The organism is Candidatus Methylomirabilota bacterium, from assembly GCA_035764725.1.
In the GTDB taxonomy this organism is placed as follows: Bacteria; Methylomirabilota; Methylomirabilia; order Rokubacteriales; family CSP1-6; genus DASRWT01.
The window spans coordinates 1-54,323 of record DASTYT010000118.1 but is presented as its reverse complement, the minus strand read 5'-3'; the positions used below and the strand labels follow the sequence as shown (position 1 = coordinate 54,323).

At 71.2% G+C, this 54,323-nt stretch carries 61 protein-coding genes and 1 pseudogene (1 of these 62 running past the window's edge); 37 read left to right on the top strand and 25 right to left on the bottom strand.

Going from position 1 to position 54,323, the window contains the following annotated elements; all coding sequences use genetic code 11:
- The 3 genes in view from VFX14_19450 to VFX14_19440 are tightly spaced (at most 23 nt apart) and all read right to left on the bottom strand, a layout consistent with a single transcriptional unit that may run on beyond the window.
- Positions 1-560, bottom strand: partial view of an ABC transporter substrate-binding protein gene (locus VFX14_19450; protein ID HEU5191870.1) — the 5' end (the start) only. The gene continues 1,003 nt to the left of window position 1, outside the view; only the first 560 of its 1,563 coding nucleotides appear in the window; the start codon lies at positions 558-560; its stop codon lies off the left edge, out of view.
- Positions 561-583: 23 nt separating this feature from the next.
- The gene (locus tag VFX14_19445; protein ID HEU5191869.1) at positions 584-1,498 is read right to left on the bottom strand and encodes a PhzF family phenazine biosynthesis protein; all 915 of its coding nucleotides are present in this window, start codon (positions 1,496-1,498) and stop codon (positions 584-586) included.
- Between the two features lies 1 nt (position 1,499).
- A complete protein-coding gene (locus VFX14_19440; protein ID HEU5191868.1) occupies positions 1,500-3,140 on the bottom strand; it encodes a thiamine pyrophosphate-requiring protein in 1,641 nt (546 codons plus the stop codon).
- Positions 3,141-3,268: 128 nt separating this feature from the next.
- Between VFX14_19440 and VFX14_19435 the strand changes: the two genes are divergently transcribed.
- The 8 genes from VFX14_19435 (at position 3,269) to VFX14_19400 (ending at position 10,677) form a co-directional block, all read left to right on the top strand.
- Complete coding sequence (locus VFX14_19435; protein HEU5191867.1) at positions 3,269-3,928, top strand: cyclic nucleotide-binding domain-containing protein; 660 nt, start codon at positions 3,269-3,271, stop codon at positions 3,926-3,928.
- A 129-nt stretch (positions 3,929-4,057) separates the two neighbouring features.
- Entirely contained in the window at positions 4,058-4,516 is a 459-nt protein-coding gene (locus VFX14_19430; protein HEU5191866.1) for a RidA family protein, read from the top strand.
- A gap of 2 nt (positions 4,517-4,518) precedes the next feature.
- Positions 4,519-5,718: an FAD-binding oxidoreductase gene (locus VFX14_19425; GenBank protein HEU5191865.1), complete on the top strand. Its 1,200-nt coding sequence runs from the start codon at positions 4,519-4,521 to the stop codon at positions 5,716-5,718.
- Positions 5,715-5,969 carry a hypothetical protein gene (locus tag VFX14_19420; protein ID HEU5191864.1) on the top strand — a complete coding sequence of 85 codons (255 nt, stop codon included), beginning with the start codon at positions 5,715-5,717 and terminating at the stop codon, positions 5,967-5,969. Before VFX14_19425 ends, VFX14_19420 begins: the two co-directional genes overlap by 4 nt.
- A gap of 13 nt (positions 5,970-5,982) precedes the next feature.
- Positions 5,983-7,107, top strand: a complete 1,125-nt coding sequence (locus tag VFX14_19415) for an FAD-dependent oxidoreductase (protein HEU5191863.1) — start codon at positions 5,983-5,985, stop codon at positions 7,105-7,107.
- Between the two features lie 2 nt (positions 7,108-7,109).
- Positions 7,110-8,165, top strand: coding sequence for a zinc-binding dehydrogenase (locus tag VFX14_19410; protein ID HEU5191862.1), 1,056 nt, complete (start codon positions 7,110-7,112; stop codon positions 8,163-8,165).
- A 10-nt stretch (positions 8,166-8,175) separates the two neighbouring features.
- The gene (locus VFX14_19405) at positions 8,176-9,717 is read left to right on the top strand and encodes an adenylate/guanylate cyclase domain-containing protein (GenBank protein ID HEU5191861.1); all 1,542 of its coding nucleotides are present in this window, start codon (positions 8,176-8,178) and stop codon (positions 9,715-9,717) included.
- Positions 9,718-9,942: 225 nt separating this feature from the next.
- Entirely contained in the window at positions 9,943-10,677 is a 735-nt protein-coding gene (locus VFX14_19400; protein ID HEU5191860.1) for a hypothetical protein, read from the top strand.
- A 94-nt stretch (positions 10,678-10,771) separates the two neighbouring features.
- On the opposite strand, the gene VFX14_19395 is transcribed toward VFX14_19400, so the two are convergent.
- Genes VFX14_19395 through VFX14_19385 form a run of 3 tightly spaced genes read right to left on the bottom strand, consistent with a single transcriptional unit; the run spans position 10,772 to position 13,507 of the window.
- A complete protein-coding gene (locus VFX14_19395) occupies positions 10,772-11,911 on the bottom strand; it encodes a cobalamin-independent methionine synthase II family protein (protein HEU5191859.1) in 1,140 nt (379 codons plus the stop codon).
- A gap of 10 nt (positions 11,912-11,921) precedes the next feature.
- Complete coding sequence (locus tag VFX14_19390) at positions 11,922-13,067, bottom strand: thiolase (protein HEU5191858.1); 1,146 nt, start codon at positions 13,065-13,067, stop codon at positions 11,922-11,924.
- Positions 13,067-13,507: a Zn-ribbon domain-containing OB-fold protein gene (locus VFX14_19385; GenBank protein HEU5191857.1), complete on the bottom strand. Its 441-nt coding sequence runs from the start codon at positions 13,505-13,507 to the stop codon at positions 13,067-13,069. The genes VFX14_19390 and VFX14_19385 overlap by 1 nt, the downstream gene beginning before the upstream one ends.
- A 103-nt stretch (positions 13,508-13,610) precedes the next feature.
- Between VFX14_19385 and VFX14_19380 the strand changes: the two genes are divergently transcribed.
- Genes VFX14_19380 through VFX14_19370 form a run of 3 tightly spaced genes read left to right on the top strand, consistent with a single transcriptional unit; the run spans position 13,611 to position 17,799 of the window.
- A complete protein-coding gene (locus VFX14_19380) occupies positions 13,611-14,753 on the top strand; it encodes a hypothetical protein (protein HEU5191856.1) in 1,143 nt (380 codons plus the stop codon).
- On the top strand, positions 14,750-16,705 hold the full coding sequence (locus VFX14_19375) for an alpha/beta hydrolase domain-containing protein (protein ID HEU5191855.1): 1,956 nt from the start codon (positions 14,750-14,752) through the stop codon (positions 16,703-16,705). Before VFX14_19380 ends, VFX14_19375 begins: the two co-directional genes overlap by 4 nt.
- Before the next feature lie 2 nt (positions 16,706-16,707).
- Positions 16,708-17,799 carry a Gfo/Idh/MocA family oxidoreductase gene (locus VFX14_19370; protein HEU5191854.1) on the top strand — a complete coding sequence of 364 codons (1,092 nt, stop codon included), beginning with the start codon at positions 16,708-16,710 and terminating at the stop codon, positions 17,797-17,799.
- A 63-nt stretch (positions 17,800-17,862) separates the two neighbouring features.
- On the opposite strand, the pseudogene VFX14_19365 reads toward VFX14_19370, so the two are convergent.
- Positions 17,863-18,039 (bottom strand): annotated as a pseudogene (locus VFX14_19365) (FAD-dependent oxidoreductase).
- A gap of 253 nt (positions 18,040-18,292) precedes the next feature.
- Here VFX14_19365 and VFX14_19360 point away from each other — a divergent pair.
- The 4 genes from VFX14_19360 (at position 18,293) to VFX14_19345 (ending at position 22,139) form a co-directional block, all read left to right on the top strand.
- Positions 18,293-20,002 (top strand): nitrite/sulfite reductase, encoded by a 1,710-nt coding sequence (locus tag VFX14_19360; protein HEU5191853.1) that lies wholly within the window; start codon positions 18,293-18,295, stop codon positions 20,000-20,002.
- Positions 19,999-20,628, top strand: a complete 630-nt coding sequence (locus tag VFX14_19355) for a bifunctional precorrin-2 dehydrogenase/sirohydrochlorin ferrochelatase (protein ID HEU5191852.1) — start codon at positions 19,999-20,001, stop codon at positions 20,626-20,628. The genes VFX14_19360 and VFX14_19355 overlap by 4 nt, the downstream gene beginning before the upstream one ends.
- Positions 20,625-21,434 carry a uroporphyrinogen-III C-methyltransferase gene (gene cobA / locus VFX14_19350; GenBank protein ID HEU5191851.1) on the top strand — a complete coding sequence of 270 codons (810 nt, stop codon included), beginning with the start codon at positions 20,625-20,627 and terminating at the stop codon, positions 21,432-21,434. Before VFX14_19355 ends, cobA begins: the two co-directional genes overlap by 4 nt.
- 102 nt (positions 21,435-21,536) lie before the next feature.
- Complete coding sequence (locus VFX14_19345) at positions 21,537-22,139, top strand: hypothetical protein (GenBank protein HEU5191850.1); 603 nt, start codon at positions 21,537-21,539, stop codon at positions 22,137-22,139.
- A 10-nt stretch (positions 22,140-22,149) separates the two neighbouring features.
- Here VFX14_19345 and VFX14_19340 read toward each other — a convergent pair whose 3' ends face one another.
- From VFX14_19340 to VFX14_19315, 6 genes are all read right to left on the bottom strand, one after another.
- A complete protein-coding gene (locus tag VFX14_19340; protein HEU5191849.1) occupies positions 22,150-23,142 on the bottom strand; it encodes an SDR family oxidoreductase in 993 nt (330 codons plus the stop codon).
- A gap of 5 nt (positions 23,143-23,147) precedes the next feature.
- Positions 23,148-24,002, bottom strand: a complete 855-nt coding sequence (locus VFX14_19335; protein ID HEU5191848.1) for an enoyl-CoA hydratase-related protein — start codon at positions 24,000-24,002, stop codon at positions 23,148-23,150.
- The gene (locus tag VFX14_19330) at positions 23,999-24,778 is read right to left on the bottom strand and encodes an alpha/beta fold hydrolase (GenBank protein ID HEU5191847.1); all 780 of its coding nucleotides are present in this window, start codon (positions 24,776-24,778) and stop codon (positions 23,999-24,001) included. The genes VFX14_19335 and VFX14_19330 overlap by 4 nt, the downstream gene beginning before the upstream one ends.
- Positions 24,779-24,786: 8 nt before the next feature.
- On the bottom strand, positions 24,787-25,575 hold the full coding sequence (locus tag VFX14_19325) for an SDR family oxidoreductase (GenBank protein ID HEU5191846.1): 789 nt from the start codon (positions 25,573-25,575) through the stop codon (positions 24,787-24,789).
- Positions 25,576-25,584: 9 nt separating this feature from the next.
- Positions 25,585-26,376 (bottom strand): aldolase/citrate lyase family protein, encoded by a 792-nt coding sequence (locus VFX14_19320; protein ID HEU5191845.1) that lies wholly within the window; start codon positions 26,374-26,376, stop codon positions 25,585-25,587.
- Between the two features lie 87 nt (positions 26,377-26,463).
- Positions 26,464-27,633, bottom strand: a complete 1,170-nt coding sequence (locus tag VFX14_19315) for a MalY/PatB family protein (protein HEU5191844.1) — start codon at positions 27,631-27,633, stop codon at positions 26,464-26,466.
- Between the two features lie 84 nt (positions 27,634-27,717).
- Between VFX14_19315 and VFX14_19310 the strand changes: the two genes are divergently transcribed.
- Positions 27,718-28,134, top strand: coding sequence for a VOC family protein (locus tag VFX14_19310; GenBank protein HEU5191843.1), 417 nt, complete (start codon positions 27,718-27,720; stop codon positions 28,132-28,134).
- Positions 28,135-28,147: 13 nt separating this feature from the next.
- Here the strand turns inward: VFX14_19310 and VFX14_19305 are convergent, their stop codons facing one another.
- The 4 genes from VFX14_19305 to VFX14_19290 all read right to left on the bottom strand — a co-directional run bounded on the left by VFX14_19305 (position 28,148) and on the right by VFX14_19290 (position 32,258).
- Positions 28,148-28,948 (bottom strand): methyltransferase domain-containing protein, encoded by an 801-nt coding sequence (locus VFX14_19305; protein ID HEU5191842.1) that lies wholly within the window; start codon positions 28,946-28,948, stop codon positions 28,148-28,150.
- Positions 28,945-29,340: a DUF983 domain-containing protein gene (locus tag VFX14_19300; GenBank protein ID HEU5191841.1), complete on the bottom strand. Its 396-nt coding sequence runs from the start codon at positions 29,338-29,340 to the stop codon at positions 28,945-28,947. The genes VFX14_19305 and VFX14_19300 overlap by 4 nt, the downstream gene beginning before the upstream one ends.
- Before the next feature lie 10 nt (positions 29,341-29,350).
- Positions 29,351-30,979: a thiamine pyrophosphate-dependent enzyme gene (locus VFX14_19295; GenBank protein ID HEU5191840.1), complete on the bottom strand. Its 1,629-nt coding sequence runs from the start codon at positions 30,977-30,979 to the stop codon at positions 29,351-29,353.
- A gap of 76 nt (positions 30,980-31,055) precedes the next feature.
- Positions 31,056-32,258 (bottom strand): CaiB/BaiF CoA-transferase family protein, encoded by a 1,203-nt coding sequence (locus tag VFX14_19290; GenBank protein ID HEU5191839.1) that lies wholly within the window; start codon positions 32,256-32,258, stop codon positions 31,056-31,058.
- 99 nt (positions 32,259-32,357) lie between these two features.
- Here VFX14_19290 and VFX14_19285 point away from each other — a divergent pair, with 99 nt between their 5' ends.
- Positions 32,358-33,494 (top strand): serine hydrolase domain-containing protein, encoded by a 1,137-nt coding sequence (locus VFX14_19285; GenBank protein HEU5191838.1) that lies wholly within the window; start codon positions 32,358-32,360, stop codon positions 33,492-33,494.
- On the opposite strand, the gene VFX14_19280 is transcribed toward VFX14_19285, so the two are convergent.
- Positions 33,484-33,987 carry an ABC transporter substrate-binding protein gene (locus tag VFX14_19280; GenBank protein ID HEU5191837.1) on the bottom strand — a complete coding sequence of 168 codons (504 nt, stop codon included), beginning with the start codon at positions 33,985-33,987 and terminating at the stop codon, positions 33,484-33,486. The genes VFX14_19285 and VFX14_19280 overlap by 11 nt on opposite strands.
- 268 nt (positions 33,988-34,255) lie before the next feature.
- Between VFX14_19280 and VFX14_19275 the strand changes: the two genes are divergently transcribed.
- From VFX14_19275 to VFX14_19240, 8 genes are all read left to right on the top strand, one after another.
- Positions 34,256-34,603, top strand: coding sequence for a hypothetical protein (locus VFX14_19275; GenBank protein ID HEU5191836.1), 348 nt, complete (start codon positions 34,256-34,258; stop codon positions 34,601-34,603).
- Positions 34,600-35,739, top strand: coding sequence for an NAD(P)/FAD-dependent oxidoreductase (locus VFX14_19270; protein ID HEU5191835.1), 1,140 nt, complete (start codon positions 34,600-34,602; stop codon positions 35,737-35,739). Before VFX14_19275 ends, VFX14_19270 begins: the two co-directional genes overlap by 4 nt.
- A complete protein-coding gene (locus tag VFX14_19265; protein ID HEU5191834.1) occupies positions 35,736-36,635 on the top strand; it encodes a cyclopropane-fatty-acyl-phospholipid synthase family protein in 900 nt (299 codons plus the stop codon). Before VFX14_19270 ends, VFX14_19265 begins: the two co-directional genes overlap by 4 nt.
- Before the next feature lie 131 nt (positions 36,636-36,766).
- Complete coding sequence (locus VFX14_19260; GenBank protein ID HEU5191833.1) at positions 36,767-37,018, top strand: hypothetical protein; 252 nt, start codon at positions 36,767-36,769, stop codon at positions 37,016-37,018.
- Positions 37,019-37,185: 167 nt separating this feature from the next.
- Entirely contained in the window at positions 37,186-37,326 is a 141-nt protein-coding gene (locus tag VFX14_19255; GenBank protein HEU5191832.1) for a hypothetical protein, read from the top strand.
- A gap of 120 nt (positions 37,327-37,446) precedes the next feature.
- Positions 37,447-38,241 (top strand): enoyl-CoA hydratase-related protein, encoded by a 795-nt coding sequence (locus tag VFX14_19250; GenBank protein ID HEU5191831.1) that lies wholly within the window; start codon positions 37,447-37,449, stop codon positions 38,239-38,241.
- Between the two features lie 48 nt (positions 38,242-38,289).
- The gene (locus tag VFX14_19245; protein HEU5191830.1) at positions 38,290-39,066 is read left to right on the top strand and encodes an SDR family oxidoreductase; all 777 of its coding nucleotides are present in this window, start codon (positions 38,290-38,292) and stop codon (positions 39,064-39,066) included.
- A gap of 10 nt (positions 39,067-39,076) precedes the next feature.
- Positions 39,077-40,093 carry an NADP-dependent oxidoreductase gene (locus tag VFX14_19240; protein HEU5191829.1) on the top strand — a complete coding sequence of 339 codons (1,017 nt, stop codon included), beginning with the start codon at positions 39,077-39,079 and terminating at the stop codon, positions 40,091-40,093.
- Positions 40,094-40,098: 5 nt separating this feature from the next.
- On the opposite strand, the gene VFX14_19235 is transcribed toward VFX14_19240, so the two are convergent.
- The 3 genes from VFX14_19235 to VFX14_19225 form a co-directional block, all read right to left on the bottom strand.
- Complete coding sequence (locus VFX14_19235) at positions 40,099-41,190, bottom strand: sorbosone dehydrogenase family protein (GenBank protein ID HEU5191828.1); 1,092 nt, start codon at positions 41,188-41,190, stop codon at positions 40,099-40,101.
- Positions 41,191-41,222: 32 nt separating this feature from the next.
- Complete coding sequence (locus VFX14_19230; GenBank protein HEU5191827.1) at positions 41,223-41,612, bottom strand: response regulator; 390 nt, start codon at positions 41,610-41,612, stop codon at positions 41,223-41,225.
- Positions 41,613-41,741: 129 nt separating this feature from the next.
- On the bottom strand, positions 41,742-43,013 hold the full coding sequence (locus tag VFX14_19225) for a DEAD/DEAH box helicase (GenBank protein HEU5191826.1): 1,272 nt from the start codon (positions 43,011-43,013) through the stop codon (positions 41,742-41,744).
- A gap of 222 nt (positions 43,014-43,235) precedes the next feature.
- Between VFX14_19225 and VFX14_19220 the strand changes: the two genes are divergently transcribed.
- Genes VFX14_19220 through VFX14_19200 form a run of 5 tightly spaced genes read left to right on the top strand, consistent with a single transcriptional unit; the run spans position 43,236 to position 45,624 of the window.
- A complete protein-coding gene (locus tag VFX14_19220) occupies positions 43,236-44,189 on the top strand; it encodes an ABC transporter substrate-binding protein (protein HEU5191825.1) in 954 nt (317 codons plus the stop codon).
- Positions 44,186-44,539: a nuclear transport factor 2 family protein gene (locus VFX14_19215; protein HEU5191824.1), complete on the top strand. Its 354-nt coding sequence runs from the start codon at positions 44,186-44,188 to the stop codon at positions 44,537-44,539. The genes VFX14_19220 and VFX14_19215 overlap by 4 nt, the downstream gene beginning before the upstream one ends.
- Positions 44,536-45,003: a GNAT family N-acetyltransferase gene (locus VFX14_19210; GenBank protein ID HEU5191823.1), complete on the top strand. Its 468-nt coding sequence runs from the start codon at positions 44,536-44,538 to the stop codon at positions 45,001-45,003. The genes VFX14_19215 and VFX14_19210 overlap by 4 nt, the downstream gene beginning before the upstream one ends.
- Positions 45,004-45,029: 26 nt before the next feature.
- Complete coding sequence (locus tag VFX14_19205) at positions 45,030-45,281, top strand: DUF1272 domain-containing protein (protein HEU5191822.1); 252 nt, start codon at positions 45,030-45,032, stop codon at positions 45,279-45,281.
- Between the two features lie 13 nt (positions 45,282-45,294).
- A complete protein-coding gene (locus VFX14_19200) occupies positions 45,295-45,624 on the top strand; it encodes a hypothetical protein (protein ID HEU5191821.1) in 330 nt (109 codons plus the stop codon).
- On the opposite strand, the gene VFX14_19195 is transcribed toward VFX14_19200, so the two are convergent.
- Positions 45,621-46,394, bottom strand: coding sequence for a crotonase/enoyl-CoA hydratase family protein (locus VFX14_19195; protein ID HEU5191820.1), 774 nt, complete (start codon positions 46,392-46,394; stop codon positions 45,621-45,623). The two genes, VFX14_19200 and VFX14_19195, sit on opposite strands and share 4 nt — an antisense overlap.
- Positions 46,395-46,428: 34 nt before the next feature.
- Between VFX14_19195 and VFX14_19190 the strand changes: the two genes are divergently transcribed.
- On the top strand, positions 46,429-48,378 hold the full coding sequence (locus VFX14_19190; GenBank protein ID HEU5191819.1) for an AMP-binding protein: 1,950 nt from the start codon (positions 46,429-46,431) through the stop codon (positions 48,376-48,378).
- Here the strand turns inward: VFX14_19190 and VFX14_19185 are convergent.
- Entirely contained in the window at positions 48,375-48,929 is a 555-nt protein-coding gene (locus VFX14_19185; protein ID HEU5191818.1) for a carboxypeptidase regulatory-like domain-containing protein, read from the bottom strand. The two genes, VFX14_19190 and VFX14_19185, sit on opposite strands and share 4 nt — an antisense overlap.
- Before the next feature lie 131 nt (positions 48,930-49,060).
- Positions 49,061-50,512, bottom strand: coding sequence for an amidohydrolase family protein (locus VFX14_19180; GenBank protein ID HEU5191817.1), 1,452 nt, complete (start codon positions 50,510-50,512; stop codon positions 49,061-49,063).
- On the opposite strand from VFX14_19180, the gene VFX14_19175 reads away from it, so the two are divergent.
- From VFX14_19175 to VFX14_19150, 6 genes are all read left to right on the top strand, one after another.
- Positions 50,487-51,230, top strand: a complete 744-nt coding sequence (locus VFX14_19175; GenBank protein ID HEU5191816.1) for an MBL fold metallo-hydrolase — start codon at positions 50,487-50,489, stop codon at positions 51,228-51,230. The genes VFX14_19180 and VFX14_19175 overlap by 26 nt on opposite strands.
- A 43-nt stretch (positions 51,231-51,273) precedes the next feature.
- Positions 51,274-51,561, top strand: a complete 288-nt coding sequence (locus VFX14_19170; protein HEU5191815.1) for a hypothetical protein — start codon at positions 51,274-51,276, stop codon at positions 51,559-51,561.
- Positions 51,562-51,634: 73 nt separating this feature from the next.
- Positions 51,635-51,898: a DUF1344 domain-containing protein gene (locus VFX14_19165; GenBank protein ID HEU5191814.1), complete on the top strand. Its 264-nt coding sequence runs from the start codon at positions 51,635-51,637 to the stop codon at positions 51,896-51,898.
- Positions 51,899-52,142: 244 nt separating this feature from the next.
- Positions 52,143-52,649, top strand: coding sequence for a DinB family protein (locus VFX14_19160; GenBank protein HEU5191813.1), 507 nt, complete (start codon positions 52,143-52,145; stop codon positions 52,647-52,649).
- A gap of 52 nt (positions 52,650-52,701) precedes the next feature.
- The gene (locus VFX14_19155; protein HEU5191812.1) at positions 52,702-53,010 is read left to right on the top strand and encodes an ArsC family (seleno)protein; all 309 of its coding nucleotides are present in this window, start codon (positions 52,702-52,704) and stop codon (positions 53,008-53,010) included.
- 47 nt (positions 53,011-53,057) lie between these two features.
- Positions 53,058-53,804 carry a methyltransferase domain-containing protein gene (locus tag VFX14_19150; GenBank protein ID HEU5191811.1) on the top strand — a complete coding sequence of 249 codons (747 nt, stop codon included), beginning with the start codon at positions 53,058-53,060 and terminating at the stop codon, positions 53,802-53,804.
- An 8-nt stretch (positions 53,805-53,812) separates the two neighbouring features.
- Here VFX14_19150 and VFX14_19145 read toward each other — a convergent pair.
- Positions 53,813-54,323: DinB family protein (locus VFX14_19145; GenBank protein HEU5191810.1), on the bottom strand; the 511-nt coding region annotated here is incomplete at its 5' end.

Here is a 54,323-nt window from a genome sequence, read left to right as displayed (position 1 = left end):
TCCACGCCCGCTTTCATGGCCGCGGTGGGGCTCACCATGGAGGCCGCCGGGGCGGCCATGACGACGAGGAAGGACGCGCGCGGCTCCTTCAAGATGAAGCGAGCGGTCGTGTCGTCCAGGACCTCGACGGCCTTGACGTTGCCGAAGAAATAGTTGGCGAAGGGGTACTTCCCGAGCTTGGCGGCCGGATGGTCGGCGAGGATCTGGCGCTCGATGGAGAACTTCACCGCGGCGGCATTGAACGGCGTGCCGTCGTGGAACTTCACGCCCCTGCGGAGCTTGAACGTGTACTGGAGCCCGTCGGGCGAGATGGTCCAGGACTCGGCCAGGTTCGGCTCGAGCTTGGTCGTCTCCTCGGCGAACGTGATGAGCGGCTCCACGATGCGGCGGCCGACGCGGTTGGAGTTGAAGTCGGTGACCTGGGCGGGATCGAGGTTCACGGGCTCGGCGACGAGGCCCACGACGAGCGTGCCCGCGGGCTGCGCGATGGCGGAGCCGCCGCCCAGGGCCAGCGCGAGCGGAAGCAGGAGAGCCAGGGCCAGCAGCCGTCGGATCGTCATCGCGAGGTTCCTCCCCTTGTCAGTCACGGCACGCGCAGCCGGCCGTCGATCACCGGCACCACCCCGCCGCCCACCTCGATCTCCGTGAGCGCGCCGCCACGCTCGACGCCGCGGATGTGGAGCCGGCTGTGACGTCCCATCTTCACACCCTGATCGCTCACGATCGAGACCGGACCGCTGGCCTTGACCAGCTTCTGCTTCACCAGATAGGCGCCGAGGGGGCCCGTGGCCGAGCCAGTGGCGGGATCCTCGGGAATGCCCGAGGTGTGCGGCGCGAACATGCGCGAGTGTACGCGCGCCGCGGTCGGATCGGGATCGGGCGCGAAGACGAAGATGCCGACCAGGGGCTGATCACCCAGCGCCTTGATGATCTTCGGCACGTCGAGCAGCGCGCGATCGACGGTGGCGCGGTCGCGCAGCGGCACGAACATGAACCGCGAGCCGGTGGAGCCGGTCTGGATGGGCGCGCCGGGGATGAGATCGGCCTCGGTGAGCCCGAGCGCCGCGGCGATCTCGGCGCGATTGGCCATCTCCGGGCCGAACTCGGGCGGTCCGTGGCGCATCCAGATGAAGGAGGGCTGCTTGGGTTCGCCCTCGAGGGTGACGGGCACCGGGCCGATACCTTCGTCCAGCTTGAATGCCGAGGGCGATCCGGCAACCAGGCCGTGCACCGCCATGACCCACGCGGTGCCCACGGTGGGATGTCCCGCGAACTGAAGCTCCCGCCGGGGCGTGAAGATGCGCACGCGCGCCGCGCAGTCTGGGCGCGTGGGCGGCAGGATGAAGGTCGTCTCGGAGAGGTTCATCTCCATGGCGATGGCCTGCATCTCGCCGTCGGCCAGGCCTCCGCCGTCGAGCACCACCGCGAGGGGATTGCCCCCGAACACGCGGTCGGTGAAGACGTCGACCTGGATGAAGCGATACTCGCGCGCGCTCACCTCAGGGGTACATCGAGAAGTCGACGGCCTTCTCGGTGATGAACTCGAGCAGCGCGGGCGTCCCTTCCTTGGTCTTGGCGATGGCCCGCTTGACGGCGGGCACGATCTCCGCGGGCTCGGTGACCCGCTCGCCGTGGCCGCCGAAGGCCTTCGCCATGTCCGCGTAGTGGCCGCTGATGTCCGTGGACCGGAACTTGTCGGTGGACACCGGCATCACCTTGAGCTCGATGGCCATGGAGAAGTTGTTGAGCAGCACGGACAGGATCGGGATGCGCTCACGCACCGCCGTCTCGAAGTCCATGCCGGTGAAGCCGATGGCCGCGTCGCCCCAGAGATTGATGCAGAGCTTGTCGGGGGCGGCGAGCTTGGCGCCCATGGCGAGGCCGAGGCCGTAGCCGAGCTGGGTGGTCTTGCCCCAGCCGATGTAGGAGAGCGGCGACTGGGCCTCCCAGAACGGCGAGATCTGATCCCGCGGGCTGCCCGCGTCGTGCGTGATGATGGTGTTGGGCAGATCCACCGTGTGCATGAGGTCCCAGATCACGCGATAGGGGCTGAGGGGCTTGGTGTTCTGGGTGAGGCGCGGCATCCACTGGTTGAGCCACTCCGCCTTCACGGTCTTGATGCCGCGGGTGACCGCGTCGAGGCGGCCGCGCGCGGCGCCCTTGAGCCGGTCCTTCACCTCGGCGATCAGCGCGTCCAGCACGAGCCCGGCGTCGCCGATGATCGGATGGTCGACGGGCACGTCCTTGTTGAGATCGGCGGCGTCGAGGGTGGAGTGGATGTACACCTTGCCCTTGGTCGGGAAGCTGATGCCGTAGTTGGTCGTCGAGAAGCTGCAGCCCACGCCGAAGATGACGTCGGACTCCTGCAGGAACTGGTACACCGCCTTCGGCAGCGACCGGCCGCCCGAGCCCAGCGACAGCGGGTGATTCTCGGGGAGCGCGCTCTTGCCCTCGAGGCTGGTCGTGACCGGGCACTCCAGCAGCTCGGCGAGCTGACGGAGCTGCGGCCAGGCCTTGGCGTAGTGCACGCCCTGGCCCGCGTAGATGACGGGCCGCTCGGCAGCCACCAGCACCCGCGCCGCCTCCGCCACGTCCTTGGCGTCGGGCGCCACCCGCGTCCGCGGCGTGGGCTTGTAGTCGAAGTTGTCGGGCACGTCCTCGGCCATCACGTCCACCGGCACCTCGACGAGGACGGGGCGCGGGCGGCCGTTCTTCACCTGGGTGAAGGCGCGGCGCATCGCGTCCGGCACGTCCGCGGCCCGCATCACGTACTCCGCCCACTTCGTCACGTGGCGGTAGTTCTGCGTGGAGTTGAAGTTCGGCGGGATGCCCGCGATCTTCCGCGGATAGCCGCCCGGGATCACCACGATGGGCACCGAGTCGCCGAAGGCCTGGGCCACGCCGCCGAACGAGTTCTCCGTCCCCGGGCCGTGCTGCATGCAGAAGACGCCGATCTTCCGCCCGGAGGTGATGCGGCTCACCGCGTCCGCCATGTGCAGTCCCGTGCGCTCCTGGCGCACGATGATGGGCCGGATGCCGGCGACGGCGGCGGCTTCGAGGATGTGATTGACGGGATAGCCGATGATGAACTCGACTCCCTCCCGCTTGAGGATCTCGGCGATGGCGGCGGTGGCCTTCATGAAGCCTCCTTGTCAGGAATAGCCGAAAGAGTACACCAATTCGTCGCAGCGGGGGAGCCGAGGGGAGCCGCGTATGCCCCGCCGCATGGCGCGGCGCTATGCTGGAGCCATCACCGAGGAGGTTGAGGATGCAGATTCAGCCCATCGACTATCTCGTGCATCTCTCGAACGTCCTGCTGCTCGTCGCGTATTCGGTGCGAGACATCCTGTGGCTGAGGTGGTTTGCCGTCGCGGCCGCCCTCACCAACATCCCCTATTTCCTGCTTCAAGGGACCGTGCTGTGGCCACCGGTTCTCTGGGCACTGGTATTCACCGCCATCAATCTGTATCAGATCTCGCGTATCTATCTCGAGCGCCGTCCCGTCGTCCTTTCCACGGACGAGCAGCGGCTCTACGAGCTTGGATTCCAGTCGCTGCGTCCTCGCGAGTTCGTCGCGCTGACCCTGGTGGGCGAGTGGAAGAGCGCCGCCGCTGGCGACAAGGTCCTGATCGAGGGTGAGCCGGCCTCGAGTCTCTGCATCGCGATCTCCGGGAGTGCGGAAGTTCGCAAGCAAGGTCGGCCCCTGGGACTACTCGAGCCGGGGCACATCATCGGCACGGCTCTCGCCCTGAGAGGTGTCCCGTCGCCCGTCGACGCAACGTTCATCGAGCCCACACGTTACATGAGTTGGCCGCTCCCGAGCTTGCTCGCGTTCATTGACAAGAGACCGGACCTCCGCGTTGCACTCCAGAGCCTGGCGAGCCACGACCTCACCCGGAAGATCGAGCGGTTGCTCGCCGAGAGGTAGTGGCGATCCGATGCCGGCGCCCGACACGGGGCCACGCTTTCGACCTTGACCTATCGACTGGCCCTCCTTAGGGTGCTGGTGCGAAGGGGCCGGGCCAAGCCGGCCGATCAAGACCCCGGGGAGGACAGGATGGCCAAACGTGCGAAGCGGCGGCAGACGGTGAAGCGAGCGGCGGCGCGTCCGAAACCACCGGCCAAACCCCATCGGCAGGAGATCCGTGTGCCCGGCATGTCCGAGCCCATCAGCCACTTCACCCACGTCGTGCGCGCGGGCAACATCGTGTTCGTGTCGGGCTGTGTGGGGTCCGACGCCCAGGGCCGCACCGTGGGGGGTGACGATGCCACCGCCCAGGCGCGGCAGGCGCTCGAGAACATCAAGCGCTGCCTCACTGCCGCCGGCGCCACCTTCGCCGACGTCTGCAAGGTCACGGTGTTCCTCAAGAACATGGCCGATCGCGAGAAGGTGAACGTCGCGCGCAAGGAGTACTTCGGGCCGCACCGGCCGGCGAGCACCCTGGTGGAGATCTCGAAGTTCGTGCGCGACGACATCCTGGTCGAGATCGAGGCCACCGCGGTCGTGGCGCGATGAGCATGGAGACCGCGGACGTCGTCGTCATCGGCGGCGGCGTCAACGGCGCCAGCATCACCTACGCGCTGGCCGCGCGCGGCGTGAAGCGCGTGGTCCTGCTCGAGCAGGGGCCGCTCGCCCACGGCGCGTCCGGCCGCTCGAGCGCCCTCGTCCGCATGCACTACACGAACGAGTGGGACGCGCGCCTCGCGTGGGCGAGCTTTCCGGTGTTCCGCCACTGGAGCGAGCTGATGGGCGGGCCGCCGGTGTTCACCCATACCGGCTTCGTGAACGTGGTGGCGCCGGAGTTCACCGAGGCGCTCAGAAAGAATATCGAGATGCTCCGCGGCATCGGCATCAACACCACCGCGCTCACCCCGGCCGAGCTGCGCGACCTCCAGCCCTTCGCCCGCGTGGACGACCTCGGCGCCGCCGCCTACGAGCCCGAGTCGGGTTACGCGAGCCCGGTGGACGTGGTGGAGGGCTTCGGGCGGCGCGCGCGCGAGCTCGGGGCGACCGTGCGCCTCTGGACGCCGGCCACCGCGGTGGTGCGCCGCGAGAGTCGCGTCATCGGCGTCGAGACGGCGGCGGGGACGATTCACGCGGGCGCGGTGGTGGTGGCGGCGGGCGCGTGGGCGCCGCGGCTGTGCCGCGCGATGGGGCTGGCGCTGCCCGCCCGGCCCAAGGCCATCGACACGGTGGCGGTGACGCGCCCACCCGAGCTGGCGCGCGGCCATATGGTCTTCATCGATAACGCGCAGGGGAGCTACTTCCGCCAGGAGGCGGGCGGGCTCACGCTCGTCGGCGTGCCGTGCCAGGAATGGGACATCGATCCCGACACGCTCGGCACCGGTCTGCCGCCCCACGCCGCGGGCGTGGGCGCGAGCATCCTGACCCATCGCATCCCCGCCATGGAGGCGGCCACGCTGGCCCGCGGCTACCGCGCCTTCGACTGCTACAGCACCGATCGCCACGCCATCCTGGGGCCGGTGGACGGCGTGGACGGCCTCTATCTCGCGACGGCGTTCAGCGGCTCGGGTTTCAAGATCGCCCCCGCGGTGGGGCAGTGCATGGCCGAGCTGATCACGGAGGGCCGCGCCAAGACCGTGGATCTCACCGCCTTCGGCCTGCGCCGCTTCGCCGAGGGCCGCTCGCCCCAGGGCCCGTATCCCTACGCGCAGCGACTGGACCACGCCGAGCCCGGCGCGGAGTCGCGACGGTGACCGACTCCGAGCGCCTCGAGCGCATCGCGCGGCTGCTCGAGGAGATCCGCGATGGCCCGCGCGAGACCCTGGCCCTCCAGCGCGAGCACGCGCAGAAGACGCAGGCCTTGCAGGCGCGGGCGGAAGCCCTCCAGGACCGCAGCGCGCGGCTGATCGGACGCGCGCAGAAGTTCGTGCCGTTCGCGATGCTCATCGTGGTCATGCTCATCATCTACGTCTCGTGGCTGCTCTTTCGATTCGCCCGCTGGTGAGGAGGCGTCGCTGATGGCCGCGCTGCCCCGCTCCGCCGACATCGTCATCATCGGCGCCGGCGCCATCGGCACCGCCATCGCCTATCACCTCGCGCGCAAGGGAGCCCGCGACGTCCTGATCCTCGAGCGCGACATGGTGGGTGCGGGGTCCACCAGCAAGGCTGCCGGCGGCATTCGCGTCGAGTTCCCCCTGAAGGTCGAGGTGGAGTTCTCGTTGCGCGGGATCGAGTTCTTCAAGCGGTTCCGCGACGAGATGGGCGCGGAGTGCGATTTTCGCCAGGAGGGCTATCTGTTCCTCCTCACCACCGAGGCCGACGTGGAGCGCTTCCGCAAGAACATGGCCGTCCAGCACGCGCTCGGCGCGGACTCGCGCCTGATCGGCCCCCAGGAGGCGCGCGAGCTGGTGCCGTCGATGCGGGTGGACGACGTGCTCGCGGCGGTGTGGGGCCCGCGCGACGGGTACGCCTCGCCCAACGACGTGGTGCAAGCCTACGCCGCCCGGGCCCGCGCGCGCGGCGTGACCATCGCCGAAGAGACCGCGGTCACCGGGATCGAGGTAGAGCACGGGCGCGTGACGGCCGTGCAGACGAGCGCGGGGCGCGTGGCCACGCGCCTGTGCATCAACGCCGCCGGCCCCTGGGCGGCCCCGATCGGCGAGATGGCGGGGCTCCGCATTCCCGTCGACCCCCGGCGTCGCCACATCTTCGTCACCGACGCGTTCACCGAGGTCAAGCATCCCATCCCGCTCCTCACGGACCGCAGCACCGGCTTCTACTGCCGGAGCGAGCAGCAGGCGGTGCTGCTGAGCGCAGGCGACATTGGCCCTCGCACGGAGTTCACGGCCACCGTGGACTGGAGCATGCTCGAGGAAGCCGTGCGCAAGGCGGTGAATCGCATCCCCGTGCTCGAGTCGGCGCAGGTGCGCCACGCCTGGGCCGGGCTGCGCCCGCTCACGCCCGACGAGCACGCCATCATCGACTGGGCGCCCGGAGTCGAGGGGCTGTTCCTCGCGGTGGGTTTCTGCGGCCACGGCTTCCAGCACTCGTACGCGACCGGGCAGGTGACGGCGGAGTGGCTGCTCGATGGCAAGCCGTCGCTCGACCTGAGCGATCTGTCCATGTCACGCTTCGGAGGGTAACCATGCGCGGCATCGTTTTTCTCGGCGATCGTGAGCTGGAGCTTCGCGACTTCCCCGATCCCAAGCCGGGCCCCGGAGAGGTCGTCCTCGAGATGAAGGCCTCCGGCATGTGCGGGAGTGATCTGCATCCCTATCGCGCGCCCCGCAAGGGCACCGGCGCCGCCGCCTCGCTGGGGCTGGGCGGCACCGGCGGACCGGTGATCGGCGGGCACGAGCCCTGCGGCGTGGTGGCGGAGCGCGGCCCGGGCGTGACGGAGGCGGAGGCGCCCATCGGCCAGCGCGTCATGCAGCATCACTACAAGGGCTGCGGGCTCTGCAAGCACTGCCGCACCGGGTGGTCGCAGCTCTGCCCGCACGGCATCGTGGTGTACGGTATGACCGGCCACGGCGGCCACGCGCCGTACATGAAGGTGCCCGCCTTCACGCTCGTCCCGCTGCCGGACGAGATCTCGTTCGAGGAGGGGGCGGCGATCTCCTGCGGCACCGGCACCGCCTACGGGGCGCTGCGGCGGCTCAACACCTCGGGGCGCGACACGCTGGCCGTGTTCGGCCAGGGACCGGTGGGGCTCAGCGCCACCATGCTGGGCGCCGCCATGGGCGCGCGGGTGATCGCGGCCGACGTCGCTCCCGAGCGCCTCAAGCTCGCGCGGGACTTCGGCGCCGAAGCCGTCATCAACTCGAAGGAGACGGATCCCGTGGCGGCGCTCAAGCAGCTCACCCACGGCGAGGGCGTGGATCAGGCGATGGACTGCTCCGGGCATCCCGACGCGCGGGCGGCCGCGGTGCGGAGCACGCGGACCTGGGGCCAGGTCTGCTTCGTGGGCGAGGGTGGGCAGGTGACGCTCGACGTGAGCCCGGACATGCTGCGTCGCCAGATCACCATCATCGCGTCCTGGACGTTCAACACGGTGGGCCAGGCCGAGTGCGCCCGCTTCATCGCCGACCGGAAGGTCCCGCTCAAGCGACTGCTCACGCATCGCTACAAGCTCGACGAGGCCGCCGCGGCGTACAAGCTCTTCGACACGCAGACCACCGGCAAGGGCGTGTTCGTGTTCTGAGAAGGCCGCGGTGAGCAGTCCCCGCGAGGCGGTCCGGCGCACGCTGGTCGGATCGACCGTCCCCCAGAACCTGCTCGGGGCCGTGGTCACCTGGGTGTACTTCCGCTACATCGACCCGGTGACCGCGGTGCGCGGCGTCGATCCCGTCTACATCGCGTTCTCCATCGTAGCCTTCACGGTCCTGATCGCGGTGGGGTATCAGCTCGGCCGTCGCTGGACTCGACGGCTCACCACGGTGGCGATGGGACACGAGGCCCCGTCGCCCGTCATCCAGCGGCAGGCGCTGCTCGTCCCCTACATGCTGGCCGCGATCACGTTCATGGGGTGGACCGCCGCCGGCCTCGTCTGGGGCGTGCTCTGGCCGGCGCTGACCGGGACGCTCAACTGGGCCGTCGCGTTCCGGAACATGTTCGGCGTCACGGTCGTGGCGGGATCCGTGGCCGCAATCACCTCGTTCCTCATCGCCGAGGGCCGGTGGCGGCGCGTCCTGCCGCTCTTCTTCGGTGAGGGCGATCCCTCCCGCGTGCCGGGCGCGCCGCGCCTGCCCGTCCGGGCGCGGCTCCTGCTCGTCTTCGTGATGGTGAGCGTGCTGCCGCTGGCCGTGCTCGGGCTCGTCGCTTACACACGGGCGGTAGCGCTGGTGGGGGCGCCGCCGCTGACCGCCGGCGAGCTCGTGCGCGACCTGCTCGTGCTGATCGTCTTCCTCCTCGCCGTCGGCGTGGCCGCCGCGGTGGTCCTGGCGGTGCTGGTGTCGCGCAGCGTGGCGGAGCCGCTCGGCGCGCTGGCTGCCGCGATGGCCCAGGTGGAGCAGGGACATCTCGACACGCGCTGTCCGGTGGTGGGCCGAGACGAGATCGGCGAAGTGACCGAGGGGTTCAACCGTATGGTCCAGGGCCTGCGCGAGCGCGAGCGCGTGACCGAGATGTTCGGCAAGTACGTCTCGCGCGAGATCCGCGACGAGATCCTCGCCGGGCGTGTCTCCCTGGAGGGCACGCAGGCCGAGGTCACCATCCTCTTCTCCGACCTACGGGACTTCACGCCCTGGGTGGAGGCCACGGACCCCCGCGAGGTCGTGCGCGACCTCAACGCCTACTTCAGCGAGATGGAGGGAGCCATCCGTGACAGCGGCGGGCTCGTGCTCCAGTACATCGGCGACGAGATCGAGGCCGTGTTCGGTGCGCCGGTCGCGGATCGCCACCACGCCGACCAGGCGGTGCGCGCGGCCCGCGAGATGAGCCGGCGCCTGGCCGCCTGGAACGCCGCGCGCGCGCGGGTGGGAAAAGTGCCGCTTCGCCACGGCATCGGCATCCACACCGGTGCCGTGCTGGCGGGGAGCATCGGCAGCCTGGATCGCCTCGCCTACGCGCTGGTGGGTGATGCTGTGAATCTCGCCTCCCGCATCCAGAGCCTCACCAAGGAGCTGGGCAGCAACGTCCTGGTCAGCGGCGCCACCCGCGACCGCCTCGCCGACCCCTCGGCGCTCGAGCGCGTGACGGCCGCCCGCGTGAAGGGCCGCAGCGCCGAGGTCGAGGTGTACCGGCTGGCTACGTGAGAATGCCGGTGAGGCGCAGCTGCCAGATCGCGATTAGCATCGCGAACAGTCCGTCAGCCCCCTGACGCTTCGGTGGCCCCTGCCGGCCCTGCCACCCGCCGGACATCTTCCATGTGCCCGCGGGCCCGAGGGAAATCGGCGTCCCGGCGCGGACCGGGTCCCTGGCACCGGGGTTGCTCCCCTCCCTCCAGCACGCGGGCCACGATTCCCGCGAGGGGAGGATATATGGACATCGCCATCGATCGCCGCCCGGCTCACGTGGGCGGCCTCAAGCGTCTAACCACCGCCGCTGCCATCGCGCTGGCGCTGGTCGCGGCCGCGCCCGCGGGCGCCGCGACCCGCGACGACGCGATCGGCAAGCTGGATCAGTACAACTCCGAGAAGGCGCGCACGCTCGCGAACACCCACTACGCGCAGCTCGTGTCCCTCTACGACGGCATCTATCACTGCCTGCCGTGGGTGGACATCCACAAGCAGGGAATCGGCTTCCGCAAGCCCAAGTGGGCGCAGCAGGACGACCGCTATCTCGCGACGTGGATCATCATCGACCAGAAGGACGACGGTCACTTCGGCACGTTCCCGCGCGAGCGCCGCGCCTCCTTGATGTTCTCGCGCTACGGCGTGGACCTGCTCCGCCGCATGGTCGCGCTCCAGGGCGTGGCTGGTGACCCCGGCGTGCAGGGCTACGGCGTGGTGCTGTCGTGGACCAAGCCGGGGACGGACAAGCCCGGCATGCAGCCCGTGAACGAGTCGCTGGTGTTCTGGGTGGACAAGGCGGTGGCCCAGGGCTATCTGGCCCGCCGCGTGTCCGCGTCCGACCTCACGAGCCGCGCCCGTTACACGATGTTCGACGGGATCGAGGAGCAGGGCCGGCTGCCGCTCGAGGTGTGGGAGGACAACTTCACCAAGACGTTCCAGATCAAGGACTATCAGCTCGCCAAGGGCGTGACCTGCAACTGATCGCCTCGCGCTGACCTCTACCCAACCCCCTCATCCCGACCTCTTCTCTCGGCGGAGAGGATCGGGGTGAGGGGAAGGGTGGCGGCGCTCGCCGCTACCAGAGCTCCTTCGACGCGACCCGCGCCCCCTCGGCGAGGCTCGCGAGCTTGGCCCAGACGATGTCGGGATCGACGGCCGCCTGGCCCACCCAGGTGCCGAAGCCGCAGTCGGTGCCCGCGATGACGTTCTCCCGTCCCACCAGCCTCGCGTAGCGGGTGATCCGCTCCGCTACCAGCAGCGGGTGCTCGATGAAGTTCGTGGTGGAGTCGATGACGCCGGGGATGATGGTCTTGCCCGCGGGCACCTTGACGCTCTCGAACACGCGCCACTCGTGCCCGTGACGGGGATTGGCGCCCTCGAACGACACCGCGGTCGCGCGGGCGGCGAAGACGAGATCGATGATGTCGCCCAGCGGCACGTCGAAGTGGTGCGGGCCCTCGTAGTTGCCCCAGCATACGTGCATGCGGATCTGCTCCGGCGGCACGTTCGCCAGGGCGTGGTCGAGCGCCTCGATGTGCAGGCGCGCCTTCTTCCTGAACTCCGCGACGCTGAGGTCGGCGTACTGGATGTGCCGCCCCATGCCGAGGTCGGGACAGTCGATCTGGAGCACGAAGCCTGCGCGCGCCACCGTCTCGTACTCGTGCTTCATGGCATCCGCGATGGCGGCGAGATAGGCCTCGTGGGTCGGGTAGTGGTCGTTCCTGAAGAAGAGCGAGATGACGCCGGGGGAAGCGGCGGTGAGAAAGCGCTCGCGCCCGCCCGCCGCGCCGGCCGCCTGGAGATTCGCCACGTCGGTGGCCGCCGCGGCGGCGTCGCGCACCGCGATGGGCCCGGTGCACGCGGGTGTCTTCCGCCGCGCGCGGCCGGGGTCGCCGAAGACCCGGCGGGCCATGCCCGGGAAGTCCACCAGGTCCCGGTAGGTGAGGGGATGGCTCTCGCCGCCGAAGCCGGAGAGCCGGTCCTTCACGTACGTCGCATAGCTCGGCTTGCTGTACTCGCCGTCGTCGATCACGTCGAGGCCGGCGGCGACCTGGCGGCCCACCACGTCGGCCACCGCGGCCTTGATCCGCGCGGCGAGGGCGGCCGTGTCCACCGGCACGCCCTCTTCCTTGGCGAACATCACCTTGATGAGCTCGTCCGGCCGGGGCAGGCTCCCGGTATGCGTCGTGAGGATGCGCTCCGTGCTCCGTCGCATGACCGGCCGCCTACCTCTGATTGGCCAGCACGAGGGTGCCTGCCGCGGAGAGCATGCCGCCCATGCCATTCACGAGCGACAGCGCGCAGCCGGGGACCTGGCGCGTCCCGCACTCGCCGCGGAGCTGCCGGGTGGACTCGATGATGGGGAAGATCCCGTACATGCCGGAGTGGGTGTAGGAGAGGCCCCCGCCGTTGGTATTGATGGGGAGCGACCCTCCCGGCGTGGAGCGCCCTTCCTCGAACAGGTGCACGCCCTCGCCCCGCTTGGCGAAGCCGAGAGACTCCAGCATGATGGGCGGCCCGGAGGTGAAGGCGTCGTAGAGCATGATGTGGTTGAAGTCCTTCCGGTCCACCCCCGCCATGGTGAGGGCCTTCTCGCCCGACATCCGCGTGGCCTCGCTGAAGGTGAGGTCGCGCATCTGGGTCACCATCACGTGCTCGGTGGCTTCACCGGCGCCGCGCACGTAGACGGGCTTCTTCGCGCAGTCCTTGGCGCGGTCGGCATGGGTGAGCACCACCGCCCCGCCCGCGTCGGTGACGAGGCAGATGTTGAGCAGGTTGAACGGGTAGCAGACGGGGCGCGAATTCAGCACGTCGGCCACCGTGATGGGCTCGCGGTTGCGCGCCTTGGGGTTCAGGGCCGCCCACTTCCGCGTGGACACCGCCACCTGCGCCCACTGCTCCAGCGTGGTGCCGAACTCGTGCATGTGGCGCGTGGTGATCATGCCGAAGTAGGTGGGGGCTCCCGCGAAGCCGTAGGGGATCTCGAACTGGCCCGAGAGGCTGGTGTCGCGGCTGCGCGTGACGCCCACGCCGGAGCGCCCCGACTCGCCGTGCGAGACCACCGCCACGTCGCAGAGCCGGTGGTGGAGCGCGGCCACCGCGTGGCCCACCATCATGATGAAGGAGCAGCCGCCCACGGTGGTGCCGTCCACGTAGCGGGGCGTGATGCCGAGGGCCTCGCCGAGCAGGGAGGGCGAGTGCTGGCCGGCGGTGAAGATGCCGTCCACGTCCTTGACCTTGAGGCCGGCGTCCCGCAGCGCATTGGTGATGGCTTCGAGGTGCAGCGCCAGCTGGCTCTTGTTGGGCAGGATACCGATCTCGTCGCTCTCGTCGACGCCGACGATGCACGCGGTGTTGGACAGCTCCTTCATCACCGGCCTCCCGCCGCGCCCGCCGGCTTGAACAGCGGCAGCGTGAACTCGTCGTTCAGCTTCTCGTAGACGACTTCCACCGGCATGTCGCAGCGGATCTGCTTCGGATCGGGCGCGATGCCCACGAGATTGGACATGAGGCGCGGCCCCTCGTCGAGCTCCACCATCGCGAGCACGTAGGGCGGCTTTACCTTGAAGGCCTTGTTGAGCGGCTGGTGCGAGATCTCGAAGGAGAAGAGCCGCCCGCGTCCGCTCGACTGGATCCAGCCGATGCGGCGCGACGCGCAGCGCGGGCACAGGATGCGCGGGTAGAAGAAGCAGTGGTCGCAGTCCTGACACTTGGGGAGCATGAGCTTGCCCTCGCGCAGACCGTCCCAGTAGGGCTTGGCCTCCGGCGTGATCGGCTGGGGCAGGGGACGCTCGAGATCGGCGGGACTCATGGAGAGACGGGCTCCTTTCGGATGAGCTGGAGACCCGCCGAGAGTAGACGGAGAGTCCCCGGCCCGTCAAGGCGGCCACTGTGTTACCGTCATCCGGTCTCCGATGACCAGGCGGCTCGCCCTCGCGCTGCTCCTCACGCTCCACGCCGCGCCCGCCGGCGCTCAGGAAGCCGGCGGGACGCTCGTGCTCACGGGCAATCATCCGCAGGACGTCTACGCCGCGGGCGGCCAGATCGATTTTCCCGGCGAGGCGGAAGCCGACGTGTCCGCCGTCGCGCGGGTCATGACAGTGACCGGACTGATCCGCGGCGATCTCCTCGTGCTGGCGCATCGGGTCCTGATCACCGGCCGCGTCCTCGACGACGTGCGGGCGGCGGCGCGCGTGGTGGGGCTCGAGGGCGAGGTGGGCGACGGGCTACTCGCCGTCGGCGAGGTGGTGCGACTGTCCTCGGCCTCGCGCGTGGGCGGCGTCGCCTGGATCGCCGCGCGGCGCGTGGAGCTCGCCGGGCACATGAGGGGCGAGGTGCACGTGGCCGCCGCGCGCGTGCGGATCGCGGGGACGCTGGACGGCGACGTCGTGCTGGGCGCACGCGACATCGAGATGCTGCCCGGCGCGCGCATCGCCGGGAACCTCACCTACTGGAGCAGTCAGGAGGCGCGCATCGCGCCGGGCGCGCAGGTGGGCGGCCGGGTGGTGCGGCGCCAGCCGGACTTCCTCGACCGCGCGGGGCGCCTGCTCACCGTCCTCGGCGTGATCACGCGCGTGGTCTTCGTGGTCAATCTCTTCGTGGCCGGCGCCATCCTCTTCTTCCTGTTCCCGCGCCTGACCATCTCGGCGGCGGCGACGGTCGGGCACCGGCCGTGGGCCAGCCTCGGCATGGGACTCGCCATCCTCGCCGGCACCCCGCTGATCGCGCTCTCGCTCATGCTCACCGTCATCGGCATCCCGCTCGCCCTGACCCTGGTGTGGCTCTACATCGCCGCCTTGCTGCTGGGCTTTCTTATCGCCGCGTTCTACCTGGCCGAGGTGCTGCTCCGCGCGCGCCGGCGCACCACGCGCCCGCCGCGCGGCGCGCGCATCGCGGCGCTCGCCGTCGTCCTCGTCGTGCTCGCCGCCGTGCGCTTCGTTCCCATCGCCGGCCCGCTCGTCCTCGCCCTGCTGCTGATCGTGGGCGTGGGCGCGTGGACGCTACGCCTCAGCCGGGGGTATGCCGGCATCCCCGGGGAAGAGGGAGTGTGGCCATGACCGTCTCCGCCCTCGAGATCATCACACGTTCACCAGTGCTGGATGGCCATCCGTTCGGTGACGCGGGGCCGTACGAAAAGGTCGCGGGCATCCTCCGCTTCGAGACCGACCCCGCGCTGCCCATCAACCGCGCGATCACGGATCTCGAGCTGGCCCCCCGCAATGCGGCAGGCCGCGTCGAATCCTGGGCCGACTTCTACCTGCTCCAGCCCGCGGATCCGGCGCGCGGCCGGCGCCGCCTGCTTCTCGACGTGCCGAACCGCGGGCGCAAGGTCGCGCTGGGCATGTTCAACAGCACGCCGCGCGCGGCGGACCCGACCACGCCCGAGGACTTCGGCAACGGCTTCCTCATGCGCTGGGGCTACACCGTCGCGTGGATCGGCTGGCAGCTCGACGTGCCGCGACGCGACGGGCTGATGGCGCTCGGCGTGCCGGCGGCGCGCGGCGCCACCGGCCCCATCAACGGGCGCGTGCGCGGCCAGTGGCGGCCCAACGCGCGCGTGGACACCCTCCCGCTGGCGGACCGCTACCACATCCCGTATCCCGCCGCCGATCTCGACGACGCCGAGGCCGAGCTGACGGTGCGCGAGCACGCGGGAGCGCCCCGCGTGCCCGTGGCCCGTCGCGACTGGCGCTTCGCGCCCGACCCCTCGCATCTGCACCTGCCGGGCGGATTCGAGCCCGGCCGCATTTACGAGCTGATCTATCGCGCGCAGGACCCGGGCGTGGTGGGGCTCGGGCTCCTCGCCGTCCGCGACACCGCGGCCTGGCTGCGCTGGGGCACGGCGGGCTCGGGCAATCCCGCCGCCGGGCGGGTCGACCGCGCCTACGCGTTCGGCGTCTCGCAGACCGGGCGCTTCCTCCGCCATCTCCTCTATCTCGGGCTCAACGAGGACGAGGCGGGGCGCGAGGTGTTCGACGCGTTCATTCCGCACGTGGCCGGCGCGCGCCGCGGCGAGTTCAACATGCGCTTCGGGCAGCCCTCGCTGAACGCGACGACCAGTGTCGGGAGTCTGTTTCCCTTCAACGACGCCGAGCAGCGGGATCCCGTCTCCGGCCAGCGCGATGGGTTGCTCGCGCGCCTGGACGCCCGCGGCCGCCGGCCCAAGGTCTTCACGATCAATACCTCGGCGGAGTACTGGCGCGGCGACGCGTCGCTGGTGCACGCCGACGTCGAGGGGACCGTGGACGTGGAGCCGCCCGCGCACGTACGCGTGTACCTCTTCGCGGGCACCCAGCACACGCCGGGCGCGCTGCCGCCGCCGGCCGCCGATCCCAACACCGGCGACCGCGGCCGGGCGCCGTTCAACACCGTGGACTACGCGCCGCTGCTGCGCGCCGCCCTCGTCAATCTCGACCGCTGGGTGAGCGACGGCATGGCGCCGCCGCCGTCCGCGGTGCCGCGCCTCGCCGACGGCAGCGCGGTGACCGCCGAGTCGACCGCGCCGGTATTCGCGGCGATTCCGGGCGTGCGCTTCCCGGACCGGATCAGCCGGCCCATCCGCCTCGACTTCGGCTCGGACTGGGCCCGCGGCATCGCGTCGGTGCTCCCGCCCAAGGCCGGCGCCCCCTACGTCACCCATGTCTCCGCGGTGGACGGCGATGGCAACGAGCGCGCGGGCATCCGGCCCCCCGAGCTGCTTGCGCCGCTCGCCACCTTCACGGGCTGGAATCTCCGGCATCCGGCACAGGGTGCCCCGGGCGACCTCATGAGCATGATGGGCTCGACCGTCCCGTTCCCGACGACGGCGGCGGAGCGCGAGCGCACGGGTGACCCGCGCCCGTCGCTGGCCGAGCGCTACGGCTCGCGCGCCGCCTACCTCGACCGCGTCGCGGCGGCGGCGGGTGAAGCCGTCGCCCGGCGGCATCTGCTCGCGGAGGACATCCCCGCCGTGGTGGCGCGCGCGGGCGCCCTCTGGGATCTGATCCACGCCGGGCTGGGAGGGGCCTGACCATGGCCCGGAAGCCGCTCACCGTTGGGGTCATCGGGCTCGGCTACGGCCGCGCGCACATCCCCGCCTTTCAGGCCCACGGCTGCGAGGTCGTGGCGGTGTGCCAGCGAGACGAGACTGCCGCGAAGAAGGTGGCCGAGCGCTACGGCGTGCCCCAGGTCTATGCGCGCTGGGAGGAGCTGCTCGAGCGCGCGCGGCCGGCCATCGTGGTGATCGCTGCACCCCCTGTGCTGCACACGCCGATCGCGCTCCAGGCCTTCGCGGGCGGAGCGCACGTGCTGTGCGAGAAGCCGCTCGCCATGGACGCGACGGAGGCCCAGACCATCGTCCAAGCCGCGGCCCGCGCCGGGCTCGTGGGGATGACCGCGTTCAACTGGCGCTTCCCCGCCGGCATGCAGCACATGAAGACGTTGGTCGACGCGGGCCACGTGGGCCGCCCGCTGCATCTGGCCGGCCGCTGGCTGGGCGCGCGCTGGGCGGACGAGTCGGCGCCGATCACGTGGCGGATGGATCGCGCCCAGGCCGGGCACGGGGCCATGGGCGACATGGGCGTGCACCTCGTGGATCTCGTGCGCTGGTGCTTCGGCGAGTTCGCGCGCGTCTTCGCCCGCGGAGGCGTGGCCTACACGAGCCGCACCCGGCCGGACGGGCGGCCCGCCGACGCCGAGGATCACTGCGCGGTGCTGGCCGAGCTGGTGTCGGGGGCGGTGGTCACGCTGCAGCTGAGCCGCGCCGCGCGGGGCGTCAACGAGAGCTCGCTCGAGGTCTACGGCACCGACGGGGCGCTCGCGTACCGCCTCGATCGAAATCAGCCGCGGTGGTTCCGCGGCGGCGAGCTCCTCGCGGCCGGCGCGAATGGCGCGCTGGCGCCCGTCAAGGTGCCTCCGGTGGTCTCTCGCGCGGCGGGCGAGGGCGACGCGATGGACGTGGTGGGCAAGGCCACCATCGCGCCCCTCGTGAAGCGGATGCTGGCGGCGATCCGCAAGGGCGAGCCGGCCACCCCCTCGCTCGAGGACGGCCTGCGCGCGCAGGTGGTGCTAGACGCGGTGCTCGAGTCCGAGCGCACCGCGGCCTGGGTCGCCGTCAAGCCATGAGGCCGCTCAGAGCTTGTTGAGGCCGTTCAGCGCGGCGACCTTGTAGGCCTCCGCGAGCGTCGGCTCGCGAAGGGCCTTGCTCGGGATCGTGCCGGTGTGGATGCAGACGCCGCCGATCATGTCGCGCCGGTCCACGACCGCAACCCGCTTGCCGAGCTTGGCGGCCGCCACGGCGGCCTTCTGGCCGGCCGGGCCGCTGCCGATCACGGCGAGATCGTAGCCATTGGCGCCCACTGTCATCCCCTCACGCGAGTTGTCCGACGCGCTGAGTATAGCCGACGGCCAGAGGCGAGATGCGAAGGCGATATTTCTTCTTGACTATTCCGATGTATATACGTATTATCAGCCAATCTACAAACCACATGAAGGTTAACTCCGCGCGATGTCAGGCATGTTCGGAGGCCCTCCCCGACTAGGGTAGCCCGAGCCACACGCGCTTCAGGAGGCCGGGGGCCCATCCCCGGCTTTTTCTTTCTTCACAGGAGGAATCGCAGTGAGCCAGGACAGCGTGTCCGTCGCCCCGCCCGAGACCAAGGCCCAGCGCGCCGAGCGCCTCAAGGCCGCGCTCAACCCCTGGGCGGCATACGCCGAGATCGAGCGCTTCGCACGCGAGGGGTTCGACTCGATCCCGCCCGAGTGGCTCAACACCTATTTCCGCTGGTGGGGGCTCTACACCCAGGGCGACGGAGTGGGCGCGGTGGGCGGCAAGGGTGGGGAGGGCAAGGCGGTGCGCCGCTTCATGCAGCGCATCCGCATTCCCAACGGGATCCTCACCGCCCCCCAGCTTCGGGCGATCGCGGGACTCGCCGAGCGCTACGCCCGCGGCGTGGCCGACATCACGGTGCGGCAGAACATTCAGCTCCACTGGGTGGAGATCGAGAACCTGCCCGCCATCATCCGCACGCTGGACGCGGTCGGCATCACCACGCTGGGAACTTGCGGCGACGTCACGCGGAACATCACCGGCTGCCCGCTTGCCGGCGCGGACGCGGACGAGATCGCCGACACCTCCTCGCTGGTCGAGTCGGCCACCGCCATGCTCAACGGCGCCGCCGAGTTCTACAACCTGCCGCGCAAGTACAAGGTCACGATCACGGGCTGCCGCGTCTGGTGCTCGTATCCGGAGATCAACGACGTGGGCCTGACCGCGTTCCGCCATCCCCACACGGGGGAGACGGGCTTCTCGCTCCGTGTGGGAGGCGGCCTCTCGACCGAGCCGCACCTGGGCCCGCGCCTGAACGTGTTCGTGCCGTGGGAGCGGGCGCTCGCCGTGCTGAAGGCGGTGACCGAGATCTTCCGCGACAGCGACGTGCTGCGGCAGCACCGGGAGAAGGCGCGCCTCAAGTTCCTCTTCCTCCAGCACGGCTGGACGGCCGACCGGTTCCGCGCGGAGATCGAGCGGCGCCTGGGCGCCCCGCTGCCGCCCGCGGCGCCGGAGACGCCGCCCGAGGACGTCTACCGCGATCACGTCGGCGTGCATCCGCAGAAGCAGCCCGGCCTGTTCTCCGCCGGCGTGTCGATCGTGCGCGGGCGCATCACGCCGGCCGAGATGCGCGCCGCCGCCGCTCTCGCGGAGCGGCACGGCTCGGGGGCCCTCCGCACCACGCACATGCAGAACCTGGTGGTCCTCGACGTCCCGCGCGCGAGCCTCGCCGGCCTGCGGCGCGAGGCCGAGGCAGCGGGCCTGGCGCTCGAGGCCTCGCCGTTCCGGCGCGGCACCGTGGCCTGCACCGGGAGCGAATTCTGCAAGATCGCGCTCACCGAGACCAAGGGCTTCGCGGCCCGGCTGGTGGAGGAGCTCGAGGCGCGCATGCCCGGCTTCGATCAGCATCTGAAGCTCCACGTCACCGGCTGCCCCAACAGCTGCGGCCAGCACTGGATCGCCGACATCGGTCTCGAGGGTAAGAAGATCCGCGGGCCGGCCGGCTTCGAGGACGCCTACTACTTCTGCGTGGGCGGCGGGCTGGGCGCGCGGGCGACAGTGGCCCGGCCCATCGGGTTCCGGGTCCCCGCGCGCGAGGCGGCCGGCGCCATCGAGCGGCTGCTGCGGGCCTATCTCGCCCTGCGCGAGCCGGGCGCGACCTTCCACGAGTTCACCGCCGCCCATACCGACGACGAGCTGCGCGCCCTCCTGGCGGGCGGCGTCGTCACCGCGGTGGCGCGGGACCTGCCCGCCGCCGCGACCCCCCACAGCATCGAATGAGCGCACGCTACCCCATCGTGCTCGACGTGACGGACCGCCCCTGCCTGGTGGTGGGCGGCGGCCCGATCGCCGAGGGCAAGGTGCGCGGCCTCCTCGCGGCCGGCGCGCGCGTGACCGTGGTGAGCCCCACGCTCACCCCGGCGCTCGCCGCGCTGGCCGCCGAGGGCCGCATCGCGCATCGCGCCCGGGGCTACGCCGAGGGCGATCTCGAAGGGGCGGCGCTGGCCCTCGCCGCCACCGGTGACCGCGCGGTGAGCGCGGCCGTGCTCGCCGAGGGCCGCGCGCGTGGCGTCTGGGTGAACGCCGCCGACGATCCCGAGCGCTGCGATTTCTTCCTCCCCGCGGTGCTGCGGCGCGGCGCGCTCGCCGTCGCCGTCTCGACGGGCGGCGCCAGCCCCGCGCTGACCCGCGCGGTGCGCGACGAGCTGAAGCGGCGGCTCCCCCCGGAGCTCGGCGACCTCGTGGAGGTGGTGGCCGAGGTGCGGCGCGAGCTGCGCGAGCGCGCGGTGCCGGTCACCGCGGAGGCGTGGCGTGGAGCGCTCGACGACGAACTGGCCCGGCTGCACCCGACCGCGCCGCGCGACCTCGTGCGCGCGCGCCTCCGTGCGCGCCTGGAGCCGCGATGAGCGGCCCGGGGCGCGTCGCCCTCGTGGGCGCGGGGCCTGGGGACCCAGGGCTCCTGACCGTGCGCGGGCTGGCGCTGATCCGCGCCGCCGACGTCATCGTGCACGACCGGCTGGTGAATCCGGCGCTGCTCGACGAGGCGCCGGCGGCCGAGCGCATCGACGTGGGCAAGCAGCCGGGCGCCCACACGGTGTCGCAGGCCGAGATCAACGCGATCCTGATCGCGCAGGCGCGGCGCGGGCGGCTGGTCGTGCGCCTGAAGGGCGGCGACCCGTTCGTGTTCGGCCGGGGTGGTGAGGAGGCGCTGGCGCTGCGCGCCGCGGGGGTGCCCGTCGAGGTGGTGCCCGGCGTGAGCTCGGCGCTGGCCGGGCCGGCCGCCGCCGGCATCCCCGTCACGCACCGCCGGCTCGCCGCGTCCTTCGCGGTCGTCACCGGCCAGGAAGACGAGACGAGGACGCGGCCGTCCGTGGACTGGGCCGCGCTGGCCACCGCGGTGGACACGCTGGTCGTTCTGATGGGCAGCCGCGCCCTGCCGGAGATCGCGCGCACGCTGATCGCGCACGGCCGAGGGGCCGAGACCCCGGTCGCGCTGATCCACGATGCCACCACCCCACGTCAGGTGACGCTCGAGACGACGCTCGCCGCGCTCGTGCATCCCGCGACGGCTCCGGCGCTTCCCGCGCCCATGATCGCGGTGATCGGGGAGGTGGTATCTTTGCGCGCGTCGCTCGGGCTTGGCGATCTCGTTTCCACCGCGGCCAAGCTCGTGATGCCGTCCACGGGGACGCAGGTGCGGTTCGGCGCCTGACCGGCGCCTCGGTCGCCGGCGCGCGCGCCGGCCTGCGCGTCTGTACTATGGGAGGCGACCGGACCTGCGCGCGGTGCACCCGAGGGCGGAGAGGCACGATCGGTGAGCCACACCTGGCAGCGGCTGCTGGGCCTGACGAGCCTGCTCCTCCTCGCCGGCTGCGCGACCCAGGCCACCGACATCTTTCCCACCAGCCCCTCCGCGACGAGTCAGCTCCTCGTGTTCCGCGCCCTCGAGCGCGCCGTCGCCCGGCTGGACCTCGCGCCGCTCCGGGACCGGCGGGTCAGGCTCGAGATCGTCTCGCAGCTGTACGACCATAAGTTTGCCGCCACGTATCTGGAGACCTGGCTCCGTACCCACGGGGTGAAGGTGGGAGACGACGAGCCGGACCTGCGACTCCAGGTCTTCCTGCTCACCCTCGGGACCGACCACGGGCAGAGCTTCATCGGCCTCCCGTCCTTCCAGGTCCCCGTGCTCGCGATTCCCGTACCCGAGATCGCGATATTCAAATGGATCCGCAACCGGGGCCGCGCCGATCTGCGCGCCTATGCCTTCGATCCGAAGACCGCGGACCTCGTGGATCTACTTCCCGAGACGACGGGACGGGCGAAGTACGACGACTTCACGATACTGGTCGTGATCGGCTTCTCGGCCACCGACACGAATGATCCGCTGCCGGCAAGTCCGCACGCCGGCGAGCCCTGAGGGGGAGCGGCTACTTCTCCTCCCAGGGCGACTGCCAGGCGCGCACGCCCTTGCCGAGGTCTTTCCACTCGCCGCCCGGGCGCTTGTCGAGGGTGCGGCCGAACTCGAGCGCCGGCGGCATCTTGAGGTCGTGGCCCAGCGTGGTCGGGAACAACGCGGCCAGCTCCGAGGGCTCGAGGCGGCGACTGGCCTCGAGGCGGCGGATGGGCCGCGGCTGATCGAGCAGGGTGTAGCCGTAGCCGAAGGAGTGGAAGGCCTGGCCGTTCACGTGCGCGGCGGCGTCGCTGGCGAGGAAGACCACGAGGGGCGCCACGTTGTCCGGATCGCGCTCGGTGCCCTTGGCCTGCTCGCTCGGCCACTTGCCGGTCTGCTCGAAGATCGCGCGGCCCCGCGGGGTGGAGTCGATCATGCGGGTGGCTCCGCTCGGCAGGATGGCGTTGGACGTCACGCCGTACTTGGCCAGGGCGTGCGCGGTGGACCAGGTGAGGCCGAGGATGCCCGCCTTGCCCGCGGCGTAGTTGGGCTGGCCCGGCGAGCCCAGCGCCGAGACCGACGACATGTTGATGAAGCGGCCGCCCTTGGCCTCGCGCATGTGCACGGAGGCGGCGCGGATGGTGTTGAACGTACCCTTCAAGTGCACGGCGAGGACGATGTCCCACTCCTCCTCCGTCATGTTGAAGATCATGCGGTCACGGAGGATACCCGCCACGTTCACGACGATGTCGATCGTGCCCCACGTCTTCACCGCCTGCTCCACCATCTCGGTGGCCTGGCGGAAGTCCGACACCGAGCCGAAGTTGGCGGCGGCGGTGCCCCCCGCCTTCTTGATCTCGTCCACCACCTGCTGGGCGGGGGCCTTGTCGGTGCCCTCACCGCCGAGCGCGGCGCCCAGATCGTTGACGACGACCTTCGCGCCCTCGTGCGCCATCGCGATCGCGATCCCGCGGCCGATGCCGCGCCCCGCCCCCGTCACCAGCGCCGTCTTGCCGTCGAGGAGTCCCATCGGGCCTACTTCTCCTTTCGCTTTGCGGTTCGATAGTCGCCGAAGCGGCTGTCGCGCTTCGTGAGCGCTTCCTTGAGATTGCGCCGGATCTCCTTCCGGTATTCCACCGACTCGAGCTGATGGAAGGCGAGCGCCTGCAGCTCGGTGCCCGCGCGGATCGCCGCGCGCATGCCCATGATCTCCATCGCGCGGTGGATGGAGCGCTTGTTGATCTGCTGGAGCGACGTCGGGATCTGGGCCACGCGCTCGGCGAGGTCGAGCACGGCGGCGTCGAGCTGCGCCGCGGGGAAGGCGCGGTTGGCGAAGCCGATCTGTGCCGCCTCGGTCCCGGACATGGGATCGCCGGTCAGCATGAGCTCCATGGCCCGACGCATGCCCACGAGCCACGGGTGGACCTGGGTGTCGGGTGGGCTCATGAGACGCACCGGCGGATAGCCGATCTGCGCGTCCTCGGCGACGTAGACCAGGTCGCAGGCGGACGCCAGCTCGCTGCCGCCCGCCAGACAGTAGCCGTGCACCTGGGCGATCACCGGCTTGGCAAGGTCCCAGATCTCGAACCAGCCGTGCACCACCTGGCGTGGCCAGGAGCCGTCGCCCTCCGCGGTCGGATGCGGACGGCCCTGGGTGAGGTCGGCGCCGAGGTCGTACCCCGCCGAGAAGCACGTGCCCGCGCCGCGCACGATGGTGACGCGCACCGCGTCGTCGCGATCTGCGGCGCGCAGGGCGTCGAACAGCTCGCCCCGCAGCTCGTTGCTGAGCGCGTTGCGCTTCTCGGGGCGGTTCAGCGTGAGGCGCCGGACCAGCGGGCGCGGAGTGTCGACGGCGAGGACGCGGTAGGGGGTGGTGGCGGCGGCGCTCACGCAGGCTCCGGAGGAAGCGAGCCGAGGAAGTCGCCGAGCACGCGATCGAACGCCTCGGGCTGGTCGAGATTGGACGAGTGCCCCGCGCCCTTGATGATCTCGAGCCGTGCCCCCGGGATCTTGCCCGCCATGTAGCGGCACGGCGCGAGGAAGGGCTCGTCCTGGTCGCCGACGATGATGAGGGTCGGCACCTTGATGGTCGGCAGGGAGTCGATGACGCGCGAGCCGTCCTGCGCGAGCATGCCGCGCGCGGCGTTGGCCAGCCACGTGGCCGACCGGTGCCGGCGCACGGACTCGCGCATCTCGCGACTCGAGCCGGCGAGCGCCTCGAGGCCGCGCGTCTCCAGCTCGGCGGCGCGGCGGAAGGCGCGCTCGTTCCAGCCCGCGCGCGCCTCCGCGTTGCGATAGCCGGGGCCGGTGTCGCAGAGCACGAGCGCCCGTGTCATCTCCGGATACCGGGCGTGGAATGCCAGCGACACGTAACCGCCGAGCGAGAGCCCGCCGATGACGGCGCGGCGGATCCCGAGGTGCAGGAGCAGCCCCCGCATGTCGCCGACGGTGAGGTCGGCGGAGTACTGCGCGGGATCGTCGGGGCTCTCGGTGTCGCCGTGCCCCCGCATGTCCCACGCGATCACGCGCCAGCGAGCGGCGAGCGCCCGGCGCTCGCCGTCCCACATGCGCCCGGTGGCGCCGAAGCCGTGCGAGAGCAGGAGCGGGGGCCCCACGCCGCTCTCGTCGTAGCGCAGCCGGACGCCGTTGACCGAGGCTGTGGCCATGGGCCGCCCTACCGCGCGCCGGGCGGTGCGCCCGCGTCCCGCGCGATCGAGATCTCCTTCGACTGATCGCGCGAGCGCGTGGGGCTGATCACGATCTCCTCGATCACGGTGCGCTCGGGCAGGGTGACGCAGAGGAGGATGGCCTCGGCGACGTCCTCGGGCTGCATCATGGTGGCGCGCGCGGCGGCATCGGGCGGGGCCGGGCGCTTGTCGAGGATGGGCGTGTCTACCTCGGCGGGCATGACGGTGGTGGCGCGGATGCCCTTGTCGCGCAGCACGGTGTGCACGTGGCCCATCATGTTGCGCTGGGCGGCCTTGGCCGCGCCGTACACCGAGCCTCCGATGAGGCCGGGGCGCAGCGCCGCGTAGGACGACACGGTCACGATGGTGCCGCCGCCGCGCTCGATCATGCTGGGCAGCACCGCCTGGGTGAGGAGGAAGGCGCCGGTGACGTTGACCGCCATCACCTGCTCCCATTCCTCCAGGCCGATCCAGCGGAGATTCCGTACCTTGCTGGAGTGCCCTGCGTTGTTGACGAGGATGTCGACGTGGCCGAACTGGGCGAGGGTCCAGGCCGCGAGCTCCTGGGCGTCGGCGGGCTTGGCCACGTCGCCGGGATGCGCGACGGCCTGGCCGCCCGCGCCCGTGATCTCGGCCACGACGTCTTCCAGCGGCGGCTTGCGGCGCCCGCTGATCACCACCCGCGCGCCCTCGCGGGCGAGCATGAGGGCGGTCGAGCGGCCGATGCCGGTGCCGCCGCCGGTGACGATGGCGACCTTGCCGTCGAGTCGGGCCATGGCGCGCTCCTAGTAGCCGGGCAGCTTGCCGGCCTTCACGCCCGTCTTCTTCACGGCGGCGGCTTCCTCGGCCGCCTTCTGGGCGAGGAAGCGGCTGTCGCTGGCGAGCGTGACGAACTGGTAGCCGGCCGCGATCATCTTGAGGGCATAGGCCGAGGTGCTGTTGTGGATGCCTGCCACCACCCCGTGTTTTTTGCAGGCCTCCACGATCTTCTGCTGCGCCTCCACCACCGGCGCGTCGGTCTGGTCGAGCCGCGGCTTGCAGCCCAGCGCGAGCGAGAGGTCGGACGGGCCCACGTACACCGCGTCGACGCCGGGCACGCTCAGGATGTCGTCGAGGTTCTTCATCGCCTCGGCGGTCTCGATCATCGGCATGACCACGATGTCGTCGTTGGCGTGGTCGCCGTAGTCCGCCCCCGCGTAGATCGAGGCGCGCACCGGCCCCCAGGAGCGGTGGCCGCGCGGCGGGTACTTGCAGTGGCGCACGAGCGTCTCCGCCTCTTCCCGCGTGTTGATCATCGGGCAGATGACGCCGTACACCCCGGCGTCGAGGATCTTCATGAGCCGCGCGGGATCGTTCCACGGCACGCGCGCCATCGGAACGGTGGGCGTGGTCGAGATCGCCTGCAGCATCGTCACCGCGACCTGGTAGTCGACGACGCCGTGTTGCATGTCCACCACCAAGGAGTCGAAGCCCTGATGGGCCATGACCTCGGCGGAAAAGGCACTGGGGATGGCGAGCCAGCCGTTGACGACGGCCTCGCCCTTCGCCCAGATCTTCTTGAGCGTGTTCTCTCTCACGAGGGTCTCCTTGGAGAACGGACCTGGGGATGTCTCGGACCAGCGCACCCTAGCATGCGCGCCGGGGCGGCGGCAACCGCGGCCGCGTCAGCGGCCGAGCGCGCGATAGGCCTCGCGCATGCGCTCCAGACCCTCGGTGAGCATCGCGCGGGGCGAGCCGAAGTTGAGCCGCGCGAAGCCCTGGCCACCCGGGCCGAAGGTCACGCCGTCGTTCAGGGCCACCCGGGCCTTCTCGAGAAAGAAGGTGAAAGGGTCGCCGCCCGGGATGCCGGCCTGCCGGAAGTCGAGCCACGCGAGGTACATGCCCTCGGGCGGATACATGCCGACGCCGGGGAAGTGGCGACGCACGTAGTCCGCCGTGAAGTCGCGGTTGGCCTCGAGATAGCGCATGAGCGCGTCCAGCCAGGGGCCCCCGTCCCGATAGGCGGCGAGCGCGGCGGCGAAGCCGAAGACGTTGGGGTTCGCCACCAGGTCGACCTTGGCGGCCACGAACTTCTCGCGGAGCGCGGCGTCGGGCACCACCGCGATCGCGCACTTGAGCCCGGCGAGGTTGAACGTCTTGGACGGCGACATCAGCGTGATGGTCCGCCGCTCGACCGCGGGGCCGAGGGACGCGATGGGCACGTGACGCTGGCCCGAGAAGAGCAGGTCGCAGTGGATCTCGTCGGCGATGATCCAGAGATCCCGGCGGAGGCAGATGTCCGCCATCCGCGTGAGCTCCTCACGGGAATAGACGCGGCCGGTCGGGTTGTGGGGGTTGCAGAGGAGGAACGCCTTGGTCCGGGGCGTGATCGCGCGCTCGAAGGTGTCCCAGTCCACCTCGTAGCGCCCATCGGCGCGGCGGCCGAGGGGCGCCTCGTCGCGCGTCACCCCCATGTTGCCGGGGCAGCGCAGGATGGGCGGGTACACCGGGACCTGCTCGAGGATTCCGTCGCCCGGGCTCGTGAAGATACGCGCCGCCATGTTGATCCCGGCGATCACCCCGGGGAGCATCACCACGGACTCCGGGCCCACGCGCCAGCCGTAGCGGCGCCCGATGCGCTCGGCCGCCACCTCGAAGAATTCCGGCTCCTCGTACACGTAGCCGAACACGCCGTGGGCGGCGCGCTCGCGCAGCGCGCGCACCACCGGCTCCGGGGAGGCGAAGTCCATGTCGGCGACCCAGAGCGGGAGCACGTCCTTGTCGTACTTCTTCCACTTGTTGCTCGCGGTGGATCGGCGATCGATGATGCGATCGAAGTCGAACGCGGTGGACATGTCGGCCTCCCGGCCGCCTATACTGTGCCCGCAGCCCGGATTTGTCCAGCAAGCCGCTCACCCGCACGCGTGGAGGATGGCGTCATGGCGTACCGCATCAACCACATTCATCTCAAGTCCCCCGATCCGCGCCGCACCGCCGACTGGTACGTGAACGCGTTCGGCTTCACGGTCACCAGCGACGAGACGCGCGTCTTCGGCGATCGCTTCATCCGCTGCGCGTCGCCCGACGGCGGCGTGAACGTGAACATCTCGGGCGCGCGGACGGGCGAGACGCTGGGGCCCGGCGACGCTACGCCGCATCACGGCCTCGAGCACTTCGGCCTGGACTCGACGGATATCGAAGCCGACATCCATCGCCTGGAGAGCCTCGGGGCGCGGAAGCTGGAAGGCCCGATCAACATGCCGAACGGCGGGCGCATCGCGTTCCTGCGCGGGCCGGACGACACGCGGCTCGAGCTGGTGCAGATGCCCGGCCGCGCGGCCGGGCACTGCTGCTGAGGGCGGCCGCGGCCTAGGCGGCGCGGCCTCGCGCCGCCCAGGCGCGGGCGGTGAGCGGGATCCGTCCGTCCGGCTGCACGGGCAGCCGGGCGCGGAGCCGCTCGCGCAGGGTGGTGCGGCGCGCCTCGTCGAGCGACAGGCAGTAGCCGGGCGCAGGCCCCTGACCGCCCAGGAACGGCGTCCAGTAGTCGTCGAAATCGCGGAATACCGTGGGCACGTCGAGGGCGCGGACGTCCACCTCGGCGAGGCCGGCGTCGCGGAACAGGGCGGCGAGCGGCTCCGGCCGGCAGATGGGGAAGCGCCGGCCCTCGTCGAGCGGCAGCGCGGCGGGATCGAGGCTGCCCGCGACGTCCCAGAAGTGGCGCATGAGCTCCATCCCGCCCGCATAGTCCCAGACGTAGAGCGCCACCACGCCGCCGCGCCGGGTCACCCGGCGCATCTCGGCGGCCATCCGCATGGGTGTGGGCACGAAGTTCAGCACTAGGCCCGAGACCGCGGCGTCGAACGTGCCGTCGTCGAAGGGCAGGGCCTGGGCGTCTCCCACGCGGAAGCTGGCGCGCGGGTCGGCCACGCGCGCCGTCGCGTGCTGGACGAAGCCCGCGGATGCGTCGAGGCCGGTCACCGCCTCGGGCGCCGCCCGGTCGAGGATGGTGCGGCTGAGCGCGCCGGTGCCGCAGCCCACGTCCAGCCAGCGCGCGCCCGGCCGCACCGCGAGCCAATCCAGCAACTGGGCGGCCACGAGCCGGCTCCAGCGGCCGACATAGGGCTCGTAGGCGTCGCCGACCGCCCAGACGTCGCCGGCGGGCGCGTTCATGGCGCGGGAGCGAAGTCGCCGGGATGCGGCGGGCGGAAGGTGAGATCGAAGGTGAGCCAGATCAGCTTGGTGATGGGATAGGTGACGATCGGCATGACGATGGTCCCGGCGATGCCGCCCCAGTAGAGCGCGTCCCACGGCGGATTGGGCGCGGTGAGCAGGAGCACGGTGAGCACCCCGAACGCGAACAGGATCTCGGCGGCGATGAGGTTGAAGAGCATGGCGCCGATCCAGTAGTCCGGCTCGCCGCGGTCGAGGCGAAGCCGGCACCGCGGACATTGCGGGACGACGACGACCCAGCGGCGCGTCACGCCGCCCGCTCCGCAGAGGGGGCAGCGCAGCCGCAGCGCGCGCCACGCGCCGAGGAGGGCGAAGCGCGCCTTCGTCGCCATCGCGCCGCGGTCAGCGCTTGTACTTGGTCGGCGCCTTCCGCGGCGGGAAGAAGATGGGCGTGGGCATGCGGCCCACCGGCACCTCGATCAGCACGGGCCGGTCGAGCTGGATGGCGTCGCGCACGAGCGCGCCCACCTGGGCCGGCTCCTTGGCCCGCATGCCGTGGACGCCGAAGGCGTCCGCGAGCTTCATGAAGTCGGGGTTGTGCAGCGCGGCGCCGTACGCGCCGCCCCATGTCTCGTCGAGATCGCGGGCCACGTTGCCGTAGGCGTTGTCGTTGAAGACCACGGCGATCACGTTGATCTTCTGCTGCACGGCGGTGGCGAGCTCCTGCACGTTGTACATGAAGCCGCCGTCGCCGATCACCGCGATGACCGGCCGGGTGGGGCAGGCCACCTTGGCGCCGAGCGCCACCGGGTACTCGTAGCCGAGATTGCCGGAGTAGGAGGAGGTGAGATACGTCCGCGCCTCGTAGGTGGGGAAGAACGGGCGCGAGTAGTAGCCGATCTGCGTCATGCCCGCCACGAGGATCGCATTCTCCGGCATGCCGGCGCGCAGGCTCTTCACGATGCTGCCCTGCGGCTCCTGGGCGAGCGCGGCGGTCTCCGCGCGCAGAGCCTCGTACTCGGCCTTGCGTGACGACCGCGGGGGCGCGGCCGCGCGCACCGCCTCGACCATGGCCTCGAGCGTCCCGCGAGCGTCGCCCACCAGACCGAACGACTTCCGGTGGTTGCGGCCGATCTCGTCGGGATCGATGTCGATGTGGATGACCTGCTGGTCGGCCTTGGGGACCGCGAGGGCGAAGCGTGTACCCACGGCGAGGATCACGTCGGCCTGCAGCAGGTGATTGCGCACCGGCGACTGCGGCCACACGGTGGCGCCGAGCGACAGCTCCGAGTGGTCGCTGATGGCCCCCTTGCCCTCGGCGCTCGTGATCACGCCGGCCTGCAGATACTCGGCGAGAGTGGTGAGCGCCTCGCTCGCCCCGCCGAGCATGACGCCGCCGCCCGCGTAGATCACGGGCCGCTGCGCGCCGACGAGGAGATCCACCGCCCGCCGGATGTCCGCGGCGGGCGCGGCGGGGCGCGCGGGATGCACGGGGTCGAGCATCACCGCCTCGCCCTCCTCCTCCATGGTCTCCGGCGGCATCTCGAGCTCGACGGGCCGCGGCCGGCCGGTAGTGAGCTGATGCATGGCCGCGCGCACCGCCGCCGGGATGTCGGACACCTCGAGCACGCGCCGGCGCCACTTGGTCACGGGGCGGATGCAGTCGAGCTGATCGTTCACCTCGTGGAGCACGCCGATGTCCTTGCCGATCTGGCTCCTCGGCACCTGGCCCGAGAGCATGAACACCGGAGAGGACGCGGAGTACGCGGTGCTGAGCCCGGCGGCCGCGTTCAGGAGGCCGGGGCCGGGGACGACCAGCGCGGTGCCGACGCCGCCGCCCGCGCGCGCGTAGCCGTCCGCCATGTACGAGGTCGCCTGCTCGTGGCGCGTCTGGATGAAGCGGATGGCCGGCTGCTCGCGCAGCGCGGCCATCACGCCGTAGAGTTGCACGCCGGGAAGCCCGAAGACCACGCGTACGCCTTCGCGGTGGAGCTGCTGAACCAGTGCTTCGCCGCCGGTCATCCGTGCCATCGATCGATCTCCCGCAGCCAGAGGTGAAGGTGAGGACAGTCCGGAAGAGCCTAACATGACGCGGGCGCGCTGCGCCTCACGGCGTGGCGATCGCGCCCGCGTCGCGCAGCGCGGCCACGCGCGCCGGCGCGTAGCCGAGCCAGCCCTCGAGGATGGCGCGCGTGTGCTCGCCGATGCGATACGGCGCGGGGCCGGCGGGCCGGGTGGGCTGGCCGTCCACGTGGAAGGGCGTGGCGGTGACGCGCACGCGGCCGCGCGCCGGGTGCGGCACCTCGGGAAAGAAGCCGCGCGCGGCGAGATGCGGGTGGCCCACCACCTCACGCGGGGCAAGCACGGGCGCGCAGGGGATGCGCGCGGCGGTGAGAGCCTCGAGGGCGGCGTCGGCGGAGGCGAAGCGCCCGAGCCACTCCGCGATCACCGTGCGGAGCGCCTCCAGATTCTCGCGCCGGGCCAGCGGCGTCGCGAAGCGCGGATCCTGCGCCAGCTCGGGACGGCCGAGCATCCCGACCAGGCGCGGCCAGAGCATGGGCGCGCCTCCGGTCTGGAAGGCGATGTGGCGCCCGCCGATCTCGAACACCCACATGCCCGGGCGCGGCGCCCCCATCTCCTCGCCTCCGTTCAGCACCGCCCCGTAGGTGATGTCGTCGCACGCCACGAGGGCCTCCAGCATCGAGACGTCGAGCCGCGCGCCCTCGCCGGTGCGCATGCGGCGGAGCAGCGCGGCGAGGATGGCGCCGAAGGCGTGCGTGCCCGCGAGCACGTCGGCGGCCTGGATGTTGGCGGCGTGGGGCGGCCGGTCGCCGCGCTCGAGGTACATCATCCCCGACGCGGCGTTGACGATGTGGGCGAAGGCGGCGCGGTCGCGCCACGGCCCCGTCTGGCCGAAGCCCGAGATCGAGCAGTAGACGAGGTCGGGCTTGACCGCCTGCAGCGCCGCCGCGTCGCAACCGAGCTTGGCGGCCACGCCGGGCACGAAGTTCTCGATGGCCACGTCGGCGCGCCGCGCGAGATCGTGCACGACCTCGCGCGCGGCGGGATGCGCGAGGTCCAGCGCCACGCTCTCCTTCCCCACGTTCACCCGCGTGTAGTAGGTGCTCTGGTCGTCACGCCCCGCTTCGAGCTGCAGATGCGCCCGCCGCATCTCATCGCCCTCGCCCGGCCGCTCGATCTTGATGACGCGCGCGCCCAGATCCGCGAGGAGGCGCGTGCAGTACGGCCCGGCGAGCACGCGCGTGAAGTCGAGGACGACGAGGCCGTCGAGGAGAGGGGAGGCGGGCACGCGCCGCAGTATAGCGGAAGGCTGCGGGCGTTGACAGGTCGGCGAGGGCGCGCCTACACTCGCCGCGTCGCTCCTTCACCCCAATCCGGAGAGGTGACCATGGCCTTCCTCGTCGCGTCCGCCGCGCCCGCGTCGCTCGGTTTCGATCCGCAGGCCCTCGAGCGTCTCACCGAGATCATCAACGGCCATCTCACCGAAGGCCGGTATCCGGGGGCGCAGATCGCGGTGGCCCGCCACGGCAAGCTCGCGCTGGTCAAGTCCTTCGGCGAGGCGCGCCTCGACCCGCGCACGCCGGCGCGCGACGACACGCTGTGGCTCCTCTACTCCAATACCAAGGTCATCACCGCGTGCGCGGTGTGGCTGCTCGCGGAGCGCGGCGCGCTCCGCTTCACCGATCCGGTGGCCATGCACGTGCCGGGCTTCGAGGCCAACGGTAAGGGCGGCATCACGATCCTTCAGCTCCTCACGCATCAGGGCGGATTCCCCGACGCCGACGTGCCCAAGGCGGCGTGGGAAGACCACGACCTGCTGGCCCGGACCGTCTGCGGCTTCACGCTCGACTGGACGCCGGGCTCGCGCGTGCACTATCACGGCCGCGCCGCCCACTGGGTGGCCGCCGTGCTCATCGAGCGGCTCACCAAGACCGACTATCGCGCGTTCATCCGCGATCACGTGGTCGAGCCGCTGGGGCTCGCGGGTGAGCTCTTCGTGGGGCTCCCCGACGCGCAGCACGCACGCTCGGTGGACATGCACGAGCCTGCCGAGGACGGGCGGCGGCAGGTGCGGCGGCCCGACGAGGCCTCCGCGGAGTTCCGCCGCGCGGGCACGCCGGGCGGCGGCGGCTATGCCACCGCGCGGGCCATGGCCGCCTTCTACCAGATGATGGTCCAGGGCGGCATGCTGAACGGGGCCCGTTTTCTCTCCACTCGAATGGTCGAGTACGTGACGCGGAACTTCACGGGCGAGCGCCTGGACCACTACATGGGCATGCCGATGCACCGGGGGCTCGGGCCCCACGTGCGCGGCACCACCGAGACCATTCGCGGGCTGGGCTCGCTCGCCCACCCTCGGACGTTCGGCCACGGCGGCGTGGGCTCGTCCTACTGCTGGGGCGACCCCGCCTCCGGCGTGTCGTTCGCGTATCTCACGAACAGCCGCGTGCCCGATCCCTGGCACAGCCAGCGCCTGGACGTCGTCAGCAACGCCGTCCACGCGGCCATCGCCGTCACGAGCTGAGGCGGGCCTCGCCGGGGCCGGCGAGGGCGCGCTCGATGTCCGCCCGGTGCTGGGCCACGAAGCTCATCCCGTCGACGACGAAGTCGTTCAGGAGCCACCGGCCGCGGACGCGATGCACGCGGAGCTCGAGCGCCGCGGACGCGCCGCCCTCCCGCGCGAGCTCCGCCTTCACGGTCACGAGCGGGCCGCTCGCGCTCTGCGTGGTGTAGCGGATGCGGCTCGCCGGGCCGACGGTGTCCCGGAGCGTGTCGACCAGGAGTGCCGCGAGGGCGTCGGTGAATTCGGCCCGCTCGGGGGGCGACTGGGTGGGCCAGTGGCGGCCGAGACAGCGCCGCGCGATCACCGGCACGTCGAAGACCGTCTCCACCTCCGCGAGAGGCTCGGGAGACTCCAGCAGGTCGCGAATGGTGCGGCGCATGGCCTCCTTGGGCAGCTCGTCCAGGTATGGCCGGCTCGTCTCAAGCGCTGGCCGTGTCGCGAGGGCCAAGGGCATGGCGTCCTCCCGTGGGTGAGAGGTGAGGCGGGCGCGGCCGTCCGGGCTCGCGCGGCGCCTATAGGTAGCAACCCCGGTGCCATCGGGCGGCGGCCGGGGCTAGTCCAGCGGCCTCGTCGATTCAGGCACTTGCGACATGTCCTTAAGCCGGACCTCCAGGCCCGGTGTCGGCGGGGCACCAGCCGTTCCTCGGGGGACGCGCCGCAGGCGGTGAGGCCTGGTTGACAATGCGGGGCCCGGCCGTATACAAAGCCGCAAAGAGCTCCCAATGCCCGCACTGCTCCGGCTGCGCCCGAGTGCACCCGTCGCTGCGTCGATCCTGAAGGAGGTATTCGCCTCCCTCCGGACCCCGCTCGCCTTCCGTCTCTGGGACGGCACCGAGGTGCGGCTCGGCCGGGGAGAGCCGGCCTGCACGGTCGTTGTGCATCGGGCCGAGACCTTCGCGGAGCTGATGCGGGATCCCTCGCCCGGCCACTTCGCCGAGGCGTACGCGACGAGCGCCATCGACATCGAGGGCGATCTCTTCGCCGCGATGCGGGTGGCCGACGAGGTGGAGGCGATCAAGGTCACGCTCGGCCAGCGCCTCCGCATTCTCCGCTCCCTCTGGAGCGCGTGAGCGTGCCCGCCGCCGACGTCATCGTGGTGGGCGGCGGGCCCGGCGGCAGCACCGCGGCGTGGCGGCTGGCGCGCGCGGGCTTCCGCCCGCTGGTCCTCGACGCGGCCGTCTTTCCCCGGGTGAAGATCTGCGCGGGCTGGGTCACGCCCACCGCGCTCGCCGACCTCGAGATCGATCCCGAGAAATACCCACTGACCATCCAGGGCTTCGCCGCGTGCGCGCTCGAATTCGACGGCACCCGCCACGACACGCGCTGGCGGCGCCCCGCCTCGTACGGGATCATCCGCCGCGAGTTCGACCACTTCCTGCTGGAGCGGGCGGCCGCCGTGGGGGCCGACGTGCGCTGGGGCATGCGCGTGACGAAGGTCACCGCCGGCCCCGCGGGCGCGCGCGTGGAGACGGAGCGCGGCGCCTTCGAGGCGCCGCTCGTGATCGGCGCGGGCGGCCACCGCTGCCCGGTGGCGCGCGATCTCGGCGAGGTGTCGGAGCGCGAGGAGGTCGTGGTGGCGCAGGAGTCGGAGACGCGGCTGTCCCCCGAGTGGCGCGCGCGGCTCGAGCGGTTCATGGATGCGCCCGACATCTACGTGGAGGCCGATCTCCGCGGGTATGGCTGGTTCTTTCCCAAGGGCGACTTCATCAACGTGGGCATCGGGATCACCGGCGGCGCCGATGGGAGCCTCCCGCGCCGGCGTGAAGCCCTCGTCGCCGCCCTCCGCGCGGCGGGCCGGCTGCCCGCGGATCTCCCGCTCGAGCCCTTCAAGGGCCACGCCTACGTGGTGCGGCGCCAGGCGCCGCGGCGCCTGGCCGGACCGGGGTTCTGCTTGATCGGGGACGCGGCGGGGCTCGCGCGCGACCTCTCCGGCGAGGGTATCGGGCCCGCCATCCGCAGCGGCATCCTCGCCGCCGGCGTCGCCGAGGGCATGCTGCGGGGCCGCGCGTCGCTGGACGGCTATGCCCGACAGATCGTCGCGCTCTATGGCGCGGGCGAGCCTACCTGGATCGGGCGGCAGCTGAGCCGCCTGCCCGGGGCGCTCGCGCGCACGGCAGTGCGCGTCGTCCTGGGCTCCGCGCGGGCCCGGCGGCGCGTCGTCTTCGACACCATCTTCGGGATGAAAGAACAGGGGGCGGGCGCATGAAGCGGCGGCGGAGCAAGGCGCATGACGCGCAGTCGATCTCGTACCACTACGACATGTCGAACGAGTTCTATGCGCTGTTCCTCGATCCGTTGATGGTCTACACGTGCGCGTACTACCGCGACCCCGACGGCAAGCTCGAGGACGCGCAGGCGGACAAGCTGGACCTCGTGTGCCGCAAGCTGCGCCTGCAGCCTGGGGAGACCATGCTCGACATCGGATGCGGGTGGGGCAGCCTCGCCATCTGGGCCGCCCAGCACTACGGCGTCCGCTCGCACGGGGTGACGCTCTCGCGCGCGCAGGCGGACTTCGCCGCCGAGCGCATCAGGCGCGAGGGCCTCACCGACCGCTGCCTGGTCGAGCATCGCGATTTCCGCGACCTTCCTGCCGGCGCCCGCTACGACAAGATCGCCGCCGTCGGCGTGATCGAGCACGTGGGCATCCCGAACTACCCCGCCTTCTTCGGCCGCGTGCGCGAGATGCTCAACGACAACGGCCTGTACCTCAATCACGGCATCACGCACGAGTTCCACTGGAAGCCGAGCAGCCAGACCGATTTCCTCTACAAGTACGTCTTCCCCAACGGCGATCTCGCCGGGCTCACCGAGACCATGACGGAACAGGAGCGAGCGGGCTGGGAGATCCTCGACGTCGAGGGGCTGCGCCTGCACTACGCGCGCACGTGCCGGCAGTGGGTCGAGCGCCTCGACGCACGCGCGGACGAGGCGCGGGCCATCGTGGGTGAGAAGGTCTACCGGATCTGGCGCCTCTACCTGACCTGCTCATCGGTGGCCTTCCAGGAAGGCCACATTGGCCTCTATCAGGTGCTCATGCGTAAGCAGTGGGACCGGTCCTTCGACCGTCCCACGACGCGCGAGGATCTGTATAGCCACGTCTGATCCGCGCCTCGCCCTCGTCGGAAAAGCTTACGCTTTCCGGGCCGGCGTGCGAGGCTCGGGTGGATCTTGCCGGAAACCCTGGCCTGTGGGCAGGGGCAGGGAACTTGCTTTATCCAACGGGGATGGACGACATGGCCCGCTACCTCTTCATCGTGTCGAAAAGGCGGCCCGAGCTGCGCGAATACCTGATCGGCCACTTCTCGGCGGAGGAGGAAGTCCAGGTGATGATCGACCGGCGCCGCGGCGAGCGGCGCCGCGAGCACATCGACCCGGGCATGGAGCGTCGCCAGGGGCACCGCCGGTGGCGGCCCGAGAACGACGAGGCGCTCGAGTCCATCGGCGCGTTCATGGTCCCGCTGGACGAGCACGAGCCCGTCGCCTGAGCGGGCATCCGGTTTCTCTTACCGGGCATAGTCTCCCCGCATCCCGGGCGTTCGCGCCCGATCCCAGGCCGAGCTGCTAGCCAAGTGGCGGATTTTGCGACTTCCCCCTCGGTGGTACGTCAGTGGTACGTCAAATGCTGTCCACTTCTGCCAGGAGGGTTCGCTCCATGAAGACCCTGGTGGGAATGGCGCTGGTGGCGGTGCCGATGGTGATGGTGGCGTCCGGCGACCTCTCGGCCGCGACGGTTGCGCTGGCGGGTGTCGTGGCCGGCGGCTGCTGGATGGTCAGCGGCTGGTTCGCAGAGTAGAACAACTCTCCTCGTCCCCACCCTTCGCCGTCCCCCCTTGCGCGGGCCGGTCTCCTCTTGCGCGGGCCGCCCCGGGCGGCGATGATCGCGGCACTTACCCCCCGTCCCGGAGGAGCCGCGATGACCCAGGATCTGCTCGAGGCCGTCAAGGACCGCATCGCCCTGCTCACCCTCAACCGCCCCGACCGGCTGAACGCCATGTCCCGCGACATGCTCGATGCGCTGCTCGAGGCGATGCCGCGCCTGGCCGCCGATCCCGACGTGGGCGTGGTGGTGGTGACGGGCGCGGGCCGCGGCTTCTGCGCGGGCGGCGACGTCAAGGCCATGGCCGAGGGCCGCGAGGGTGACGACGCCAGCCTGGAGGACAAGGCCCAGAACCTGCGCGCGCGGATGGAGGTGTCGCGCTGGCTCCACGAGATGCCCAAGCCCACGATCGCCATGGTGCGCGGCGCCGCCGCGGGGGCCGGGCTCTCCCTGGCCCTGGCCTGCGACATGCGCATCGCCTCCGACACCTCGAAGTACGGCACCGCTTTCGCCCGCGTGGGCTACTCGGGCGACTTCGGCGGCAGCTACTTCCTCACCCAGCTCGTCGGCACCGCGAAGGCGCGCGAGCTCTATCTCACCGCCGACCTGGTGGATGCGCAGCAGGCCCTCGCCCTGGGCATGGTCAATCGCGTGGTGCCCGACGCCATGCTCGAGACCGAGACCATGGCGCTCGCCACCCGCCTTGCCAAGGGGCCGTCGGTGGCCTATCGCTACATGAAGCGCAATCTCAACGCCGCGGAGAGCGGCGGGCTCAAGGACGTGCTCGACCTGGAAGCCTGGGGCCACACGCGCAGCGGCATGACCGAGGACTGGCGCGAGGCCACGCGGGCCTTCGTCGAGAAGCGCGAGCCGGTGTTCAAGGGCCGCTGAGGAAGGACCACGATAGCAGCGACGCGTAAACCCACCAAGGGAGGCGACATGGCGCTCGATCTGGGACTCGGCGGCAAGATCGCGATCATCAGCGGGGGCAGCGAGGGGCTGGGGCGCGCGGCGGCGGAGCGCCTGGCGCGCGAAGGCGCGAAGGTGACCATCTGCGCGCGGCGCAAGGACGTGCTGGAGGCGGCGGCGGACGGCATCCGCAAGGCGACGGGGGGCGACCTCCTGGCCATTCCCGCCGACGCCACCAAGGCCGCGGACATCGAGAACGTGGTGCGGGCCACCCAGGACAGGTGGGGCGGGGTCGACATCCTGCTCAACAACGCCGGCACCTCGGCGGCGGCCGCCTTCGAGAAGGTCGAGGACGACATCTGGCACGAGGACTTCGAGCTGAAGGTGATGGGCGCGATCCGCTTCTGCCGGCAGGTCATCCCGATCATGAAGCGGCGGGGCGGCGGGCGCATCGTCAACGTGACCACGGTGGGCGGGAAGACCCCCGCCCCGCGTTCCCTGCCCACCAGCGTGTCGCGGGCGGCGGGCATCAACCTCACCAAGTCCCTCGCCCACGAGTACGCGGCCGACAAGATCCTCGTGAACACGATCTGCATCGGCCTCGTGCGCAGCGCGCAGATCGACCGGCGCGCCAAGGACGGCGATCTCGAGAGCCACTACACGGAGCTGGCCAAGCGCATCCCGGTGGGGCGCGTGGCGCACGCCGCGGAGTTCGGCGACCTCGTCGCCTTCCTCGTCTCGGACCGCGCGTCCTACATCACGGGCACCGCCATCAACTTCGACGGCGGCATGTCCGCGGTGGTGTAGGGAGGGGGCGGTGCCGACCGCAAGCCGCCAGATCCTGCTCGCCGCCCGGCCCTCGGGGGCGCCCCAGCCGAGCGACTTCAAGCTCGTCGAGGTCTCGGTGGCCGATCCGGGTCCGGGCGAAGTGCTGGTGAAGAACCTCTACATGTCGGTCGATCCCTACATGCGAGGCCGCATGAACGACCGCCGCTCGTACGCCAAGCCCTGGGAGGTCGGCCAGCCCGCCGATGGGCGCGCGGTGGGGCAGGTGGTGAAGTCGAATCATCCCAAGCTGAAGCTGGGCGACCTCGTGTCGAGCATGCTGGGCTGGCGCGAGTACTTCGTGTCGGATGGCGAGGGGCTCAGCGTGCTCGACCGCTCGCTGCCGCTGCCGGCCTACCTGGGCGTGCTCGGCGTGCCCGGCTTCACCGGCTGGTACGGCTTGAAGGAGATCGGCAAGCCCAAGGCCGGCGAGACCCTCGTGGTCTCGGGCGCGGCGGGCGCCACCGGCTCGCTCGTGGTGCAGATGGGCAAGATCCTCGGCCTCCGCGTGGTGGGCACGGCGGGCAACGACGAGAAGTGCGCGTGGCTCACCAAGGAGCTCGGGGCCGACGCCGCCATCAACTACCGGAAGGCGCCCGATCTCTTCGAGGCGCTGCGCGCCGCCTGCCCGCAGGGCGTGGACGTCTACTTCGAGAACGTGGGCGGCGCGATGCTCGACGCCGTGCTGCGGCTGGTGAATCCGTTCGCGCGCATCCCCCTCTGCGGGATGATCTCGCAGTACAACCTGGAGACGCCGGAGCCCGGCCCGCGCTCCATGATGAACATGGTGGGCAACCGCGTCCTCATGCAGGGCTTCATCATTTCCGACCACTTCGACAAGTATCCGGCCTTCCTCGCCGAGGTGGGCGGCTGGCTGCGCGCCGGCCGAATCAAGCACGAGGTCACGGTGGTGGAGGGGATCGACAACGCCGTGAAGGCCTTCATGGGCCTCTTCACCGGCGACAACCTCGGCAAGATGGTGGTCCGCCTCGCCCCCGAACCCAAGTAACGGCGCTAGGGCCGGTACGTCACCCGGTACACCGCGCCCGCGTGATCGTCGGAGATGTAGAGGGCGCCGTCCCGGCCCACGAGCACGTCCACCGGCCGCCCGTCGACCTGACGGTTCCCGGCGAGCCAGCCCGTGGCGAAGTCCGTCACCGGCCCCGACGGCTGCCCGTTCGCGAACGGGATGCGCACGACCTTGTAGCCCGTCGGCACCGACCGGTTCCACGAGCCGTGATACGCGACGAAGAGGCTCCCGCGATACTCGGTGGGGAACTGCTGTCCCGTGTAGAAGGCCATGCCGAGGGGCGCGGAATGAGCCTGCACCTCCACGGTGGGCAGCGTGACCTTCTGGCAGCGGTCACCCGCGCGCTCGTCCAGCACGACCTTCTTACCCGACACGTAGCACTCGGGCCAGCCGTAGAAGCCGCCCTCCTTCACCTCGGTGACGTACTCCGGCGGCAGATCGTCGCCCTTCCAATCGCGCTCGTTCACGGTGGCCCAGAGCGTGCTCGTGCCGGGGAGGAGCGCGATCCCCACCGCGTTGCGGAGCCCGGTGGCAAAGAGCCGCTCGCCGGATCCGTCGGCCTCGTAGCGCACGATGGCGGCGCGCCGCGCGTCTGATTCCTTACAGATGTTGCACGACGAGCCGACGGACACGAAGAGCCGGCCGTCCGGGGCGAAGGCGATCGTGCGCGTCCAGTGGCCGCCGCCCGAGGGAATGCTCGGGACGATCGGCCGGGGATCGCTCGCCTTCAGCGTCGCCGGGTCGTAGCGGAGGCGGAGCACGCGGCCCGTCTCGGCGACGTAGAGGGCGCCGTCCTTGAAGGCCAGCCCGTGCGGCCGGTTCAGGCCCTCGACCACCGTCACCACGCGATCGGCGCGGCCGTCACGATTGGCGTCGGGCAGAGCGACCACGCGGCTCTGACGCGGCTGGGACAGGAGCACGGTGCCATTCGGGTCCAGCGTCATGAAGCGCGCGCCGGGGACGTCGCGCGCGAAGGCCTCGAGGTGGAAGCCGGCCGGCAGGGCGATCGGGGTGTCCTGGGCCACGGCGGGCGCGCCGAGGAGCATCAGCACGATGCCGACGCGGGCCCAGCACATGCCCGCATCGTACTACGCGCGCCCAAGCGCCGTTAGCGCTCGAGCAGATCGCTGACGAGCTTCTGCAGATCCTGGATGCGGAACGGCTTGTAGAGGATGGGCGCGCCCGTCTTCTCGAGGAAGTGCTCCATCCCCACAGACTGTGCGCTGCCCGTCACGAAGGCGATGCGACGCGCCAGCTCGGGCCGCCGCCGCTCGAGCTCGCGGTAAAGACCGGGCCCGTCCAGCTCCGGCATGCGCAGATCGCTCAGGATCAAGTCATAGGCGCCGCGCTCGATGTGGGCCAGGGCGGCCAGACCGTTGACGGCGATGTCCACCGTGTACCCATCTGCCGAGAGTATGTCGGTCATCAGCGCGGCGAGGGGCGCCTCGTCATCCACCACCAAAATGCGTTTTCCGGACGGTGCCTCGGAGCCAGACATGGTCGCTACCCTCCTGCATCCAGGAAACTGCAATGCCGGGGCCACGGCTCACATGCCGACTTTTCAAGCAGTTACCTGATTTGTCCCTCCAAGCAAAGGGTCGGACCTACAAGGCCCGGGGGGACCGGCCTACCGCCCGCGGTGACCCGCCAGGGTCGGCTGGCTGGCGTCCCGGCGGAAGGCGTTGCCCCGGGCACGCGCCCGCTCGTCGGCCCGCCGGGCCCGGATGGCGGCCACGCGCGTCGCCAGGGGCACTTCGAGCTTTTCGGCTGGCCGGCCTGCGTAGTCGAAGCCGGCCAGGGTGAGCCGTGGGAGGGACGCCCCGAGGGCTCGCTCGATGGCCCGGAGGCCGCCCATCTCGTCGGGGGCCACGAAGGTCACGGCCTCACCGACGGCGCCCGCCCGCGCGGTCCGGCCGGCGCGGTGGATGTAGTCCTCGGCGACGTGGGGCACGTCGAAGTTCACCACGTGCGACAGCTCGTCGATGTCGATGCCGCGCGCGGCGATGTCGGTGGCGACCAGCACCCGCGCCTTGCCGCGCTTGAACGCGTCCAGCGCCACCGTGCGCTGGCCCTGGCTTCGGTTGCCGTGGATGCGCTCGGTCGCGATGCCGGCCCGTGCGAGCTGCTCGGCGAGGCGGTTGCACCGATGCTTGGTCCGCGTGAACGCGAGGACGCTCCGCATGTCGTCGCGCCGCAGCAGCGCCTGGAGCAAAGCGCTCTTGAGCTCTTGCGCCACCGGGTATACCGCGTGCGTGATGCCGGTCGCCGGCGCGGCCTTGCGCTCCTGGTTGATGGGGAGGGGGTTGCGGAGGAACTCCCGCGCGAGCGCGGCGATCGGCGCGGGCATGGTCGCCGAGAACAGCAGCGTCTGGCGCTGCCGCGGCAGACGCCCGAGGATGCGGCGGATGTCGGGGAGAAAGCCCATGTCGAGCATGCGGTCCGCCTCGTCGAGCACGAGGACCTCGAGCCCCTCCAGGCGCGCGTAGGGGTATTGCATGTGGTCGAGCAGCCGGCCCGGGGTGGCGACGATGACGTCGACCCCGCGACGGAGCGCGGCCTCTTGAGGGCCCATGCCGACGCCGCCGAACACCGCGGCGCCTCGCACCGGCGTGAAGCGAGCGAGGTCGCGCAGATCGGCCTCGATCTGGGCCGCCAGCTCGCGCGTGGGCGCGATGACGAGGGCGCGCGTGACTCCGCGCGGCTTCGCCATGAGCCGCTCGACGATGGGCAAAACGAACGCAGCGGTCTTGCCGCTGCCGGTCATGGCGCAGGCGAGGACGTCGCGGCCTTCGCGCACGGGCGGAATCGCGTCGCGCTGGATGGGCGTGGGCGCGATGAAGCCGAGCGCCTCGACGGCGCGCAGCAGGGTGGGGTGGAGATTCAGGGCAGTAAAGGACATGAGCAATCGACCTCGATCGAGCGGGCTTCTCGCCGGGCAAGGAACCGCGCTGCTTGTCTGTCCGGCGTGAACGGAAGAACGGGGGGATTTGCCGGGGGAAACCGCCGTTCGGACTCACTGAGTCGCTTCGAGAACGCGGTCAGTATCGCACGGTCGTGGCCATCTGCCTAGCGATTCGGTATCTTTGCTGCCATGTCCTGGCGGCGATGGGGAGCAGCGCTGTTGGCGGGAGTCGTGCTCGCGGGGGCGGCGGCACTCGTGGCCGCGCAGACGCCGGCCCGGGTATACCGCGTGGGCTTCCTCACCGCGGGCTCGCTCCCCTCCCGCGAGGAGGCCTTCCGTCAGGAGATGCGCCGACTCGGCTACACCGAAGGGCGCAACCTGACCATAGAGTACCGGAGCGCGGACGGTCAGTTCGATCGCCTTCCCACTTTGGCGGCGGAGCTGGTCGGGCTCCACGTCGATGTGATTGCCTCCTCGGTGACCCAAGCAACGCTGGCCGCGATGAAGGCGACCGAGACCATTCCCATCGTGATGATCGCGGTGAGCGATCCGGTGGCTTCCGGGCTGGTCGCAAGCTTTGCCCGGCCGGGCGCGAACGTCACCGGTACGTCCACTGCCTCCGCCGAGACCATCGGCAAGCAGCTCGATCTCCTGCGCGAGCTTCGGCCCAAGGCCTCCCGGCTGGGGGTGCTGTGGAATCCCGCCAACACCGTGTACCAGAAGCAGGCGATCGCCGAGGTCCGCGCGGCGGCGAAGAAGCTCAAGATCGGGCTCCAGATCGTCGAGGCGCGCAGCCCAGACGCGTTCGATCGAGCCTTCGGGACGGTTGCCGGGCAGCACGTGGACGCGCTCCTCATCCTGGGAGATCCGGTCTTCGGGGCCAACGTGGCCCAGCTTGCAGAGCTGGGCGTCAAGCACCGCCTGCTGACGCTCAGCGGGCCGCGGGAATACGCCGAGCATGGTCTGCTCATGACCTATGGCCCGAGCTTCGGCGAGGCGCATCGCCTGGCTGCCGTCTATGTGGACCGCATCCTCAAGGGCGCCCGGCCCGCGGACCTGCCCGTGGAGCAGGTCAGGAAGTTCGAGCTGGTGCTCAATGCCCGGACCGCGCGCGCCCTCGGGGTGAGTCTCCCGCAGTCCCTCGTCGCGCGCGCCGACGAGGTCGTGCAGTGAAGACCGAGGCGGTGCTCCGCGCCGCCTACGCCGCCTTCAACGCGCGCGACGTCGCGGGCGCGCTCGCGCTCATGACCCCCGACGTGATCTGGCCCAACGGCATGGAGGGCGGCACCCTACGGGGCCACGCGGCGGTGCGCGACTACTGGACCCGCCAGTGGACCCTGATCGATCCCTCGGTGGAGCCCTCCCGCTTCACACCCACCGCCGACGGCCGCGTGGACGTGGAGGTGCGCCAGGTCGTGCGCGATCTCCAGGGCGCCGTCCTCAAGGACACGGTGGTCCACCATGTGTACGCCCTGGACGGAGATCGGATCGCCTCGATGGAGATCCGCGAGGGCGGCCGATGATCCGCGAGTACGATGCGCTGCGCGACCGGAAGCCCCTGCGGACCTGCGTGGTGGAGCTCCAGGACTTCGAGCGCGGGCTCGAGCCGACGCTGCCGAAGGGCGAGGAGATGGCCGACCGATACCTGGCCCACATGCTCCGTCGCTGCGACGAGTCGCTGGGCCGCGTGTTCGTGGCCGAGGAGGACGGCACCGTGGTCGGCTTCGTCGGCGTGCTGGGCCGCGTGGTCCCCGAGCCGGACGAGAGCCAGGCCTACGCCTACGTATCGGATCTGGTGGTGTTGCCCGCGTACCGGCGGCACGGTCTCGGCCGGGCCTTGCTGGAGCGCGCGGCGGCCTTTGCGCGCGGCAAGGGCGCGAAGACGCTCCGGGTGGGTGTCCTCGCCCGCAACGAGGGCGCGGCCCGCCTCTACCGAAGTCTCGGGTTCGGCGACTACACCATCCAGCTCAACAAGCCGCTGCGCTGAGCCCCGGCCCCGCAAGGAGGAGCCTCATGCTCGAGCTTCGACCGAACTGTGAATGCTGCGATCGCGATCTGCCGCCGGGCACGCCCGACGCCGTGATCTGCTCGTTCGAGTGCACGTTCTGCCGGGCCTGCGCCGATGGTGTGCTCGGCGGCCTCTGTCCCAACTGCGGCGGCGAGCTCGTGGCGCGTCCCCGCCGCCCCGCCGAGAAGCTCGGCAAGTATCCCGCGTCCACGAAGCGCATTCGCAAGCCCGAAGGCTGCGCGCCCCACTATGCCTGAGAGGAACGACGCCATGGACTCCACCACCGAACGCCCGCTCCATTCCCATCCGCCCATGCCGACCGGACGCCCGGCCGGACCGCTCCGCGCGGTGCGGCAGCTCCGCGTCCGCCACCAGGCCATCGGCTCCAGTGCGAGCGGCGCCGAGATGTCGGGCGCGCTCGCCACCGGCGCGGTCGCCTTCGGCGCGCTGGCGCTGGGGGCCCTCGCCCTGGGCGCGCTCGCCATCGGCCGCCTGTGGGTGCGCCACGCGCGCATACACGACCTCGAGATCCGAGATCTCAAGGTGACCCGGCTGCTCGTGGCGGAGCTGCGCGTCGAGAAGGGCGACCCGCGCGGCTAGCGCGACGGCGCGGGCGCCCCGTGCCGTCCCTCACCGCCGGCGAAGCGGAGGGCGCCGGCGCGGCTCTCGCCGGAATCGCGGGTGACCCGGCCGAGCTCGTACTCGCGCGCGAGGGCGGCCGGGAGATCGAGGCTCATGCTCTCGTGCGCGGAGCGGCGGTCGCTGCGCAGGCACAGTGGCGGCAGGTCGGCGAGCGCGCGCGCGAGCGCCTCGGCTTCCTCGCGCGCCTTCCCGGCCGGGACCACGCGGTTGGCGAGGCCAATGGCGAGCGCCTCCCGGGCGTCCACGGGCCGGCCGGTGAGGATCAGATCCAGCGCGCGGCTGAGCCCGATGAGCCGCGGGAGGCGCACGGTGCCCCCGTCGAGCAGCGGCACGCCCCAGCGCCGGCAGAACACACCGAATGTCGCCGTCTCCTCGACGACGCGAAGATCGCACCAGAGCGCCAGCTCGATCCCGCCCGCCACCGCGTAGCCGGACACCGCGGCGATCACCGGCTTGTCCAGCAGCATGCGCGTGGGGCCCATGGGCCCGTCCCCGTCGGGCTCGACGCGGAGCCCGGTGCCGCTGCCGAAGGCCTTGAGGTCGGCGCCCGCGCAGAACGTCCCACCGGCGCCCCAGAGCACCGCGACCCGCTGCTCCGGGTCGGCGTCGAATGCGCGGAACGCGTCGGCAAGCGCGCGCGCGCTCGGACCGTCGACGGCGTTACGCGCCTCCGGTCGGTCCATGATCACGGTGGTCACCGGGCCCTGCGTCTCGATCCGGATCGCCATGGCGGGTCTCCTCCCCGGGGGAGCTTACAGTAAAATGAGCGGCATGAGCCTCGACGAGATCGTGTGGCGCCCCGACCCCGCCGCTGCCGCCCGCACGCGCATCGGCCGCTTCATGGCCGCGCACCGCCTCGACTCCCTCGCCGCGCTCCACGCGCGCTCGATCGCCGATCCCGAGTGGTACTGGGACGCGGTGGTGCGCGATCTGGGCTGGACGTTCAGCCGCCCCTACACGCGTGTGCTCGATGTCTCGCGCGGCATCGCCTGGCCGCAGTGGTTCCCGGGCGGCGAGACCAATCTCACCGCGAACTGTGTCGACCGGAATGTCGCGGCAGGCCGCGGCTCGGAGCTCGCGGTGATCTGGGAGTCGGAGCAGGCCGAGGTGCGGACGCTGACCTACGCCGCGCTGGCCGCCGAGGTGAACGGCCTGGCGAACGCCCTGCGCCGCCTCGGGGTCGGGCGGGGGGACACCGTCGGCGTGTTCCTCCCCATGAGCCCGGAGGCGGTGATCGCGATCCTCGCGGTGACCCGCATCGGCGCCGTGTACACGCCGTGCTTCTCCGGCTACGGCGCGCAGGCGGTGGCGGCACGCCTCCAGGGCTGTGACGCCAAGGTGCTGATCACCGCCGACGGCTTCTACCGCCGGGGCGGCATCGTGGCGATGAAGCAGACGGCGGACGAGGCTGCCGCATCCTCGCCCACTGTGCGACATGTCGTCGTCCAGCGTCGGCTCAATGGCGATATTCCCTTCACCGCCGGCCGCGATCATTGGTGGCACGAGCTGGTGGCGCGCGAGTCGGCGGAGTGCCCCGCGCTCGCGGTGCCCGCCGATCATCCCGCGCTCATCATCTACACCTCGGGCACGACGGGGAAGCCGAAGGGCACCGTGCTCACGCACGGCGGCTTCGGGATCAAGAACGCGCACGACTTCGCCTACTGCATGGACATCGGCGTGGGCGACCGCGTGTTCTGGGTCACCGATCTCGGCTGGCTCATGGGCCCCATGCTGATCACGGGCTCGCTGCTGCTGGGCGCCACCGCGGTGCTCTTCGAGGGGACGCCGGACTACCCTCAGCCCGATCGCCTCTGGGCCCTGATCGCGCGCCAGCGGGTCACGCATCTGGGCATCTCGCCCACCGCGGTGCGGGCGCTCATGCCCCACGGCGACGAGTGGGTGAAGAAGCACGATCGCTCATCGCTGCGCGTGTCCATCTCCACGGGGGAGCCGTGGAATCCCGCGCCCTACCGCTGGCTCTTCGACGCCATCGGGGCGGGCCGCGTGCCCATCATCAACTACACGGGCGGCACCGAGATCTCCGGCGGCATCCTCTCGTGCTTCCCCAACGCGCCCATCAAGCCGTGCTCCTTCGCCGGTCCCATTCCCGGCATGGCCGCCGATGTGTTCGGGGACGACGGCACGCCGGTGCGGGAGCAGGTGGGCGAGCTCGTCATCACGCGGCCGTGGCCCGGCATGACCAAGGGCTTCTGGCAGGATCCCGCGCGCTACGAGGAGACGTACTGGTCACGCTGGCCCAACGTGTGGACGCACGGCGACTGGGCCTACGTGGACGCCGACGGCTTCTGGTTCGTGCACGGGCGCTCCGACGACACGCTCAAGATCGCCGGGAAGCGGGTGGGTCCCGCCGAGGTCGAGTCGGTGCTGGTCGGCCATCCCGCCGTCGCGGAGGCCGCGGCCATCGGCATCCCGCACGAGATCAAGGGCGAGACGGTGGTGTGCTTCGCCGTGCTGCGCCCCGGCCAGGTCCCGTCCGAGCCGCTCCGCGCGGAGCTCACGGAGCGTGTGGTGCACCACATGGGCAAGGCCATCAAGCCCGAGCGCCTGCTGTTCGCGCGCGAGTTGCCCAAGACGCGGAGTGCGAAGATCATGCGCCGGGTGATCCGCGCGACCTACCTCGGCAAGGAGCCGGGCGATCTCTCGTCGCTGGACAATCCCGGCGGTGTGAAGGCGATCGGCGAGGCGGTCTAGCGGAAGATCTTCTTCACCGCGTTCACGCCCTCGTCCACTGCCTTGCCGAAGTCGCCGCCCGATGAGGAGGCGGGGGGCGAGCTCTTGGTCGCGGTGGCGCCGCTGGACGGGGCGGAGCCCGCTGGAGCGGTCGCCGTGGGCGTTGGCGGCTTCGCCGTCCTGGGGGTGAGGCGCACGCGCAGGTCCGAGGTGTTGCCCCCGATCACGTGGATCTGCCGCACCTCGGTCGAGTAGCCCGCGTGACTGGCCCGGAGGCGATAGTTCCCTTCCTTGATCGTCTGGCGCGCCCGTCCATTGGCGTCGGGGGCGAGCGTGGTGACGAGCGCGTCCTTCACCGTGAGCACTTCCAGCGTGGCGTCGGGGATGGGCTTCTCGGTCCGCGCGTCGAGCGCCATCACGGCCACGTCGCCGCTCGTGGGCGGCACCGGCGCGGTCGCCCAAAGATAGGAGTAGACGAAGCCGCCGATGGAAAGCACGCCCGCGAGCAGGCCCACCGCGGCCTGCGCGTGCGGCAGGTAGGGGTGCCGGATCCAGCCGAGGAGACCGCCCACGGCCGCGGGGGTCGCGGGGCTCGGGGCGGGGGGTGGCGACGGCGCGTCGGTCGGGGGAACTTCGTCAGCCAAGGCCCCTCAAGAGTAGCAGGAGCCGGCGAAATCCGACAAGACGCCGTGCGCGAAAATGCTCAGACGATGGGCCAGCGCGAGGCCGGGAAGGTGATGCCCGTCCGCGCCTGCAGCCGCTCGCCGATCTCCTGGACGGTGCCGTAGAGCCTCCGCTCGTCGACGAAGGTCTGACGGTAGGCGTCGATCACCACGCGCCCGTCGATCACCACCGTGTGCACGCTGCGCCCATCGGCGTTGTAGACGAGGTTGTTGACCGGGTTCCAGATCGCCTGCCACTCCGGCCGCTGCGTGTCGAACAGGACGAGATCGGCCCGCCGCCCCGGCGCGATCACCCCCGTCTCGTCGCCCAGCCCCATCGCCGCCGCGCCCAGCCGCGTCCCCAGCTCGAGCGCGGTCTCCGCCGGGATCTGCGACATGTCCTGGCGAGCGTCCTTGTACTGGATAGCCGCCATGTTCATGGCGCGGATCATGTCGAGGTGGTTCGAGTTGTTGGGCGAGTCGCAGCCGAGCGCCACGCGGACCCCCCGCCCGACCAGCTCGGGCATGCGCCCGTGGGTGCCCACGCCCCGCGCCCCCTTGGCCGCGGTCACCGGGCACATGGTGACCGCGGTGCCGGTCCGCGCGATGCAGTCGATCTCGCTGTCGTCGATCCCCAGGGCATGGGCGAGCAGGGTGCGCGGCCCCAGCACGCCGAGCCCCTCCAGGTACTCCGTCGGGCTCTTCGCGCCGCGCGCCTGGTAGTCACGGCGAGCCTGGTCCCCGCTGCCGTGATGCAGGGTGAGGCCGGTGCCCCGCTCCTCGGTCGCGCGGTGCACGGCCTGCAAGAGCTCGGCGCTGCACGTCTCCGGCGAGAACGGCATGGCCCAGGCGCGCACGCGGCCATCGAGCCGCCCGTTCCACTTGTCGAGGAACGCGGTGGTGCGCGCCGCCGCCTCCGCCGTCGGGTACTTCGGAAGCGGGAAGGGCGCGTCGCGATCGGTGACGCACTCCCCCAGGATCACACGGATGCCCGCAGCCTCGTAGGCCTGGAGGCACGCGTCCGGGAACTTGGTCGAGCCGGGATCGAGCAGGCACACGGTGCCACTTCGCACCAGCTCGAGAAGGCCCAGGAGCGTCGCGTGATACTCCTCCTCCTCCGTCATGGCCATCTGGAGCGCGAACACGTGCTTGAGCGGGCTCCCCACGTCATCGGGGAAGATCCCGCGGACCGGGTGGGCGTAGCTGATGTGCATGTGTCCGTTGAAGAACCCGGGCGTCACGACGAGATCGCGGGCGTCGATGATGCGGTCGGCCCGCGTATCCGCCAGCTCGGCGGCGCGGCCCACGCGGGTGATGCGCCCCCGCTCGACCAGGACCGAACCGTCGCGGATGATCCGGCGCTGGTCGTCGACGGTGATGACGTAGCGGGCGTGCTCGATCTTGATCGACGTGGGCGGCATGCGGCGAGGATGACACGGCGTGCCGGGCGAGGCAAGATAGGCCGCCATGGCGACGGTCACGCTCCGCTTCATCGGCTCCGGTGATTCGTTCGGCAGCGGGGGCCGCCTCCAGACCTGCCTGCATCTGTCCGGGGCGGGCGAGGGGAGTCTGCTCCTCGACTGCGGCACCACCTCGCTCGTGGGCCTCAAGCGCCTGGCGCTCGACCCATCCGAGGTCGGCTGGGTGCTGCTGACGCACCTGCACGTGGATCACTTCGGCGGTGTGCCCTTTCTCGTTCTCGACGGGCAGTTCAGCCGGCGCGCGCGGCCGCTGGTAGTGGCGGGGCCGGCCGGCGTGGGCGCGCGCATGCACGCGGCGATGGAGCTCTTCTTCCCCGGCTCCGCCGCCATCGCGCGGCGCTTCGAGACGTCCTACGTCGAGCTCCGTGACCGCGAGCCGGTCACGATCGGGCCCGCGCGGGTGACACCCTATCTGGTAGACCACCCGAGCGGAGCGCCGCCCCACGCCCTGCGGGTGGAGTACGGCGGGCGCACGGTGGTCTACTCCGGCGACACGCAGTGGACGGACGCCCTGCTCGAGGCGGCGCGCGGCGCCGATCTCTTCGTCTGCGAGGCCTACACGTTCGAGCGCCGGCTCCGCTTCCATCTCGACCTCGCGACCCTGCGCGATCACGCGGATCGGCTGGACGCCCGGCGCATCATCCTGACCCACATGGGCCCGGAGATGCTCGCCCGCCAAGGGGACGCCCCCTGGGAGTGCGCCAGCGACGGCCTGGAGGTCTTCATCTAGGGTCTTGCCTCGCCCCGCGGAGGGGAGTATGGTGAGGTTCGCCATGAAGCGGCGTGTGCTCCTGGGATTGCTGCTCGTCGCGGCGCTCCTCTCGCTGCGCTCGGCCGTCTTCGCCTGCGGCATCGAGGAGACCTGGATCCCCGGTATCTACGATGGCGGGGACACTGACGATGCCCTGGCGCTCGCGGGCTTCAAGGCCCTCGAGGCCGCGGCCTCGCCCGAGTTCCCGGCTCCCGACGTCGTCATCAGCCGGGTCATCGTGGTGACTCCCGCGGACCCCGGCAGCTTCAGCGTCGTCGCCCTCCCCGGTCGCTCCCCGCCCCTCCTCTAGTCGCTCCTCGCCGTACCGCCGCGGCGTCGTTTCCCGCGGCCCGTCGCTCACCGAAAACTCGAGGAGAGGGGACATGTTTTCTTTGAGGTCGTCGATCGCTCTGGCCGCCCTGGCCGTGCTCGCGTTCGGGCCCGCGGCGCAGGCCGCCGAGCTCGCGGGCGTCGTCAAGCAGCTCGATACCGCCGCCAGCACACTCACGCTTGAGGACGGGACCGAGCTGCGCGTTCCCAGCCAGGACCTGATGGACAAGCTCCACGAGGGCGACAAGGTCCTCGTCACGTTCGAGGAGAAGGACGGCGAAAAGGTTGTCAGCTCCGTCGAGGTCACCGGCCAATAGCCGGCCTTCGGCGGCGGGTCGCGTCGGTCGGGGCGGCGGGTTGATCCGGGCCGTCGTTCCGGCCGGCGCGGTCTCCAAGCTCGCGCAGGCGTAGCAAGGAGTCGTAGCAGCAAGGAAGTCGGAGCGGGCGAGTGTGGGCTCGTTCGTTTCGATCACGCGTCGGCGGCGCCGTGACCCGGCGTCGCCGGCGTGGACCCTTTTCCGCTATACTGATCGTCATCCCCTGGTTCGAGGAGGCGCGGTGATGGCGACGGCGACGGTGATGGGGCTCAAGGCGAAGTCGGACGCGGCGTTCGCGAACATCAGCAAGCAGCTCCAGGGCATGGAGCCTTACCTCGACAAGTCCGACGCCCCCGGTGAGTGGACCGTCCGCCAGGTGCTCTGCCACATGCTCTTCGAGCCGGGCTGGGACGTGGTGACCGTCCTCAAGAGCTTCTCCACCACGAACTTGCCGCTGATCGAGATCAAGGGCGGCGAGGCCGACATCAGCGGGCCGCGCGCCACCGCGACGGGCAAGCAGCTCCTGGACCTGCTCGACGCGCAGCGCAAGGCCGTGTTCACCTACCTCGAGACGCTCTCCGAGTCCGATCTCCAGCGCAAGGCGCGCATCCCCCTCTTCAAGCAGCTCATGGGCAACGAGCAGGTCCCCATGCCCGTCTACGTGGGCGCCCTCTTCGAGTACCACTGGAACGATCACGCCGGGCAGCTCGCCAAGATTCGCAAGGCGGTGGGCCTGCCCGACGCGAAGTAACGGAGCCGCGCGCGTGGCCCGCGTGGACTGGAGCTATCACCGCAACGGCTGAATGACCTGCCGCAAGACGCAAGGGTTCCTTGCGAAGGCCGGGATCGACACCGCCGAGCAGGTCGACGCCAAGAAGGTGCGGATGGGCCCCGAGCAGGCGCTCGCCCTCGTGAAGGACGTGGACCAGCTCTACGTGGCCAAGGGCGCCAAGGTCGTCCACCTCGACCTCAAGCGCGAGAAGCCCGATCGCGCCACGCTGCTCGGGCTCTTGCTCGGGCCCTCCGCGAATCTGCGCGCACCCACCCTCCGCAAGGGCCGCACGCTCCTCGTCGGCTTCGACGAGCCTACTTACAAGGCCTTGCTCCGCTGAGCAGCGCGCCGCCGCCCGCGAATCCCGGCGAGGTCTACGAGCGGGACATGGTGCCCGCGATGTTCGCCCACTGGGCGGCCGACCTCGTGGCGCGCGCGGCGCCCGCAGCGGGCGCGCGCGTGCTCGACGTGGCGTGCGGCACCGGCGTGGTCACGCGCTTATTGCCCGCGCGCCTGGGCCCCGGCGGCCGCGTGCTGGGCCTCGATCTCAATCCGAACATGCTGGCGGTCGCGCGCGCCGTCACCAAAGGGCTTCCCATCGAGTGGATCGAGGGGAACGCCCAGGCCATGCCTCTACCGGACGACGCGTTCGACCTCGTCCTCTGCCAGCAGGGGCTGCAGCTCTTTCCCGACAAACCGGCGGCGCTGCGCGAGATGCATCGCGTGCTCGCGCCAGGCGGCCGGCTCCTCCTCGCGGTGTGGAAGTCCACCGCGCACTGTCCGGGCTTCGCCGCGCTCGAGCGCGCGCTCGCCAAGTATGTGGGCGCTGCCGCGGCGAAGCTGCCGCCGTTTTCCTTTGGGGACCGCGCGGCGCTCCGTGGCGTGATGGCGGGCGCCGGCTTCCGCGACCTCGAGATCCGCGCCGACGTGAAGATGACGCGCTTCGCCTCGCCGGAGGCGTTCTACCGGATCATCACCGGGGGCGCGCCGCAGATGCTGGGGCTGCTCGCCCAGCTCACGGACACGCAGCGGCGCGAGCTGGTGACCGAGATTACCGAGACCCTCGCGGCGCACGTGGACGACGCGGGGCTGGCGTTCCCGCAGCCCGCCCACATCGCCAGCGCGCGGAAGTAACGCCGCGCCTATCCGCCGTAGGGGATGGGCCCGGCATAGCCCACGTCGAGCGGCCCCCAGCGCTTCGCCCAGAGCCGGGCGAGTGTGCCCGCGAGCTGCTGGAGATGCAGGCGGTCGTGCGCGACCCAGCTCGCCAGGAGATCGAGGCCGGAGAGCCGTCCCCCATTGGGGCGCTCGGCGGTGCCGGCGAGCCGTTCGGGTGGGGCCGCGGCGAGGAGATCGAGCGTGGCCCGGCGGTGAGTGACGAAGGCCGCCAAGGCCTCCGCGGGATCGGCCTCCCGATAGTGGCGGGTCACGGCATTCTGCTCGGGATCGTTGGGGGCGAAGCGCGCGCCGCCGGCGAGGATCACGCGCAGGCGCGCGCCGAAGTCGTCCACTTCCTCGTCACGGAGGTGGCAGACGATCTCAACGGGGGACCACTCCGCCGGGCTGGGACGCGCGTGCCAGGCGGCGCCCTCCAGGCCCGCGAGCAGCATCGGCAGAAGCTCCACGAAGCGCGCGAGCTCCTCTCGGGTCTCG

Coding starts and splice junctions, on each gene's coding strand:
- VFX14_19160 (HEU5191813.1), top strand. CDS start 52,143: ATGGCGACGGCGACGGTGATGGGGCTCAAGGCGAAGTCGGACGCGGCG.
- VFX14_19275 (HEU5191836.1), top strand. CDS start 34,256: ATGCCCGCACTGCTCCGGCTGCGCCCGAGTGCACCCGTCGCTGCGTCG.
- VFX14_19175 (HEU5191816.1), top strand. CDS start 50,487: ATGGCGACGGTCACGCTCCGCTTCATCGGCTCCGGTGATTCGTTCGGC.
- VFX14_19400 (HEU5191860.1), top strand. CDS start 9,943: ATGGACATCGCCATCGATCGCCGCCCGGCTCACGTGGGCGGCCTCAAG.
- VFX14_19245 (HEU5191830.1), top strand. CDS start 38,290: ATGGCGCTCGATCTGGGACTCGGCGGCAAGATCGCGATCATCAGCGGG.
- cobA (HEU5191851.1), top strand. CDS start 20,625: ATGAGCGGCCCGGGGCGCGTCGCCCTCGTGGGCGCGGGGCCTGGGGAC.
- VFX14_19300 (HEU5191841.1), bottom strand. CDS start 29,340: ATGGCGACGAAGGCGCGCTTCGCCCTCCTCGGCGCGTGGCGCGCGCTG.
- VFX14_19260 (HEU5191833.1), top strand. CDS start 36,767: ATGGCCCGCTACCTCTTCATCGTGTCGAAAAGGCGGCCCGAGCTGCGC.
- VFX14_19385 (HEU5191857.1), bottom strand. CDS start 13,507: ATGAGTCCCGCCGATCTCGAGCGTCCCCTGCCCCAGCCGATCACGCCG.
- VFX14_19250 (HEU5191831.1), top strand. CDS start 37,447: ATGACCCAGGATCTGCTCGAGGCCGTCAAGGACCGCATCGCCCTGCTC.
- VFX14_19205 (HEU5191822.1), top strand. CDS start 45,030: ATGCTCGAGCTTCGACCGAACTGTGAATGCTGCGATCGCGATCTGCCG.
- VFX14_19265 (HEU5191834.1), top strand. CDS start 35,736: ATGAAGCGGCGGCGGAGCAAGGCGCATGACGCGCAGTCGATCTCGTAC.
- VFX14_19430 (HEU5191866.1), top strand. CDS start 4,058: ATGGCCAAACGTGCGAAGCGGCGGCAGACGGTGAAGCGAGCGGCGGCG.
- VFX14_19280 (HEU5191837.1), bottom strand. CDS start 33,987: ATGCCCTTGGCCCTCGCGACACGGCCAGCGCTTGAGACGAGCCGGCCA.
- VFX14_19330 (HEU5191847.1), bottom strand. CDS start 24,778: ATGGCCACAGCCTCGGTCAACGGCGTCCGGCTGCGCTACGACGAGAGC.
- VFX14_19255 (HEU5191832.1), top strand. CDS start 37,186: ATGAAGACCCTGGTGGGAATGGCGCTGGTGGCGGTGCCGATGGTGATG.
- VFX14_19190 (HEU5191819.1), top strand. CDS start 46,429: ATGAGCGGCATGAGCCTCGACGAGATCGTGTGGCGCCCCGACCCCGCC.
- VFX14_19165 (HEU5191814.1), top strand. CDS start 51,635: ATGTTTTCTTTGAGGTCGTCGATCGCTCTGGCCGCCCTGGCCGTGCTC.
- VFX14_19340 (HEU5191849.1), bottom strand. CDS start 23,142: ATGGGACTCCTCGACGGCAAGACGGCGCTGGTGACGGGGGCGGGGCGC.
- VFX14_19440 (HEU5191868.1), bottom strand. CDS start 3,140: ATGAAGGCCACCGCCGCCATCGCCGAGATCCTCAAGCGGGAGGGAGTC.
- VFX14_19285 (HEU5191838.1), top strand. CDS start 32,358: ATGGCCTTCCTCGTCGCGTCCGCCGCGCCCGCGTCGCTCGGTTTCGAT.
- VFX14_19155 (HEU5191812.1), top strand. CDS start 52,702: ATGACCTGCCGCAAGACGCAAGGGTTCCTTGCGAAGGCCGGGATCGAC.
- VFX14_19435 (HEU5191867.1), top strand. CDS start 3,269: ATGCAGATTCAGCCCATCGACTATCTCGTGCATCTCTCGAACGTCCTG.
- VFX14_19295 (HEU5191840.1), bottom strand. CDS start 30,979: ATGGCACGGATGACCGGCGGCGAAGCACTGGTTCAGCAGCTCCACCGC.
- VFX14_19390 (HEU5191858.1), bottom strand. CDS start 13,067: ATGAAGGAGCTGTCCAACACCGCGTGCATCGTCGGCGTCGACGAGAGC.
- VFX14_19410 (HEU5191862.1), top strand. CDS start 7,110: ATGCGCGGCATCGTTTTTCTCGGCGATCGTGAGCTGGAGCTTCGCGAC.
- VFX14_19415 (HEU5191863.1), top strand. CDS start 5,983: ATGGCCGCGCTGCCCCGCTCCGCCGACATCGTCATCATCGGCGCCGGC.
- VFX14_19210 (HEU5191823.1), top strand. CDS start 44,536: ATGATCCGCGAGTACGATGCGCTGCGCGACCGGAAGCCCCTGCGGACC.
- VFX14_19195 (HEU5191820.1), bottom strand. CDS start 46,394: ATGGCGATCCGGATCGAGACGCAGGGCCCGGTGACCACCGTGATCATG.
- VFX14_19355 (HEU5191852.1), top strand. CDS start 19,999: ATGAGCGCACGCTACCCCATCGTGCTCGACGTGACGGACCGCCCCTGC.
- VFX14_19150 (HEU5191811.1), top strand. CDS start 53,058: ATGGTGCCCGCGATGTTCGCCCACTGGGCGGCCGACCTCGTGGCGCGC.
- VFX14_19380 (HEU5191856.1), top strand. CDS start 13,611: ATGACCAGGCGGCTCGCCCTCGCGCTGCTCCTCACGCTCCACGCCGCG.
- VFX14_19235 (HEU5191828.1), bottom strand. CDS start 41,190: ATGTGCTGGGCCCGCGTCGGCATCGTGCTGATGCTCCTCGGCGCGCCC.
- VFX14_19425 (HEU5191865.1), top strand. CDS start 4,519: ATGGAGACCGCGGACGTCGTCGTCATCGGCGGCGGCGTCAACGGCGCC.
- VFX14_19305 (HEU5191842.1), bottom strand. CDS start 28,948: ATGAACGCGCCCGCCGGCGACGTCTGGGCGGTCGGCGACGCCTACGAG.
- VFX14_19310 (HEU5191843.1), top strand. CDS start 27,718: ATGGCGTACCGCATCAACCACATTCATCTCAAGTCCCCCGATCCGCGC.
- VFX14_19170 (HEU5191815.1), top strand. CDS start 51,274: ATGAAGCGGCGTGTGCTCCTGGGATTGCTGCTCGTCGCGGCGCTCCTC.
- VFX14_19230 (HEU5191827.1), bottom strand. CDS start 41,612: ATGTCTGGCTCCGAGGCACCGTCCGGAAAACGCATTTTGGTGGTGGAT.
- VFX14_19375 (HEU5191855.1), top strand. CDS start 14,750: ATGACCGTCTCCGCCCTCGAGATCATCACACGTTCACCAGTGCTGGAT.
- VFX14_19200 (HEU5191821.1), top strand. CDS start 45,295: ATGGACTCCACCACCGAACGCCCGCTCCATTCCCATCCGCCCATGCCG.
- VFX14_19225 (HEU5191826.1), bottom strand. CDS start 43,013: ATGTCCTTTACTGCCCTGAATCTCCACCCCACCCTGCTGCGCGCCGTC.
- VFX14_19325 (HEU5191846.1), bottom strand. CDS start 25,575: ATGGCCCGACTCGACGGCAAGGTCGCCATCGTCACCGGCGGCGGCACC.
- VFX14_19370 (HEU5191854.1), top strand. CDS start 16,708: ATGGCCCGGAAGCCGCTCACCGTTGGGGTCATCGGGCTCGGCTACGGC.
- VFX14_19395 (HEU5191859.1), bottom strand. CDS start 11,911: ATGCGACGGAGCACGGAGCGCATCCTCACGACGCATACCGGGAGCCTG.
- VFX14_19315 (HEU5191844.1), bottom strand. CDS start 27,633: ATGTCCACCGCGTTCGACTTCGATCGCATCATCGATCGCCGATCCACC.
- VFX14_19180 (HEU5191817.1), bottom strand. CDS start 50,512: ATGAAGCGGAGCGTGACCGTCGCCATGGCGGCCTATCTTGCCTCGCCC.